Origin of the sequence: Pseudomonas sp. ICMP 460 (assembly GCF_002723595.1) — a bacterium.
GTDB classification, from domain to species: domain Bacteria; phylum Pseudomonadota; class Gammaproteobacteria; order Pseudomonadales; family Pseudomonadaceae; genus Aquipseudomonas; species Aquipseudomonas kitaguniensis.
Genome location: NZ_LKBR01000008.1, coordinates 111,426 through 163,736, shown reverse-complemented (window position 1 = coordinate 163,736; position 52,311 = coordinate 111,426). Strand labels below are relative to the sequence as shown.

Below are 52,311 nucleotides of genomic sequence, written 5' to 3'. Positions count from 1 at the left end.
AGAAGCGCCCCGTTAAACCACGATGGCCGCACGCAGGCTTGAATCCGTGGGTAACCCGGCAGGACGCCGGGTTAGCCGCGCTGGGCCAAGGATGGCCGATCGCGGCGGCCCACGGATTCAAGCCTGTGGGCGGGCATGCCGAGCCTAAGCGAGGCACCGAGTGGTGGGGCGAGGACCTTTTGGTTACTTTTGGGTCCTTTCAAAAGTGACTCGCTGTAAGAGCGAAACCAATACAAGCCATAACCCAAATAAAGGATATACACCCAACCTGAACAACACCCCCAAGCCAGCTTGCCGCGCCACAGCGCTAAATCAAAGATGCCGTGGTCGGCCTAAACGGTTTTAACCCGCTCCGAAGGCCTGCGCACCCCAGCCACAATCTTGTCCACGGCTTTAGTCGCCGCCACCATGCCAAAGGTCGCCGTCACCATCATCACCGCGCCAAACCCACCGGCGCAGTCCAGCTTCACCCCGTCCCCCACAAAGCTCTTCTGCAAACAAATGCTGCCGTCCGGCTTGGGATAACGCAATTGCTCGGTCGAAAACACACACGGCACGCTGTAATGCCGCGTCACCGTGCGCGAAAAACCATAGTCACGGCGCAACGTAGAGCGCACTTTCGACGCCAGCGGATCGTTAAAGGTGCGGTTCAAATCACACACCTGGATCAACGTCGGGTCGATCTGCCCACCCGCACCGCCGGTGGTAATAATCTGAATCTTGCGGCGCTTGCACCAGGCAATCAGCGCAGCCTTGGCGTTAACGGCGTCGATGCAGTCGATCACGCAATCGATGTTCGGCGTGATGTACTCGGCCATGGTCTCGCGGGTCACAAAGTCCGCCACCGCATGCACCGTGCAATCGGGGTTGATGCCGCGCAAGCGCTCAGCCATCACCTCGACCTTGGGCTTGCCCACCGTGCTGTCCAGCGCGTGCAACTGACGGTTGCTGTTACTCACGCAGACATCGTCCAGGTCAAACAGCGAAATCTCGCCCACCCCGCAACGGGCGATGGCTTCCGCCGCCCAGGAGCCCACGCCGCCGACGCCGACGATCGCCACATGGGCTGCTTTCAAGCGTTCCAGGCCTTCAATGCCATACAAGCGGGCAACGCCTGCAAATCGCGGATCTTCTGTGCTCATGACCATTACCCCAAAAACCGGCGCGCATTATAGGGCTACGCAGCCACAAGTTTTAAGCTACACGCTCCAAGTTAAGAACTTAGATGAACTTTCGCTGCCCAATGTGCGGTTTTTCCTGGCCTGCTGTACGCTCAAGGAAGCGCCGGTGTAGGATGCGCGCCGTTCGGCGCAGGCCGGCACCTCTTTTCGTTCCACACCCTTTGGAACCCGAAACAGCTATGGCATCGCGTAAATTTGGACTCAACCTGGTGGTGGTGCTGGCAATTGCCGCGCTGTTCACCGGCTTCTGGGCGCTGATCAACCGCCCGGTTACCACCCCTAACTGGCCTGAGCAGATCTCCGGGTTTTCCTACTCGCCGTTCCAGCAAGGCCAATACCCGCAGAAAGACCAGTACCCCAGCGACGACGAGATGCGTCAAGACCTTGCGATCATGAGCAAGCTGACGGACAACATCCGTACTTATTCGGTGGACGGCACCCTGCAAGACATCCCCAAGCTGGCGGAAGAGTTCGGCCTGCGCGTAACGCTGGGGATCTGGATCAGCCCGGACCTTGAACGCAACGAACGCGAGATCCAACGCGCCATCGAGTTGGCCAATACCTCGCGCAGCGTGGTGCGGGTGGTGGTCGGCAACGAAGCGTTGTTCCGTGAAGAAATTACCCCTGAAGCGCTGATCGTGCTGCTCGACCGCGTGCGCGCCGCCGTGAAAGTGCCGGTGACCACCTCCGAGCAATGGCACATCTGGGAAAAGTACCCGCAACTGGCCAAGCACGTCGACCTGATTGCCGCGCACATCCTGCCGTTCTGGGAATTCATCCCGATGGACAAGGCCGGCCAATACGTACTCGACCGTGCCCGAGACCTGAAAAAACTCTTCCCGAAAAAGCCGTTGCTGCTGTCGGAAGTTGGCTGGCCGAGTAACGGACGCATGCGCGGCGGCAATGAAACCTCGCCTGCCGACCAGGCCATTTACCTGCGCACGCTGGTCAACAAGCTCAACCGCCAGGGCTACAACTACTTCGTGATCGAGGCCTTCGATCAGCCGTGGAAAGTCAGCGACGAAGGCTCGGCCGGCGCTTATTGGGGCGTATACAACGCCGCGCGCCAGCAAAAATTCAACTTTGAAGGCCCGGTGGTCGCGATTCCGCAGTGGCGCGTGCTGGCCATCGGCTCGGTGGTGCTTGCGCTGCTGTCGCTGACCTTGCTGATGATCGACGGCTCGGCCCTGCGCCAGCGTGGCCGTACCTTCCTGACCTTTATCGCGTTCCTGTGCGGGTCGGTGTTGGTGTGGATCGGCTACGACTACAGCCAGCAATACAGCACCTGGTTCAGCCTGACTGTTGGTTTCTTGTTGGCACTCGGCGCCCTCGGCGTGTTTATCGTATTGCTCACCGAAGCCCACGAACTGGCGGAAGCGGTGTGGACCCACAAGCGCCGGCGTGAATTCCTGCCGGTGGAAGGCGATTCGCACTACCGCCCGAAAGTGTCGATTCATGTGCCGTGCTACAACGAGCCGCCGGAGATGGTCAAACAGACCCTCGACGCCCTGGCCGCCCTCGATTACCCGGACTTCGAAGTCCTGATCATCGACAACAACACCAAAGACCCGGCGGTGTGGGAACCGGTGCGCGACTACTGCGAAACCCTCGGCCCGCGCTTCAAGTTCTTCCACGTCGCGCCGCTGGCCGGTTTCAAGGGCGGCGCGCTGAACTACCTGATCCCGCACACCGCCAAGGACGCCGAAGTGATCGCGGTGATCGACTCGGACTACTGCGTGTCGCCGAACTGGCTCAAGCACATGGTGCCGCACTTCGCCGACCCGAAAATCGCCGTGGTGCAGTCGCCGCAGGATTACCGCGACCAGAACGAAAGCACCTTCAAGAAGCTCTGCTACGCGGAATACAAAGGCTTCTTCCATATCGGCATGGTCACGCGTAACGACCGCGACGCGATCATCCAGCACGGCACCATGACCATGACCCGTCGCTCGGTGCTCGAAGAACTCGGTTGGGCTGACTGGTGCATCTGCGAAGACGCCGAACTTGGCCTGCGCGTGTTCGAGAAAGGCCTGTCGGCGGCGTATTACCACGACAGCTACGGCAAGGGCCTGATGCCGGATACCTTTATCGACTTCAAGAAACAGCGTTTCCGCTGGGCCTATGGCGCGATTCAGATCATCAAGCGTCACACCGCAAGCTTGCTGCGTGGCAAAGGCACCGAGTTGACCCGTGGCCAGCGCTATCACTTCCTCGCGGGCTGGCTGCCGTGGGTGGCGGATGGCATGAACATCTTCTTCACCGTTGGCGCCCTGCTGTGGTCGGCGGCAATGATCATCGTGCCCACCCGTGTCGACCCGCCGCTGCTGATTTTCGCGATTCCGCCGCTGGCGTTGTTCGTGTTCAAGGTGGGCAAGATCATCTTCCTCTATCGTCGTGCGATGGGCGTGAACCTCAAGGACGCGTTCTGCGCAGCACTGGCCGGGTTGGCGTTGTCGCACACCATCGCGAAAGCGGTGCTGTATGGCTTCTTCACCACCAGTATTCCGTTCTTTCGTACACCGAAAAACGCGGATAACCACGGCTTCTGGGTCGCGATTTCCGAAGCCCGCGAAGAAATGTTCATCATGCTGCTGTTGTGGGGCGCGGCGCTGGGGATTTACCTGGTGCAGGGCCTGCCGAGCAATGACATGCGCTTCTGGGTGGTGATGCTGCTGGTGCAATCGCTGCCATACGTGGCAGCGTTGATCATGGCGTTCCTCTCGTCGCTGCCAAAACCTGCGGCGAAGGCTGAGCCGGTAACGGCCGTGTAAAAACTTGCGCAATGCACTAAACGGCGGCCTCTGGCCGCCGTTTTGCTATAAGATAACGGCCGTTTTGCAAGACTTGGCCTAGCCCTGCTTTCTGTGGGAGCTGGCTTGCCTGCGATGGCATCGCCGCGGCGTACCTGCCAGACCGCGGCGCCTGCATCGCAGGCAAGCCAGCTCCCACATTGAATCTGCGCCCATTCAGGTTGTGTATTCCACACTCGTCCTGCGCCCATCACACGCTTCCGGAGTTTTCCCATGACGGCCCATGCCGACCTTTCGCCGACCCTTCAACTCGCCATCGACCTGATCCGTCGCCCCTCGGTGACGCCGATCGACGCCGACTGCCAGAAGCTGATGATGCAGCGCCTGGGCGACGCCGGTTTTGCGCTTGAGCCCATGCGCATCGAAGATGTGGACAACTTCTGGGCCACCCACGGCAAGCACGCTGGCCCGGTGCTGTGCTTTGCCGGCCACACTGACGTGGTGCCGACCGGCCCGGTGCAGGCTTGGCAGAACGACCCGTTCGACGCGCTGATCGACGACAACGGCATGCTCTGCGGGCGTGGCGCGGCAGACATGAAAGGCAGCCTGGCAGCGATGCTGGTAGCGGCCGAGCGTTTCGTCGGCGACTACCCGGACCACAAGGGCTCGGTCGCCTTCCTGATCACCAGCGATGAAGAAGGCCCGGCGCACCACGGCACCAAAGCGGTGATCGAGCGTCTGGCGGCACGTAAAGAGCGCCTCGACTGGTGCATCGTCGGCGAACCGTCGAGTACTGCGCTGGTCGGCGACGTGGTCAAGAACGGCCGTCGCGGCTCGCTCGGCGCCACCCTCACGGTGCGCGGCGTACAAGGCCACGTGGCCTACCCGCACTTGGCGAAGAACCCGATTCACCTGGCCGCACCCGCCCTGGCGGAACTCGCCGCCGAGCATTGGGATGACGGCAACACGTTCTTCCCGCCGACCAGTTTCCAGATCTCCAACCTCAACTCCGGCACCGGCGCCACCAACGTGATCCCCGGTGACCTGACGGCAGTGTTCAACTTCCGCTTCTCCACCGAGTCCACCGTTGAAGCCCTGCAACAGCGCGTTGCGGCGATCCTCGACAAGCACGGCCTGGACTGGCACATAGAATGGGCGTTGTCGGGCTTGCCGTTCCTCACCGAACCGGGCGCGCTGCTGGATGCGGTGTCGGCCAGCATCAAAGCGATTACCGGCCGTGACACCAAAGCGTCCACCAGCGGCGGCACGTCGGATGGGCGTTTCATTGCCACCCTCGGCACCCAAGTGGTGGAGCTGGGCCCGGTTAACGCGACAATTCACCAGGTTAACGAACGCATCCTGGCCAGCGACCTCGATGTGCTCACCGAAATCTATTACCAGACCCTGATCAAGTTGCTCGCCTGATGCTCGCTTGCCCCCTTTGCAGTGCACCGCTCAACCCCGTCGAGAATGGCGTCGCATGCCCGGCCGGGCACCGTTTCGACCGGGCGCGCCAGGGCTACCTGAACCTGTTGCCGGTGCAGCACAAAAACAGCCGCGACCCGGGCGATAACCTCGCGATGGTCGAGGCGCGCCGCGACTTCCTCAACGCCGGGCACTACGCGCCAGTGGCCAAGCGCTTGGCCGAGCTGGCCGCCGAGCGCGCGCCGCAACGCTGGGTAGACATCGGTTGCGGCGAGGGCTATTACACCGCGCAAATCGCCGATGCCCTGCCCCACGCCGACGGCTATGCGCTGGACATCTCCAAAGAAGCGGTCAAGCGCGCGTGCAAACGCAACCCGGCGCTGACCTGGTTGATCGCCAGTATGGCGCGTGTACCGCTGGCCGATGCGAGCTGCCAGTTCCTCGCCAGTGTGTTCAGCCCGCTGGACTGGGATGAGGCCAAACGCCTGCTCAGCCCGGGCGGCGGCTTGATGAAGGTCGGCCCCACCGCCGGCCACCTGATGCAATTGCGCGAGCGCCTGTACGACGAAGTGCGCGAGTACACCGACGACAAGCACTTGGCGCTGGTGCCGGACGGCATGAGCCTGGCGCACAGCGAAACCCTTGAGTTCACGCTGAGCCTGGCTGAACACACAGACCGCGCCAACCTGCTGGCCATGACGCCCCACGGCTGGCGTGCCAGCGCCGAACGCCGTAACGAGGTGATCGAAGCGGCCGAGCCGCTGCAGGTCACGGTGTCGATGCGCTACGATTATTTCGTGCTTCAATAACCGACTTTTAAGCATCCGCGAATGGATTTTCGAATCCCGCAACGAGGAACATCCATGCGCCAACCTGATATTGAGATTTACCTGAAAGACGCCGACGTCGACTACAAGGCCATCGCCGCCTGGCTGGGCGCCGCACTGGGCCCGTGCACCGACTGGGTCCAGCGAGGCCAGACCTACAAGTGCAAGGCCGGCAGCGTGCCGGTGACCTGGCTGCCTAAAGCCGTGGGCAAATGGAACAGCCTGTACCTGGAAAGCGACCAGACCCCGTGGGACGACGACATCGCCTGCGCCCGCGCCGCGTTTGCCGCGCTGAACGTCGAAGTGCGTTGCGCACCGGGCAGTTGGGTTGAGGAAGAAGGCGAAGAAAGTGCCGACACCTGGATCCGCATCAGCGCAGACGGTGAAGAGCAGATCACCTGGAAAACGGCTTGAAAACAGCTGCGAGCGGCAAGCTTCAAGCGGCAAGTTAGAGCGCTTGCAGCCTGCCACTTGCAGCTTGCAGCTTGCAGCTTGAAGCTTGAAGCTTGCCGCTGCCCCTTGCCCTACGGTTATAGGCCGACCACATCCTCGGCCTGTAACCCCTTCTCGCCGGTTACCACGGCGTATTCCACCTGCTGGCCTTCGGCCAACGAACGGTGGCCATCACCGCGAATGGCGCGGTAGTGCACAAACACATCCTTGCCGTCTTCGCGTTGAATAAACCCATAGCCTTTTGCATCGTTGAACCACTTCACATTGCCGAGTTCGCGCGTTGCCATTTTTTTACTCCCACATGCTTTTTATTGTTGAGTCGCTCGCATTGAACTGCCGAGTATAAGACAGGCTCAAAAACCATCAACTCAAGTTTATATCGCCGCTTTTTTGCCGATTTTCGGCGAATACGGCACACTACCCGCCCGAGCGCCTGCTCGGTTTTTTCCACTTCAAGCAGCACGCCTATGACCCGCTCTCCGTTCCGCCGTCTGGTGTTTGGCACCTTGCGCCGACTGTTGTACCTCTGGGTTCGGTCGGAGACCATCAACCAGTCGTCCCTCACCCTTAACCTCGACCGCAGCCGGCCGGTGTTTTATGTGCTGCAATCGCCCTCCCTCAGCGAATTGTCGGTGGTCGATAAAGAGTGCACCAAGGCCGGCCTGCCGCGCCCGGTGCTGCCGGTATCGGTGGGCCCGCTGATGGAGCCTGCGGCGTTCTTTTACCTCACGCCCGAGCCGGACTGGCTAGGCCGCCAAGACAAGCGCGGCGCGCCGCCAACCCTGACCCGCCTGGTCAACACCCTGACCGAGCACGCCGAAGAGAATGCACAAATCATTCCCGTCAGCGTGTTCTGGGGGCAGTCGCCCGAAAGCGAGTCCAGCCCGTGGAAACTGCTGTTTGCCGACAGCTGGGCCGTGACCGGGCGCCTGCGCCGGTTGCTGAGCATCCTGATTTTGGGCCGCAAGACCCGCGTGCAATTCTCCGCGCCTATCAACCTGCGTGAATTGATCGAGCACAATAAAGGTCACGAACGGACAGTGCGCATGGCGCAACGCATCCTTCGTGTGCACTTTCGTAACCTGAAGACCGCAGTGATCGGCCCCGACCTGTCGCACCGCCGTAACCTGGTGAAAGGCTTAGTCAACATGCCGCTGGTGCGCCAGGCCATTCTGGATGAGGCCGAGCGCGAGAAAATCACCCCGGAAAAAGCCAAGGCCCAGGCCCTGCGGTACGGCAACGAGATCGCCTCGGACTACACCTACACCGCGATCCGTTTCCTTGAAGTGGTGCTGAGCTGGTTCTGGAACAAAATCTACGACGGCATCAAGGTCAACAACATCGAAGGCGTGCAACAGGTTGCCCAGGGTTACGAGGTGATTTACGTGCCTTGCCACCGCAGCCATATCGACTACCTGCTGCTGTCCTATTTACTCTTCAAAAACGGCCTGACGCCGCCGCATATCGCCGCTGGCATCAACCTGAACATGCCGGTGATCGGCAGACTGCTGCGCCGTGGCGGTGCGTTTTTCATGCGCCGCACCTTCAAGGGCAACCCGCTGTACACCTCGGTGTTCAACGAATACCTGCACACCCTGTTCACCAAGGGCTTCCCGGTGGAGTACTTCGTCGAAGGCGGGCGCTCACGTACCGGGCGCATGCTGCAACCCAAAACCGGGATGCTGGCGATCACCTTGCGCAGTTTCTTGCGCTCATCGCGCATGCCGATCGTCTTCGTGCCGGTGTACATCGGCTACGAACGCGTGCTGGAAGGCCGTACCTACCTCGGCGAGCTGCGCGGCGCGAGCAAGAAGAAAGAGTCGATTTTCGATATTTTCAAAGTGGTCGGCGCGCTCAAGCAGCGCTTTGGCCAAGTCGCGGTCAACTTCGGCGAACCGATCAAGCTGGCCGAGTTTCTTGATGCCGAGCAACCCGATTGGCGCACCCAAGAGCTTGGCCCGAACTATAAACCTGCGTGGCTCAACCAAACCACGCACCGGCTCAGCGAGCAGGTGGCACGCCACCTGAACGAAGCCGCCGCGGTGAACCCGGTTAACCTGGTGGCCCTGGCGCTGCTCTCCACCACGCGGCTGGCGCTGGATGAACAGGCCATGGCGCGCCAGTTAGACCTGTACCTGGCGCTGCTGCGCCGCGTGCCGTACTCGCCGCATACCACCTTGCCGGAAGGCGATGGCCTGGCGCTGATCAAGCACGTCAAGGACATGGACCTGCTGTCGGAACAGAGCGACGCCTTGGGCAAGATTCTGTACCTGGACGAGCAAAACGCGGTCCTGATGACCTACTACCGCAACAACGTGCTGCACATCTTCGCCCTGCCCGCGTTGCTCGCCAGCTTCTTCCAGAGCAGCTCGCGGATGAGCCGCGAACAGATCCTGCGCTATACCCACGCGCTGTACCCGTACCTGCAATCGGAGCTGTTTATCCGCTGGTCGCTGGAAGCATTGGACGCAGTAGTCGACCAATGGCTGGAGGCTTTCGTCGAACAAGGCCTGCTGCGCTTCGAAAACCAGGTGTACCTGCGCCCGGCCCCAAGTTCACGGCACTTTGTGCTGCTGACGCTGCTGTCCAAAAGCATCGCCCAGACCCTGCAACGCTTTTACATGGCGATCTCGCTGCTGCTCAACAGCGGCCGCAACAGCATCAGCGCCGAAGAGCTGGAAGACCTGTGCACGATCATGGCCCAACGCCTGTCGATCCTGCACGGCCTGAATGCCCCGGAGTTCTTCGACAAAAGCCTTTTCCGACATTTTATTCAGACGTTGCTGGAGCAAGATGTGCTGCGCCGCGACGAAGCGGGCAAGTTGAGCTATCACGACATGCTTGGCGAACTGGCTGAAGGCGCGGCAAAACGCGTGCTGCCGGCGGATATTCGCCTGTCGATCCGCCAGGTCGCCTTGCACCGCGTCGACGGTGCGGTCGAGGCGCCCGGCGAACCTGAGCCGCTCACGTCTGAAGAAAGCCGCTAGATTGAACGAGGCGCCGGGTAAATTCCGGCGCCGCTGAAAAGGAGCCGCACGTTGAAAAAAATCATTCTACTGGGCCTGACCGCCCTGCTCGGAGCCTGCCAATCGATGACGCCTGCGCCCAGGGGCAACCTCGATGGCGAAGTGTTCTACCTGCAACGCAGCGCGCTGCCGCCCGACGCCACGTTGAATGTCAGCTTGCTGGATGTGTCGCTGATGGACGCCCCAGCCATGACCCTGGCGCAACAAAACGGCCCGGTCAAAGGGCAGGTGCCACTGGCGTTTCACCTGCGCTACGACCCCGCTCAGGTCAAGCCGGGCCACACGTACTCGGTGAGCGCTCGCATCGAACGGGATGGCAAGCTACTGTTTGCCACCACCGAACGGCACACCGTGCAACTCAACGGCCAAGACCCTCAACCGCTGCGCGTGCGGGTTGATCCGGTCGCCCACTGATGTTCTCCAGACCACACGTCAGATCAAAAGGAAGCGCTCATGCTCCGTAACTCCCTTCGCCTTACTGCCCTGTGCGCAGGCCTGCTGCTCGGCGCCAATGCCATGGCCTTGAACCTTGGCAGCCTGTCACAAAGCGATGCCAGCGGCGGTCTCAAAGATGCACTCACCCAAGGCGCACAGATCGCCGTGAAACAACTGGGCGTACCCGGTGGTTTCAGCAACAACCCCGAGGTAAAAATCGGCCTGCCCGGCAAACTCGGCAAAGTCGCCGACAAGCTGAAACTGTTTGGCATGGGCGATCAGGTCACTCAACTCGAAACCAGCATGAACAAGGCGGCTGAAACCGCCGTGACCCAAGCGCAACCGATCTTGGTCAATGCGGTGAAAAACATGAGCGTGACCGACGCCAAGGGCATCCTCAGCGGAGGCCAGGACTCGGCTACCCAATACCTGAACAAAAGCAGCCGTGAAGAGATTCGCGCCAAGTTCCTGCCGATCGTCAAGGCCGCCACCGACAAGGTTGGCGTTGCCCAACAGTACAACGCACTGGCCGGCAAGGCTGCCGCGTTTGGCGCGGTTGATGCCAAAAGTGCCAACGTCGAAAGTTACGTGACCGAACAGGCGCTGGACGGCTTGTTCAAGATGATCGCGCAACAGGAAGAAACCATTCGCAAGAACCCGGCGGCTGCGGCCACCAGCTTGGCGAAGAAGGTGTTCGGCGCGCTGTAACCCGCCAGCATAAGCACTGTATGACTGCGCCAAGGCCGCTGATAACGGGCCTTGGCGCAATTGTTTCAGGCTGAGTGTTTCAACAGCTCAGCGTGAAAAGTGAATGCATCGGACCAGGCGACAATTGAGGCGCATGGACCGGGTGTGGCGTCACTTGCGCCTGATGAGGCGTGTCGTAATGCAGTTGGGCAGGGCAACCCTGCCCGGAAGCTGCGTGGGTTACCTCAGGACGAGGACGGTGACTCCCGCCGTTTCCGGCCCCCGGCTTATGTGGTGCTGCGGGCTCGGATGCTCTGTTAGAGAGATGACCGCCCAGCAAAGCGCCGAGAAATGCACCTTTGAACGCTGCGATAGCAGAAAAAATCGACATATGACACTCCACAAACTGATTGAATCAGGCACGACCGCCAAACGGCGAAACCGAAACCTGCGCCTGTCCATCAGGCAATTCTGAGTGGAGTGAAAAGACTTAACGTTCCCAGTGCCCCAATGCCGGGTTGCATCGTTATGTAAATCAGTGAATCACCGAGCCCGCCAGTCGCCCCAGCATCAGCGTGGCAAAACAGCAGATGGCCACGGAGGTTGCCCGATTGATTTTCAACGGCGTAAGCCACGTCTTTTCAACCCCTTCGAACCGACTGCCTAACACAATCCAGGCCGACCCTACCGGTATCACCACCAACGCCAGCGTGGCCATAAACCCCGCATAACCCTGTAGCGAGGCAAATGCGCCGATCGGCGCGATAAACGAAGCGATCAACAGGCCTTTCGGGTTCATCACCGTGAGCCAGAAGAAATACACGCCGCCGAAACGATCGTGGCTCGACTCCACGCCGCCGTTGTTGCGTTGCCAGAGCGTGTAGGAAAGTTGCAGCAGGTAGCAGACAGCCGCCAACTGCGCGGCCTTCACAGCCCATGGCGACCAGGCCGATAAATAGAACAGCGCCGCGCCCCAGACAGATACTTGAATCAGATAAGCCAGGCATTCGATCAATGCCATACGCCACGAAGCAGCAAACCCGAACAGCACGCCAGCGCGCATTAACAGGGTGTTTGTCGGCCCAGGCACGACCAGCAGCAACACCAGCGCAGAAATGGTCGCAAACATGAAGATTGTCCTCGGCTGGGCATGAGTTTTTTCCGTCAATCGATAGCGCTACGACGCCAGCGTGAATGACCAGGCGAGCGTCGCTACCATCAAAATCGCGAAGCTTACGTTAAGTCGTCGACTCCAAGTGGGGTGGATAAACAACGTGCGCATCCTGCTGCCCGCAAACAGCCATAAAAAGTCGAAAACCACACACACCGACAGACAGATCAGCGCCTTTGCAGCCTGCTCCCAAGCAGGTGTCGCGCCCAAGGTGAAACTGCCTAACAACGCCGCAAACGCGGCATACGCCTTGATGTTCGCGACACCTAACACAAACCCTGTGCCCCAGCCCGGCGAGGCCGCAGCGTGTTCCTCGTTGATGGGCGGCGCAGTACCCATGCGAAATGCCAGCCATAAAATATAAACAATCGAAATGACCGTCAGTGATGTAGCCAGCACCGGGAAGCGGTGCAAGACCACATACAGCCCCGTGCCCACCAACGCCATCGCGATCGCCAGCCCTGCTGTAATCCCGACGAAAAACTGAACCGAGCGCCGCATGCCATAGGCCGCCCCGCTCGCCGCCAATGCCAGGGTGGCGGGTCCGGGGCTGGCGAGTAAGGCGATGGCTGCGACGGTGAAGGTCAATACCGCTGAGTAAATGGGGGGTTCGGGCATATACGTCTCCTCTGCAGCACTGCGGGTACCGACTTAGCGGGGCAGTCCGTTTTCGTGGCAGTAGTAGACAGTCCGGTGGTTCTTCATAAAATCGATCACGCTATCAGCAATGGCCATCGGGTCCGCGTTGTGCAACAGCACCTTGGCAATTTGCTCGGCTATCCAGGCCATTTCCGGCGCCTTCATACCCAGGCGGGTAACCTCGACGCTGCCCAGCCGAATGCCTGTTTCGTTGTACGGGTCCGTGTCCCAAGGCAGCGGCATTTCGTTGGTTATGATGTTGGCGGCCGTGAGCCGCTGCACCGCCTCACGGCCGCTGGCAAAGGGTTTTGAATCAATCACGATCTGATGGGTTCGGGTGTAACCCTGCTCTCGATAGAAGGCGGTCACGCCCCTGCTATCCAAATGCATGGCCAGCGCCTGCGCGTTACTCACCACCTGTTTCATATAGGTCTTCCCGTACTCCAGCATCTCGGTGGCTGCCACGGCGAGCGCCGCCACGCGGTTGATCTGATGGCTGCCAGTCAAGGTGGGGAAAATGGCATCATGCAGCCGCGCGGTTAATGCGCCATCGTTCCACACCATCACTCCGCCCTGCGGGCCACTGAACGTTTTGCCGGAGGAGCCGGTCATGAGGTCAGCGCCTTCTGCCAGCGGGTCTTGAAACATTCCGGCACTGACCAAGCCCAATTGATGAGCTGCATCGAAATAGACTTTTCCACCCCAGGGTGAAACGATTCTCTTGATGTCGGCCACCGGGAGCGGGAACAGGGTCAGTGTCATACCCAACCCAACCAACGCCGGTTTCAGGGTCTGCGCCACTTCACTAAAGCGCGTGAGGTCGATTTCTGCAGTCTTGTGCACAAAGGGAATGTCCCAGACCTTGAGCCCACGCACACCGGGCGGCCCGTTGGTTCGGTTGCTGGTGTCACCGCCCCTGATCACCGGCACCGTCATGACGTTGTCTTCGGGACGGGCCAGCGCCGTGTACGCCGCAAGTACGGCTGCCATACCGCCCATCAATCGATGATCAGCATGCTGAGCGCGCAACGTGACTTTCAACAGCTCCACGCAAAGCGATTCCAACTCATCGATATGCTTCATGCCGGAAAAAAAACGGTTGTCACGTCCGATATGCCCGCCCGATGCACGTGTACCGACTTCACTGGACAGCAAAGCGCGCACGCACGGGCTGGTGGGCGACTCAGCGGCGACAAGATTGATGCATTGCTGCCCGCGCCACAGTTCGTTTCGAACGACTGCAGTCTTGACCAGTTCGGCCATGGCTGCGTGTGATTGCGCCTCTTTTAGTAAGGCGCTGGCGTGCTGGAGACATTCAGTATCGTGCATGACTTGCATCCCATGGAGTCACGTGACAACCAGACCCGCGTTTTTCAAGTGGTTTTTTTTGCAGCCTCTACGTGTTGGTCTTCCCACCAGCGATCATTGCCGTGCAGGTGCCGGGTTAGATCTTTTTCAGCAGCCCACGTCATGTTGAGGATGATTCGAGTGGCATCCTCATTGAGTGGAATGGTGCGGTGCAGCGTGGTGTCCGTGCGCAGGAAATAAATATCCCCCGTCTTGAAGCCGTAGGTCGCAATCGGATGACTGCACAACAGTTCGTGGATTCGGGGGTTGGATTTATTCCACGAGGTGTGAGGCACACATTGCAGCATCCCGCCCTTGGCGACAGAAGGCGTTTCGATAATCCAGATCAGCGCAAAACTGTAATCACCCCAGTGCCACCCGTGGGTATCACCTTTGCGCTCCTGCTTGGTGATCAGGTACTCCTCGTCCCTGGAGACAGACGCGACGACCCTCGTACCGGCAATCAGCGACAAGGTGTCGAGCAGTACGGCGGACTTCGACAGCGCATTGATCAACGGGCTGTTTTCAGCGATGAACTCGCTGCGCACCACACTCATGTATCGCGGTGTGTTGTCGGTGGTTGCCAAGTGCAAGTCACGGCGCTCAAGTTGACGGTCGATCAAGCCATTGACTTCAGCCGTTACCTTTTCACGCAACGCATCATCGACTATATCGCGCGCCCTTATAAATCCGTTACGGGAGAACTCATGACGCAGCGACAACACCTCTTCCTCAGGAAAGTTGGCATGGTGATATTTCTGCAAATACGCTTCATCAAGTGCTTCGTTCATTTCAATTCCTCGAAAAATAAATCAAGTTGAAACAGACACTGGCCGAAAAACAATAGGCAGTCCTTTTCAAAAAATCCATTATTTTCTGAGGGTTCTGTGGTATGTAAGATTTTCCCGCTATTTCATCAATGTTCGTAAGGTCCATCTAATGAAAAAGCTTCCAAAGAGCGATAAAAAACCAGACCCGATTGACCGAGCGATTATTCTTGCCCTTCACCAGAACGCGCGCATGTCGATACGCGCGCTGAGTCGTCAAGTCGGCTTATCTGCGCCGGGCTGCAGCGAACGCCTCAAGCGCCTGGAAGTCTCAGGCGTCATCAGCGGGTTCAGCGTTGCGTTGGGTGCCCAGGCCTTGGGCTATGACTTGCAAGCGTTGGTAAGGGTTAAACCCTTTACGGAGAAGTTCCAGACGGTGGAACGGTTACTCGCGCAAATGCCTGAATGCGTGGGCGACGACAGTTTCGTCTGCCATCTCTATGTCGCATCTGTTAGCCACTTGGACCTTGCACTGCAAAAAATTACAGCACTGGCTGACACACATACATCAATTATAAAAACAGTCGTGACGAAACTACCCACCTTCTAAACAACTCTGCGAGAGATAGGCATCCGTTAATAGAAGCCATTGACTGTCAGCCCCTTCCTACTTGCCAGCATCAAACTTAAACACTTACCGGGCGCATGCATCTATCGCCACGCGCCCTGTTATTGAACTGTTTGCTTATACGTGCCGAGTTTCCTTCTTGACGCGAAACCACGCAGCATACAGCGCAGGCAGGAACAATAGCGTCAACGCCGTCGCGACAATTAATCCACCCATGATCGCCACGGCCATCGGCCCGAAGAACACGCTGCGTGACAGCGGAATCATTGCCAGCACCGCCGCGAGGGCTGTCAGCACAATCGGGCGGAAGCGTCGGACGGTGGCTTCGATGATTGCCTGCCATTGCGGCAGGCCGGCTTTGATGTCTTGTTCGATCTGGTCCACCAGGATCACCGAATTACGCATGATCATGCCTGACAGGGCGATGGTCCCGAGCATGGCGACAAAGCCGAACGGCTGGCGGAACAGCAGCAGGAACAAGGTCACGCCGATCAAGCCCAGCGGTGCCGTCAGAAACACCATGGCAGTGCGCGAGAAGCTGCGCAGTTGCAGCATCAGCAACGTCAGCACCACCACGATAAACAGTGGCACGCCGGCTTTGACCGAGTTCTGGCCACGCGCGGCGTCCTCGACGGTGCCGCCCACTTCAACCAGGTAGCCGTCGGGCAATTCGGCGCGCACGTCTGCAAGGGTCGGCAGAATTTGCTGCACCAACGTCGCCGGCTGTTCCTTGCCGTAGATGTCGGCGCGCACGGTCACGGTCGGCAGGCGGTTGCGGTGCCAGATGACGCCCTCTTCAAAACCATATTCAAGGGTGGCGATCTGCGACAGCGCCACGCTTTTGCCGTTGTCGGTGGGCACCGCCAGGCTTGGCAGCAGCGACAATTCGGTGCGTTCATGCACGGTGCCGCGCATGAGGATTTCGATCAACTCGTTGTCCTCGCGGTATTGGCTGACGGTGGCCCCGGTGAGTGAACGCTGCAGGAATTTCGACAGGTTGGCGGTGCTCACGCCAAGTGCGCGGGCGCGGTCCTGGTGGACATTGAGGTAGACGATCTTGCTAGGCTCTTCCCAGTCCAGGTGCACGTTGACCACGTGGGTATTTTCGCGAACTTTGGCCGCCACTTTGCGCGCCAGGGCGCGGACTTGTTCGATGTGCTCGCCGGTCACCCGAAACTGCACCGGGTAACCCACCGGCGGGCCGTTCTCGAGGCGCGTGACACGCGAGCGCAGCGCGGGGAATTGCTCGTTAAGTGTTTCGATCAGCCATGTGCGCAGGCTTTCGCGCTCTTCGATGGTCTTCGCCAACACCACAACTTGCGCAAAGCTGACCGCTGGCAGTTGCTGGTCCAGCGGCAGGTAAAAGCGCGGCGAACCGGTGCCCACGTAGGCCACATAGTTGTCGATGCCGGCGTGTTCCTTGAGCAAGGCCTCCAGGCGTTTGACCTGCTCGGCGGTGTTGCTCAGCGAAGCGCCCTCGGCCAGTTTCAGGTCGACCATCAGCTCGAGTCGACCCGAGGCCGGGAAAAACTGTTGCGGCACAAAGCGAAACAGTGCGACCGAGCCGATAAACAACAACAGCGTGAGGATGATCACGGTTTTACGCCTGCGCACGCACCATTCGAGCAAGCGTCTTACGCGCTGGTAGAAGGGTGTGCCGTAGGGGTCATGCCCGTCAGCGCCGTGTTTGGCCGCATGAATTTTCGCCAGGTCGGGCAGGAGTTTTGCCCCCAGGTACGGCACGAACACCACGGCAGCAACCCATGAGGCGAGCAGTGCGATGGTCACTACCTGAAAAATCGAGCGGGTGTATTCGCCGGTGCTCGATTGCGCGGTGGCAATCGGCAGAAAGCCCGCTGCCGTAATCAATGTGCCGGTGAGCATAGGGAATGCAGTGCTGGTCCAGGCGAAGCTGGCAGCCTTGAGCCGGTCGTAGCCCTGCTCCATTTTGATCGCCATCATTTCCACGGCGATGATGGCGTCATCCACCAACAGGCCCAAGGCCAGGACCAGTGCGCCGAGGGAAATTTTGTGCAGCCCGATGCCGAGGTAATACATGCAGGCAAAGGTCATCGCCAATACCAGCGGAATCGCCAGGGCCACCACCATGCCAGTGCGCATGCCGAGGGAGAAGAAACTCACCAGCAGCACGATGGCCAGCGCCTCCGCCAGCACCTGGACGAATTCTCCGACGCTGGTTTTCACCGCCGCCGGTTGGTCCGACACCTTGCGCAGCTCCATGCCAGCAGGAAGGTTCTTCTGCAAGCGTGCGAACTCGGCTTCAAGCGCCTTGCCGAGTAGCAGAATATCGCCGCCGTCCCGCATCGCCACCGCCAAGCCGATGGCGTCCGCGCCCATGTAACGCATGCGCGGTGCCGGGGGGTCGTTGAAACCCCGCTGAATCTCGGCCACGTCGCCAATACGGAACGTGCGGTCACCGACGCGAATCGGGAAGTTGCGGATTTCTTCAACCGTCTTGAAGTTGCCCGACACACGCAGTTGCACACGCTCGCTCGGGGTTTCAAAGAAGCCCGCCGTAGAGACGCCGTTCTGCTCCTGCAACGCCTGCTGTACCGCCGCCAATGGCAGGCCGAGCGTGGCGAGTTTGAGGTTGGACAGCTCGATCCAGATCTTCTCGTCCTGTAGGCCGAGTAGCTCGACCTTGCCCACATCCGCCACGCGTTGCAGTTGAATCTGGATGCGGTCGGCGTAGTCCTTGAGCACGGCGTAATCGAAACCATCGCCAGTCAGGGCATAGATATTGCCGAACGTGGTGCCGAATTCATCGTTGAAAAACGGCCCCTGAATGTCCGGCGGCAAGGTCTGGCGAATATCGCTGATCTTCTTGCGCACTTGGTACCAAAGCTCGGGAATTTGCGATGAGTGCATCGAATCACGCGCCATAAAGGTGACCTGCGATTCGCCAGGGCGCGAGAACGAAACAATGCGCTCGTACTCGCCGGTCTCCATCAGTTTTTTCTCGATACGCTCGGTGACTTGGCGCGAGACTTCCTGGGCTGTGGCGCCGGGCCAGTTGGTTTTGATCACCATGGCCTTGAAAGTGAACGGCGGGTCTTCGCTTTGCCCCAGCTTGGTGTAGGACAGAGTACCGACCACCGCCAGCAGGATCATCAAGAACAGCACGATCTGGCGATTACGCAACGCCCATTCGGAAAGATTGAAACGCATCGGGGATTACTCCTTGGCCGCCAGATTCACCACGCGGTTGTCACGATCCACCGGGCGCACTTGCTGGCCCTCATGGAGTACGTGCACGCCCGCCGCGATCACCCAATCCGTCGCAGCCAAGCCCTCCAGCACCGGCACGGTTTTTTCGCCAAAGGCACCGATGCGCACCGGGGTGCGTTTCAACGTGTTGTCCGGCTGCACACGCCAGACGTAGGACGCGCCGTTCTCCGCACTCAGCGCCGACAGCGGCACCGACAGCGCAATCACGCCGTCAGCCTGAATGAACACACGGGCACTCTGGCCAAGTTCGGCAGGGACTTTGCCGCCGGTGAACGCGACACGCGCAGCGAAAGTGCGCGATTTAGGGTCGGCGGCGGGTGACAGTTCACGAATGCGCCCGGCAAAACGCTGGTCGGGCTGGCTCCACAACTCAACCGACACCGGTTGGCCAATCTTGAACCGGCCGAAGCCTTGCTCGGGCAGGCTGATCAGCACTTCTCGCTCACCGTCGGTGGCGAGGGTGAATACGGTCTGGCCAGCAGCCACCACTTGGCCGACTTCCACCGCGCGCTTGGCGACCACACCGTCTTGCGGTGCGCGCAATACGGCATACCCCGCCTGATTGCTCGACACGTCGAACTCGGCCTTGATCTGCTTCAGGCGCGCTTCACCTGAGCGGTAGAGGTTTTCAGCATTGTCGTACTGCGAGTGGCTGACCATCTGACGGTCCATCAAGGTCTTGTAGCGGTCACGTTCGGCGCGTACCAGGCTCAAGTTGGCTTGCGCGGCGGCGACTTGGGCGCGGGTGGCCTCCAGTTGCAGGCGCACGTCCTGGGGGTCGAGTTCGGCCAGCGGCTGGTTAGCCTTGACCCGTTCGCCCTCCTCCACCAGGCGTTTGCTGACTTTACCGCCAATACGAAAGGCCAGGTCCGGCTCGTAACGGGCACGTACCTCGCCAGGAAAACTGTCCATCGCCTGCGCCGTGGGCTGCGGTTGCACCACCATGGCCGGGCGCAGGGTGGTCGGGGCCGCTTCTTCATGGCCGCACGCAGCCAAAAAAAGAGCCAGGCTGACAGGCAAGGCAAAGGGCAGGAACGTGCTGCGCATGCTGAAGGACCTTTCGCAAATGGAGCTTGGAATAATTATACTGGCCAGTATGTTATTAATACCAAACTCGCCAGTCCAGTATTAAAGGTAAAAATGTCCGACAATCCTGTAAACACCAACAGCCCCGGGCGCCCCAAGGACATGGCAAAACGCCAGGCCATCCTCGAAGCGGCGAAAAATCTGTTTTTAAGCAATGGCTACGCGAGCACCAGCATGGACGCCGTGGCCCTTGAGGCCGGCGTGTCGAAACTCACCGTTTACAGCCACTTCACCGACAAAGAGACGTTGTTTACCGCTGCCGTGGTGGCGACGTGCGAGGAACAGTTGCCGGTGATGTATTTCGATCTGCCCGAGGGCATGCCGGTCGAAACGGTGTTGCTGAATATCGCGCGAGGCTTCCATCGCCTGATCAACAGCGAGGAGTCGGTAAACCTGCATCGCCTGATGATGACCACCGGCAGTCAGGACGTGAAGCTGTCGCAGATTTTCTTCGACGCGGGGCCAATGCGCATGCTGCAGGGCATGGAGCGTCTGCTCAGCCGCATCAACCAGAGCGGCGCGCTGAGTATCGACGCACCGTTCAAGGCGGCTGAGCACTTCTTTTGCATGCTCAAGGGCACGGCGAATTTTCGCTTGTTGTATGGGTGCGGCGGGCAGTTGAGCGAGGCTGACGCCGAGGCGCATGTGCAGGATGTAGTGGGGTTGTTTATGCGCGGCTACCGCACCTGAAGTCGCTGAATCAAAAGCCGGCCTGGAGTACACAGCCGGTTTGCTTGGTGTGGGAGCGGGCTTGCTCGCGATCGCGGTGGGTCAGTTTAAAAATACTTATGTGACACACTGCCATCGGCAGCAAGCCCCTCCCACATCGACTTGAGAGAGGGCGTCGGCTTGCCTGCGATCTGGCCCTCAGCCCCGTGATGACTCAGGGTTTCAGCGCCTTCTTCGGATAGATGTCATACCGGCTGGACTTGCCATCCAGCGCATGGCTCGGCTTTGGCCCGTCAATGCAGGGCGCCTTGCGCGGGCGTTTAACCACTACGCGGTGGCTGGCCAAGGCCAGTGCGGCGGCCAACAGCGCCGGTGCGTCCGGGTCATCGCCCACCAGTGGACGGAACAGGCGCATTTCTTTCTTTACCAGCGCGGTTTTCTCACGGTGCGGGAACATCGGGTCCAGGTAGATCACCTGCGGCGGCTCGCCTTGCCAGTTGAGCATCACGTCAATCGAGTTGCCCTTGAGCAGCTGCATGCGCGCTACGATCGGCGCCACTTCAAAATCGTCGGCAGCGCGTGCCAGGCCGTCTTCGAGCAGCGCGCCGATCAACGGCTGACGCTCGATCAGGCTGATCTGGCAGCCCAGGCTGGCCAGCACGAAGGCGTCCTTGCCCAGGCCCGCCGTGGCGTCCAGCACGCGTGGGCGTACGCCTTGGGCGATGCCGACGGCCTTGGCGATCATCTGCCCGCTGCCTCCGCCGTATAAACGCCGGTGCGCCGCGCCGCCTTCAACAAAGTCGACGCGCACCGGGCCGGGCGCATCAGGCCCGAGTTGTTGCAATTGCAGGCCGTGCTCGCCGACTTGCAGGGAAAAGTCGGCCGCCTCCAATTGCAAAGGCAGGCCAAGCTGGTCGGCCCAGTGTTGCGCGCGCGCCTGGAAACCTTCGGCCAAGGCCTCGACCCGAATGCGGCTGGCCGCTGGTTGTTCGCTCATCAATCGCTACGCTCAAAAATATTAAGGATCGGCCAAAAGCGGCCGATAAAAAAAACAGTCAGGTATTTTGCCAGAGCTGAGCGTCGACCGAAAAAAATGTCAGACATTCTTCCCCTAACCATCGGTGTACTGCCGACCCACAACCATTACGGCCTGCGCAATACTCAAGCGCTGGCCGGGGTGAGTCATGTGTGGCAGGACTTCTTCGCCCGGGCCTTGGCCGAGCAGCTCGGCGCTACGCCGGATGCACGCGCAGCCAATGCACCTGCGCCGGTTGACCCGGCGGTAGAACCCAGCGAAGGCGCCGACCTGTTGACGCAAATCCTTACCCAGCGTGAGTGCGACGTAAAAGATACCGAGATCGCGCCACCTGAGCCGCTGTTCCTGCCGATCGCCGAATTCGACACCGAGTTGCTGCCGCCGGCTGCCACGCCGTTCCCCGCAGAAGAAATCATCGCCCAGCAACGCCAGCAGAATTTCGACAGCGGCTGGGTTCGCCCCATCGTGCTGACCTCTGGCCAACCGCTGCCGCAGCCTGGCCCGGCACCCGCACCGCGCGCCCTGCACCTGCCGATTGCCGAATTTGAATGGGACCTGTTGCCCGCACCGGCCGCGCCTTACCCGAGCGAAGCACTGCTGGCGCAACAAAAGGCCCTGGATTTTGACGCCCTCTGGGCGCGCCCACTGATCGCCCACAACCTGCGCCTGGCCGCCTAAGCGCCTTCAGCGACACACCCACCAACGCCCCATGTCCAGGTGAAAGTGGTTGCGATGGGCCGCGTTGTAGTCCGGGCTCAACACCCCATTAAAATCATCGCAGGCGCCGTCACGCACCTGGCGCAAAAAGCGCGCACTGTCGCCCTGCCCCGGCCAATCCTTGAGCACACTGATACTGCGCCCGTCCGCCAAGCGAAAGCCTGCGATGTCCAGCGCGTTCGCCGAGGCATGCTGGCTGAGTTGCCCCTCTGCGCGGTTGTAGATATTACGACAGGCGAAGCTGCCCAAGTGATCGACACGCGTCACCGCCTGGCCGAACACCTCTTGGGCCGCTGGTTGCAGGCTGTGGCGCTCAAACAGGGCAAACGCTACGGCCAGCGGGCAACTGGCCAGAAAGCTGCTGCTCAAGCCGACGTCGGCGCCCTGCACGCGCAACACATTGCGCAATGGGCACGCGCTATTCGCAGGTGTATCGGCCTGATGGCTGACGCGTAAACCGGAGGTTTTCAGCACGTGATCGCACAGCGCCGGATCATCCTGCAAGCGGCCGAGCTTGAAGCGCGTCAGCAGGTTCGGGCTGGCACGCACATCCAGCGGCGCCCACGGGTTCCAGTCATCCGGCAACGGCACCCAGCCGCGCCAAACCCCCAGCACCAGTGCGCCAGCCAGCAGCAACAGCGCACTCATCAGGTTGCTGAAGCGCACGGCTTAACCCTTGAAGAATTGGTTGGCTTGGCTGAATGGCATGTTGCGCTCGGTGAAGGTAAAGGTGCCCAGCGTGTAAACCTCCTGCGCCGCCCGGTAAAACTCGCCATACGCCGCCAAGGCCATCGCCGAGCCGACGCTGATGCGCCGCACACCCATCGCGCTTAACTGCGCCACGCTGAGGTTCAAGCCGCCGGACATCAACACATTCACCGGTTTGGGCGCGACCGCCTTGACCACCGCCAGCACCTCTTCGGCACTGCGTAAAGCGGGCGCATACAGCACATCGGCGCCGGCTTCGGCGTAGGCTTGCAGGCGGCGAAGGGTGTCGGGCAAATCCAGTCGACCGTGCAGCAGGTTTTCTGCGCGGGCGGTGAGGGTGAAATCAAACGGCAGGCTGCGCGCAGCCGCGACAGCCGCTTCCACGCGCGCAACGGACAGGTCAAACGCGTAGATCGGCTCGTCGGCGATGCCCGTGGCGTCCTCGATGGAACCCCCGACGATCCCCGTAGCAGCGGCGCGCAGGATGGTTTGCGCGCAGCCTTCGGGCGTATCGCTGAAGCCGTTTTCGAGGTCGGCGGCTACCGGCAGCGCGGTGGCATTGGCGATCATCTGCGCATTGGCCAAGGTGTCCTCCAGCGACAACGCGCCTTCCGCATCCGGCCGCCCCAGGCTGAACGCATAGCCTGCGCTGGTGGTGGCCAAGGCTTCAAAGCCAAGGCTGGCGAGCATGATGGCGGAGCCTGCATCCCACGGGTTGGGCATCACGAACGCGCGGTCACGCAAATGCAACGCTTTGAAGGTTTCGGCGCGAAGGGCTTGGGCATCCATGACTGACTCCTGGCGGGAAAAGAGCCTTAGAGTAACCCCAGTTGCTCCACTTCGGGTTCTCGATGCAACGTCGGCAGCGGTGGCAAACCTGGCAGACGCGCCATCATCTTGTGATGAAAACGCAGCGCGAGTTGCGCGGCGAGGCGGTTATCCGAGGTGTGCAGAAATACGTAAGGGCTGCGCCCTTCTTCGACCCAACCGGCCACCTTTTCAACCCACGGGTTCAGGAACGGGTCGTTGGCTTCAAGCTCCGGATGGCCAATAAAACGCACTTGGGGGAACTGCGTCAACGCTGCTGGGCGCGGCGGCACCTTGGGCTTTTTCGATTGCGCATGCAGCACCGCAGCCGAGGTCGACGTGCAACTGAACAAGGCACGCGAGTCGAGGCAGATGCGCTCGACGCCACGGTCACGCAACAGGCGATTAAGCGCGCGCTCGGCCTCGCCTTTGGCGAAGAACTCCAGGTGGCGCACTTCCACCGCCAGCGGGCGGTCCAGCGCATCGATAAAACCGGCCAGCTCGCCCAGGCGTTGCGGTGAAAAGTTTGCCGACAATTGCAGCCACAGCGGCGAAACGCGCTGACCCAGCGGGCTCATCAAACCGACAAAACTCTCGGCTGCTGGCAACTGCTCGCGCAAGTCGCCGCCATGGCTGATGTCACCGGGGAATTTGGCGGTGAAGCGAAAATCTTCAGGCATGATCTCGGCCCAGCGCTGCACGGTGGCGGCCGAGGGGCGAGCATAAAAAGTGGTGTTGCCTTCAACCGCGTTAAACACTTGGGAATACAGCGCGAGGTAATCGCCTGCGCGTGCGTCGGCCGGGTACAGGTAGTCGCGCCAGGCGTTTTCACTCCAGGACGGGCAACCAATGTAGTAAGGCAGGCGCATCAGATGTGGATGTCGAGACCGAGTACTTCCATATCCCATTCGACAAAGCCGGCGGTGGTCAGGTAGCTGGCCAGGGCGGTGGCAACGCTTTTGCTCATGGAGCGGGGGAAGACCATGTCTTGCTGACGTGCGGGCAGGCCGCTGATTCGCGCGCTGCCGGCATTTTGGCCGTTGGCCTGCGTGCCGGAGGCAACCTCGATGAAGTCCGGCGAATCTTCGACGGACTCGTCTACCGTGACGTTCGCCTTGCGGGGCTTGCGCTTGAGGGGGTAGGACTGTGAGGAAAAGCCATCTATACGCATACGTGCAGACCCGGTATCAATGGTGGCAATTTAGCGGCACTTTCCATGGCGCGCAAATGCTCTGGTGATAACTAGAACACATAATTTGTAAAACGTTTAAAAACTGCGGCAAATTCTGACGATTGGTGGTTTTAGAGGCCACGCTCGGCTTTGGTTTGCGCGACTTTATCGCGCAGGTAAACGGGTGCGGCCTGGTCGGCTGGAATCGCTTCGCCGCGCGCATAGGCAAAACGTGCCAGCGTCAGCAGGTCTTCGGCATGCGGCAGCATTGCGGCGTCCTGGCCAACCAGTTGCACGTTGATGCGCTCGCCGTAGCCCCAGCCGGTGCCGGCGCCGAACCAGTCACCACGGGCACCCTCCGGCAAAACCGCCGCCTGCGGCGGTTGCACCGCTTCAACACCGACCAGGCGCATTTCGCCCGCGGTCTCGCGGTAGCAGCCCCAATACACTTCGTCCATCCGTGCATCAATGGCCGCCGCTACTTGCGTGGCGCCATGCTCACGCAGGGCACGCTGGGCCAGCACGGCCAGGTTGGAAACCGGTAGCACCGGGCGCTCCAGCGCAAAGGCCAAACCCTGCACTACGCCGATGGCGATACGTACGCCGGTAAACGCACCCGGGCCACGGCCAAACGCGATGGCATCGACGGCAGACAAGGTGGTGCCTGCGTCTTCCAGCAGTTGCTTGATCATGGGCAACAGCTTTTGCGCATGCAGGCGCGGGATCACCTCGTAGTGGCTCGTGACCTTGCCGTCATGCAGCAAGGCAACGGAGCAAGCTTCAGTCGCGGTGTCCAGGGCCAGCAGGGTGCTCATCGGTGTAGGTGTCCAAGTCGAAAAAAAGTGCGCCAGTATAAACAACAACGGCCCGCAAGCGGGCCGTTGTACGCAAAACCGATGGTTCGATCAGCTCAGTGCTTGCAGCACCTTGGCGGTGATGGCTTCTACCGAGCCAACGCCAGGGATGTGGCTGTACTTCGGCTTGCCATTGGCAGCGGACAGCTTCTGGTAGAAATCCACCAGCGGCTTGGTCTGCGAGTGGTAGACCGACAAGCGATGACGCACGGTTTCTTCCGTGTCGTCCTTGCGCTGTACCAGCTCTTCACCGGTCACATCGTCTTTGCCTTCAACCTTTGGCGGGTTGTAGACGGTGTGGTACACGCGGCCCGAGGCCTCGTGAACACGACGACCGGCAATACGCTGCACGATTTCTTCATCTTCAACCGCGATTTCAACCACCGCATCCAGCTCTACGCCGGCTTTTACCAGGGCTTCAGCCTGTGGAATGGTGCGTGGGAAACCGTCGAACAGAAAACCGTTCTTGCAGTCGTCCTGACTGATGCGTTCTTTGACCAGGTTGATAATCAGGTCATCAGACACCAGGGCGCCGCTGTCCATCACGCTTTTGGCGATCAGGCCCAGCTCGGTGCCGGCCTTGACGGCAGCGCGCAGCATGTCGCCCGTGGAGATTTGTGGAATGCCGAATTTTTCAGTGATGAACTTTGCCTGAGTACCTTTACCGGCCCCGGGAGCTCCCAGCAGAATGACGCGCATCGATGTGCTCCTCAATTTTTTATAGAGATGACGCTCGGATTCGCCGCGTGGGGCCAATCTCGTAAAAATAGGGTGTATAAAAATCTGAAACCAGGCCGATCAAACGGCCAAAGGCTGATCAAGATACACAGCGGGCCGTAACCACACAAGCCGCCGAAAGTCGCAGGAACCGCCGCCATGCCTGACTCATCGCCAGGGTGCGCCTGAGTGCAACCTGTGCCCTTAAACAACGGCCGCCCATTTCGGGGCGGCCGTCATTGTTTATCTGCAAGCCTTAGAGAACACGCAAGAAACCTTAGCCGGTATTGCGCAAACCGGCGGCAATACCGGCCACGGACACCAGCAGCGCCTGTTCCAGAGGGCTGTCTTGCGCAGCTTCCTGCAACCGCGAACGCGCCAATAACTCGGCCTGCAACAGGTGCAGCGGGTCGAGGTAGGTGTTGCGCAAGCGGATGAACTCAAGCGTATCCGGGCTATGCGCCAGCAGTTGCGACTGGCCAGTCAGGCCAAGCACCACACGGCATGCCTGCGACAATAGGTCGCGTAAGTGCGCACCCAATGGCAGCAAGTCAGGCTGCACCAGACGCTCATCATATAAACGCGCGATATCGGCATCCGCCTTGGCCAGCACCATTTCCAGCATATCGATGCGCGTACGGAAGAACGGCCATTGCTCACGCATTTGCCCCAGCAACTCGCCTTCGCCGCGCTCCAGCGCCTTGCTCAATGCCGCTTCCCAGCCGAGCCAGGCGGGCAGCATCAGGCGGGTTTGGGTCCAGCCGAAGATCCATGGGATAGCGCGCAGGCTTTCGATACCGCCTGCACGCCGCTTGGCCGGGCGACTGCCGAGCGGCAAGCGACCGAGTTCCTGCTCCGGTGTGGACTGGCGGAAATACTCGACGAACTGCGGATTTTCCCGCACCACCGCGCGGTAGGCGCTGACGCCATCGGCCGCCAATTCATCCATCAAATGCCGCCAAGCCGGCTCAGGCGGCGGCGGTGGCAACAAGGTGGCTTCCAGCACCGCCGCCAAATACAGGTTGAGGTTTTGCTCGGCAATGTCCGGCAGGCCGAACTTGAAGCGGATCATCTCGCCTTGTTCGGTGGTACGGAAGCGCCCCGCCACCGAGCCAGGCGGCTGTGACAGGATGGCTGCGTGCGCCGGGCCGCCACCACGGCCAACGGTGCCGCCGCGACCGTGGAACAACAGCAACTCCACTTGCTGCTCGCGGCAAATATCCACCAGACGCTCCTGCGCCCGGTATTGCGCCCAGGCAGCGGCGGTGGTGCCGGCGTCCTTGGCCGAGTCAGAGTAGCCGATCATCACTTCCTGCGGGCCTTGCAAGCGCGCGCGATAGCCCGGCAATTGCAACAGACACTCCATCACCGGCCCGGCGTTATCCAGGTCGGCCAGGGTTTCGAACAGCGGCACCACGCGCATTGGCCGCTGCACGCCCGACTCTTTAAGCAGCAACTGCACCGCCAGCACATCGGACGCGGCGCCCGCCATGGAAATAACATACGAGCCGAGTGACGCGGCCGGTGCGGCGGCAATTTCCTTGCAGGTATTCAATACCTCGGCGGTGTCTGCCGAGGGTTTGAAATAACCCGGCAGCAGCGGTCGACGGTTGGCCAATTCATTCATCAGGAAGCTGATGCGCGCCGCTTCATCCCAGTCCTCATAGCGGCCAAGGCCCAAATAATCAGTGATTTCAGTCATGGCCGCCGAGTGTCGGCTGGAATCCTGACGCACATCCAGGCGCACCAGGAACAGGCCAAAGGTCACCGCCCGGCGCAGGCAATCGAGCAACGGGCCATCGGCAATCACGCCCATGCCGCACGCGTGCAGCGACTGGTAGCACAGTTGCAGCGGGGCGAGCAGGTCTTGGTTGTCTTGCAACACTTCGGCAGGCGCCGGGGTCGGCGCGGTCAATGCAGTGTGCGCCCACTGGCGGGTAGCGCGCAGGCGTTCGCGCAGTTGCTTGAGCACGGCGCGATAGGGCTCGACGCTGTCGCCGACCTTGGCCTGCAACGCCGGGCTGGCCTGCTGCATCGACAGCTCGGACGCCAGGTGGTCGACGTCACGCAAATACAAATCAGCGGCCATCCAACGCGCCAGCAACAATACTTCGCGGGTGACCGGCGCAGTGACATTCGGGTTGCCGTCACGGTCGCCGCCCATCCACGAGGCAAAGCGAATCGGCGCCGCCTCCAGTGGCAGGCGCAAGCCCGTGGCGGCGTGCAACGCCTGGTCGGCCTTGCGCAAATAATTCGGGATGGCCTGCCACAGCGAATGCTCGATCACCGCAAAGCCCCATTTGGCTTCGTCTACCGGCGTGGGCCGGATGCGGCGGATTTCTTCGGTGTGCCACGCTTCGGCGATCAGCCGTTGCAAGCGTTCGCGGATCTGCTCGCGCTCAGCGGTGGTGAGGTCGCGGTGATCCTGCAGCGCCAGTTGCGCGGCAATCGCATCGTATTTCTGGATGAGCGTGCGGCGCGCCACTTCGGTCGGGTGGGCGGTGAGCACCAGTTCAATCTCCAACTGCGCCAACTGCCGCGCCAGGGATTCATTGCTGCGCCCCTCGCCTTGCAGGCGGGCGAGCAACTCCGGCAATACACGCGATTCAAACGGCGCCGGTTGCGACTCATCGCGCCGATGAATCAACTGATACTGCTCGGCGATATTCGCCAGGTTAAGGAACTGGTTAAACGCTCGTGCGACCGGCAACAGCTCATCTTCCTGCAGTTGGTTCAAGCTGGCGCTGAGTTCTTCCCCCGCAGCCTGCTCGGCCCCCGCACCGCGGCGGTCGGCCTTGGCTCCTTTGCGGATTTGCTCGATCTTGTCGAGAAAATCATCGCCGTACTGCTCTCGAATGGTGTTGCCCAACAGTTCACCCAGCAGGTGAACATCCTCACGCAAACGTGCATCGATATCACTCATCAGCCACTCTCCAGCCAGAAATCCGGGACGCGCAGGCCTTCCAGAGTGCCGCCCGTGTCGGTTTCTGACAAGGCCGAACGCAAACCACTTTAAACCTTGCGGCTTACAGCTAGTCTCAACAGTGAGTCGCCGCGTTATCTGCGCAGGCGACTGGTCACTCATCACCGCCCGCCATTGCAGGCTTTATTGAGGTTGCCATGGGTGAGGAAGGTGATGCGCCGTACGAAGAAGGCGAGCACAACAGGAAAAACTCTAAACAACCTGCAAGCATCGGGAACCGTGGCTTTCAGCGAACTGAGGATCAATCATGAAGACTTTCCAAGAGCTGCTGAATAACTGGGAAGAGAAGGGTGCAGAAGCTCAAGATCTGGTTGAGATAAACGTATCGATCCACAAAGCCGACCTGGTGAAAATAAAAGCATTCGCTGAGGTCTATGGGCTGTCTGAATCCACAATCACTGCGACGCTACTCTCCACTTCTATTAAGGAAGCCGAGGAAGCCATTCCTTACGTAAAAGGGTCTGAGGTTATTAGAGTCGAAGAAGGTGAAGATATTTTTGCTGACGCAGGCAAGACACCCGCTTACGTCGAAGCTGAACAGAAGATTCACAAGTCCATGCTGACCAATAGCTAAGGAACCTACAGGGTGATGGCGAGGAAAAAGACTAAGAGATGCTCCCATGCTTAGCGCGGCGGTACTGGGAATCCAACTCCCTCGAGTTGCTCACGCAATTGCTGAGCGTTGAAGAGCTGATGGGAGTGAAACCCCATGCACCGCGCCTCTTCAATGTTCGGCGAGTGATGGTCAATAAACACTACTCGGCGGCTGTTCAGGTCATAACGTGACATAAGCAGCTACCCGAATCCTCATTGGCACCCCTTCAGCCGCTGGAACCGGCAACAAACTATACTGCCGCGAACTACGTTATATTTCTGAGCCTGCCACGGACGCCTCACCTGCAAGACCAGGCAAAAGACAGAGTGTATCGAAATGGAGGCATAAAGTGGTTTGGAGAATATAACATGTGCATATTCTTGCGTCTGATGTTGATCTCTTTAATTGAACAGGACGCTCCTTGCGCCCTGTATCAGTTTTAAATATTAAATCTCTCCTTTATAGGGGGGAGGTAGGATATGGAGCGCGTTACTCGTAGATTCACGAGCCGCTTCGAGTAGCGTCTATTTGTTCGATGTCAGATACTGACACAGTGTAGCTTTTTCCAGGGTAGTTCAAACTATTGAGTGTAAGGGTTCCGAGATTATGGTTTACGGATGCAAGGCTACCCTGCACTAAGGTATCCCTACTGGATATTCGTACAATTTTCAAGTATCGACCAGACCCATAGAGCGTATCTATAACCATCCATACATCTTCACTTGTTGATGTATTAACAGCGGCGTCAGTCAGTAGATCGAGCTTGTCACCGCTTTGCTTAAACTGTTCAGCGCTGATTGATTGGGCGCGCATGGTCTATTTCCTTTTTTATTTGTGGTCGGAGGGTATTGTGTGAAAGCGTGGGAGTATTTTCATACTGGCATTTATGACAGTTTCTTATACTGTTTTTTGATTATAGCTATATCGAATTAATATAGGTGCGGCAGGGTGTGGTTAGGAAAGGTCTAAAGTACCCACCGATTTTTGATGCCTTCACTACTTGAGTTCAAAAAAATTATGAGTCGGTCGAAAAACAGACCTTCTTATCCTTAATTCACAGTTCTTTGCTCTGATCGCGCTGTTTCAGGGCGATTGACCCGTATTACAGGCGCACCTCACCCATACCCATCAACCGTTTTCGCACCCTCCGCAAGTTCGACAAAGCGAACAATGTTGTCTGCTGCGCGATGTTTTTCGGCAAACCACGAAAGCGCACTTTCATATAACCAAGCTGGCGTTTGATCCCGCGAAATGGATGTTCGACCTTGACCGCCGTGCCCACCAGGCTATTTGAGGATCGTGGTCTCATCGGGAATTCGATCCAGATTCAAGCCCGCGAACCGGCGCAAAATCGTTGTTTCATACAGTAATTCTTCCATCGCCGGATCGCTGTAGCGGAACCAGTTTTGCATCAAATGAACCCACAACATGGCCATCAACGGATACGCCGGACGCCCCCTCACCCTTTGAATAATGCGGCTCGATCAACGTAACCAAGCCCTTCCAGGGCACCACTTGATCCATCTCGATCAAGAAGCGCTCGCGGCGGGTCTGCTTACGTTTGCCGGCATATTCGGCGTCGGCGAAGGACATCCGTTTCATAGGGGCGCAACTGTTCCGTTTGTGCGTGGCGGGTATTTCACTAGATCGGGAAGTCTTTTTTCAGACTCTCTCTAACGCAGAGTGAGCGCATGGCACTTTCGAGGGGCTTTTTTGCTGAATTCGTAGTGTGAGACAAGAATGGAAGCCCTCCTCTGCATGGGTACATGGGTCGGCTAGACAAGGCCGAGTGCGTCAACGGCCCAAAGTCCAAAGAGTATCAATAGACACGAAACGCCACACCAGTGCATCACAATCATTTTACGCTTAAGGCGGGTAGGGAAGTTTCTCAGGTCCTCGCTACTCGCCCCTCCATCGAGCAGATAGAGACGAGGTGCGATAATTACAGCCATTATTCCAACCAGAACGAACATCTTTCCCCAAGGGCCTCCGTGCTTAAAGGGGGCTCGGATCATTACAGCAGGACAGTTCTTTAGATGGCCCAACATCAGTTCCATCTTGGTGTAGACGAGGTGCATCGCACAGCCAAGATAAACGAACACGCCTCCAAAACCAATCAAGCCAACACAGAGGTAAACTTTCTCAGCGGTGCTTACGCTCATTTAGTAACCTCGTAAATTACTTCCCCTAGATTTTCACCCGTCTTGCCGATAACCGCCCCCGCTGCAAAAGACCCCACTCCGATTACCACCAAGCCGCAAACAAGTGCACCTATCCCGGCAGTTGGCGCCCCGAGCGCTACGCAGATAGCACCCGTCGTACCAATACCTAAAGTCGCACCACCAATAGCGCCACCCGCGATCCCGCCTACAAAGGCTCCACTTTCTGTGTATTTCACCTTCTTACATGCCTCGGTATTGCCCGAAGCGCACACTTCTTGAACCTTCATGTAAGAGGCGCCGCCACCCGCTGCAGTGCCTAGCCATCCGCCGTAACTGACGTATTTGGCAGCCTTGGCAACCCTATCCATATGCGTTGCATAACCAGGAATCTGCGTGGGTGCACCCGCTTTGCTCCAGCGATGTACCAAGCTGCGACTTGAAATTCCCAAGGCACTCTTAAGGTTCGGATGATCGGGGAAACCAATACCCTTTTTGGTGAGCCACGTGAGGTTGCTATCGAGCTGGCCAAACAAGCGCTTACGCTCGGCAAAAAACTCAGGTGACCGCAGATGCCCGTCACGCAGGAAGGCGCGCTGGTGCAAGGCTTCAATGTCGCGTAGCGACGCTTGTACTTTCTCAAGGTTCGAAGCAAAAATGGCGACGCCAACGCCGGCAGCGGTAGACCCGTATTTGAAAAAGGATTCAAACTCGTCACGATGGCGAGCCAGGAAGTCGGCCTCGTCTGGTGAAAGATCCTGAAGCGCCTTATTCACATTTGCCGCCGCTTCCATCAATAGCGTTTCTTCATACGTACAACTGTAGTTATTGGGGTCACTGAGCACGATCATCTGGCCTGCTTTTACCTGATCCAAATTCGGGTTAAGCGCCTTGAAATTGGCAATAACAGCGGGGTCAGGAGAGGCAAATAACTGAGCCTTTAATTCATCCGCCGTTGTGCTTTTGAGAACAATGTAAAACCCCGGCTCGTGGAGTTGGATCGGCTCAGGCCATCGCTCGCGGGGGAAAAACTTTAAATCTTCGGAGGACGGTGAGGGATAATCGGCATGGGTTGCGTTTTGCGTAGTTGAGCTATCTCTAAGGTATTGAGCATGAGCAAACCGCAACAACCGTTCAGGGTCGGGTTTTAACAGGGGCTGAGTGAGCCTGATCAGCGGAATGCGCTTAACCGAACTGGTTATTGCGTCCTGACCTTTGCGGGCCAAGGAATGCGCTTGGCTCAAGAGTTCGCGCTGTTCCTGCAAAATGGCCTGTATGCCCTGGTCAGGGGTCATATGGCCCGTAGCGACATCATCGGCAATACGCTTTGCGTAATAGGCAACTTCCCGATTGAACTGCATGCGCAAAATACCGTGGGCAAGATGCAGAGTACTGACCGTCAGCCCCTGCGCAATCAACTTGCCCGTTGCGCTGTTGACGTCCCAAATCTCATAACGGTTCGGGTTCATCCCTCTTCGCCCCACGAACGATGATCGGTGTGGTCAGACTCATAGGTGTTGCCGATAGAATCGTGGCGCGAGCAGCCCACTGAAATCGGTCCTTGAGCCTCGCCGCTGATGGTCATGTCACCTCGGTTCGTCATACGTAACACCCCTTTTCGTCAGCCGAAAACCGTATTACAAAAAATCTCAGCCGTGGTGTAGGGCCTCTCTGAAAAACCGTGAGGAATTTTCCGAACCTGTCACGACGACGGCCCGGTGAAAATCTCGCCGGGTACGCGGTGGGCAGCGTCAGCCCCAGACTCGCAGCCAACGATAAAAACCTAAACGTGCGACCAGCACCCACCCCTGAAAACCTCCAAAATCAGCAGCAAATGCGGGCTCGGCGTACAGCCGTGCGCGGTGAAAGTTCCAACTTTTAAAGGTTGACCATTCAGTCAGATATTTTTTTTCGGCGAATTGCCATCTCGGCTGAACTTTTGAAAAAAGCCTCCGGTCACAGCCAGTAAGCCATCACTTGGAACGGCCGTTTGAACAGGCGTCATGTGCGGAATCGCCGGGCCTGCAAGCGCTGATCAACTGAGATGGATTTTGATGTATTTCAGGAGTTATCTAATGGAGTTGAAGACGATGAAGACCAGCACTGCCAAATCCTCGTTTAACCACCTGCGCGGGCTCAAATTGGCCGCGCTGGCAATCGGCACCAGCTTCGTTCTGGCTGGCTGCGCCGGCAACCCGCCAACCGAGCAATATGCGGTGACTCAGTCGGCCGTCAACAGCGCTGTCAGCGCTGGCGGCACCGAGTACGCAGCGGTTGAGATGAAGTCGGCGCAGGACAAGCTCAAAGAAGCCGAAATCGCCATGCACGACAAGAACTACGACAAGGCTCGCCAGTTGGCTGAACAAGCCGAGTGGGATGCGCGTGTTGCTGAGCGCAAGTCTCAGGCAGCCAAGGCTGACCAGGCTGTGAAAGACTCGCAGAAAGCTGTTCAGGAGCTGCGTCAGGAAGGCATGCGCCCAGCTGTTATCAAGCAGCAATAAGCCGCCGCCCCTGATTGCACTGCACCCGATATCGAATTGAAAGGACGACACGACTATGCGTAAACAATTGATGATCCCTGCCCTGCTGGCGATGAGCGTTGCCCTGGCGGCCTGTTCCACACCGCCAAACGCGAACCTGGAAAACGCACGGACTAATTTCTCGGCCCTGCAAACCAACCCACAGGCGACCAAGCTTGCGGCGCTGGAAACCAAAGACGCCAGCGAATGGCTGGACAAAGCCGACAAGGCTTACCGCGACAAGGAAGACGAGAAGAAGGTCGACCAATTGGCCTACCTGACCAACCAGCGCGTTGAAGTCGCCAAGGACACCATCTCCCTGCGCGAATCCGAAGCCAAGCTGAAAAACGCGGGTGACGAACGTGCTCGTGCCCTGCTGCAAGCGCGTGATGCGCAGATCAAGCAACTGCAAGATAGCTTGAACGCCAAGCAGACTGATCGCGGTACGCTGGTAACCTTCGGTGACGTGCTGTTCGCCACCAACAAGTCCGACCTGAAATCCAGCGGCCTGGTCAACATCACCAAGCTGGCTCAGTTCCTGCGCGACAACCCGGACCGTAAAGTGATCGTCGAAGGCTACACCGACAGCACCGGTTCCGACTCGTACAACCAGAGCCTGTCTGAGCGTCGTGCTGCTTCGGTACAGCGTGCACTGGCTCAACAAGGCGTGGATATTTCGCGCATCGTGACCCAGGGTTACGGCAAGGAATACCCGGTTGCCGACAACGGCAGCGTATCGGGCCGTGCCATGAACCGCCGCGTTGAAGTGACCATTTCCAACGACAACCAACCGGTTAAGCCACGCTCGTCCGTCGCTAACTGATTGATTGAAGTTCGATAAAAAACCCACCTTATGGTGGGTTTTTTTACTGTCAGGCTTCGACTTTGCGGTTGTTGTCGTCACCCGGCATCATGGCTTCCATACCTTGACGCCCGCCCATCATTTTTTCCAGCGCCTCGGGACTCATCTGGCCTTCTGAACCGCCTGAGCCTTCAGAACCGCCGCCCTTTTCGCCGCCCGCTGCTTTGGACAACATGTCCATAAGCTTTTTGAGCGGATCTTGTTTGTCTTGCTTCTCGGCGCCCTGCTTCTCGGCACCTTCATCACCGCCCTGATCCAGCTTTGCCTGGCCACCGGCCATCGCGAGCATTTTGCCAATCGCACTAATATCCATCATCACACTCCCAGATCAGTTAATCGTAAGTAATCATCAGTAACACTGACACGTCATTCAGTGGCTTCTTACGCGAAACGGTTCCAGATACTTGTGCAATGACACATTTGACCGGTGGTGCGCGCTACTCCTGCAGCTTGGGTGTTTCCTGGCCCAGGCAGCGCACAGCCTGCTTCTTGTTGTTCACCAGTACGCCGCTCAGGCCTTTTTGCTCGGTGTCGAACATCACCAGCACACCGTCGATGCACTGCGCCACTTGCGCGGCCGGGGTCAGGGAGATTTTGTAGTCTTGACCCGGCACGGTCTTGAGCAAGGTGAAGTCGCTGAGCAGCAAGGCATCGTCGGGCTTGGCGAAGTGCAGGTAGCCGTAGTACCACAGGCAACCGACGGTCCCGATGATGGTGCCTGTGCCGGTCAGAATCAGCGGGATCATGTTGCGTTCCTGGCTCATTGCGGGTGCTCTGATGACTCAACGTTGGGAACCGGGTAGTTGGGAATTTCGCCCAGCCGCCGCAGGCCATTGAAGTGCTGCGGGTCTTCCAGATAGCGCAGCATCACGGTTTGCCAGGTCTTGTCGGCAAAGGTTTGCACGTGGCCGCCACGGGTCAACTGCAACACACTGGGCGGCGGCGCAGCCTGGTACAGGCGGATGCCATTGGCCAGCGGCACGATCGGGTCATCCACGCTGTGGAACAGCAACTTCGGCACGCCGCTCAGTTGCGGCATGGCGTAGATAGCGCTGTCGCCGTCCGGCACCAGCCACGACAACGGCACCTGGAACGGCCATGTTAACCAGGAAGTGCTCAGGGCGAATTGTCCTACGTCACGATAACTGGCAGGAACACCGTCCAGCACCAAAGCCTTAAGCTGGGTTTGGCGCTCGGGATGGGCTGCCAGGTAATGCACCGCCAATGAGCCGCCCAGGCTTTGGCCGAGGACGATCAGCGGCAGATGCTGTGTTTCAGGCGCCGTGTCGACCCAACGAAAGGCCGCATCGATGTCTTGATACACCGCCGGCAATGACGGTTTGCCCTCGGACAAGCCGTAACCGCGATAGTCCAGCAGCAGCACTTGGTAACCCTGCTCGGGCAACCACCAACTGCCGCCCAAGTGCCAGGCAAGGTTGCCGCCGTTACCGTGCAGGTGCAGCACGGTGCCTTTGACCGGTACACCCGGTTTGGCTGGCAGCCACCAGGCGTGAAGTTTTACCCCGTCGGCGCTGGTCAGGGTGACATCGCGGTACGCCAAGTGGGCTTTTTGCGGCGTGAACGGTAAGCCGGGCTCGGGGTAAAACAGCAGGGAGCTGCAGCCGTTCAGCGTGAGTAGCAGGCAAAGAATGCCGAGGATTCTCATCCGTTGAAGCCTCGTGAATGGGTTGAAGATCAACTGTGGGAGCGGGCTTGCTCGCGATAGCGGCGGGTCAGTCAACGCATCTGTTACTGATACACCGCCATCGCGAGCAAGCCCGCTCCCACATTTTTTTGATTCGGTTTGTTCAGGAATATCGTTTAAAGGATATTCGAGTAATCTGCCTCGATCCGGTCGAGGCTCAAGTGGTTAAGGAAGTTGGAGAAGCACATCCACGCCGCCAATGCGTTCATGTCGCGAAACTGCTCCGGCAGGTACTTGGGCGTCACCACCAGGCCTTCGTCGACCAGTTGGCGCAGGGTGCGCATGTCTTCCAGGGTGGTCTTGCCGCAGAACAGCAACGGCACTTGCTCCAGCTTGCCTTTGCGCACGGCCAACTGAATGTAGTTGTAGACCATGATGAAGCCCTTGAGGTAGGACAAATCCTTGGTAAACGGCAGCCCCGTCGGCGTCGAGCCACGGAACACGCGGCTGGCATTGCCGTAGCTTTCAGCCATTTCAAAGCCTTGCTCGCGGAAGAAATCGAACACCTGCAGGAAGTCGGCGCCCTCCTCGACCATGTGGATCGCGCGGGTGCGGTTGGTCAGCTTGCGCAGGCGGCTGGGGTACGAGGCGAAGGTGATGATCTCCATCAAAATCGCCAGGCCTTCCTGGGTCACGGTGGACGACGGCGGGCCTTTGGAAAGGAAGGTGCAGATCGGCTGGTTCTGGCCGTTAAGGGTCGTGCCGACGTGCACCAGGCCCTCGTGTACTTCCAGCGCGCGCACGTCGCGGTCGTTGAACATCGCGTCAGCGCGGATCTTGATGTAGTCGGCACCCGCCGCAGCGTCGGCAACAATACCGTCGGACTCAAACACGCGAATGGTTTCTTCGGCCTCGCCAAATACCTTGTTCAAGCGGGTTTGCAGCAAAGCCACCGCGTCCTTGGCGGTCAGGGTTTTGGCTTCGTCCTTGAGGTCGCCACGGCCGTCGATCTGGTTCAGGTAGTCGGACATCATCATGCCCAAATCCGCCAGAGTCGGGTCGCCAGCGTGGAACGCATCCGAGGCGGCGCCGTAGAGTTCCTGAGAGATCAAGCCAAAGTCTTCGGTGCCGCGCGCTTCGAGCATGCGCACCACCATGCGATATTCGCGGCACATGCGGCGCATGATCTGCCCCACCGGGCTGAACTGGCCGAGGCGACGGGTGATGTCGCGCTCAATGTTCTGGAATTCCAGCTTGACCGCGCTGGAGTCAAACGACAACGGCCGGTTGAGGTAGTAGTCACGGTCCACGGCGGGCATCACTTTGCCCTTGCCCTTGAGAAACCCCTGGCGAATGCTCTCGTCCCATTTGACGGCATCGAGCACGCGAATCGGTGTTTGCGCCAGCACAATGCGATCGGACAAGGTGCGTATCGTCTGCTGGTAATCGTCCACCCGGTGCTTCCTCTTTAAACGTTATTTGCCCGCACGCTGGTAGCGCACGGCTTCAACGAACACATCGGCATTGGCCGGGTCATCCAGGTAGGCAAATACCTGGGTCATGGGGCTGTCGACCACTACGCCGGCGCCCTCAACGGTTTCCACAGTGCGGCCCTGCAACGCCTGCTGGCCTATGGCTTGGTGTATCTGCTCCAGATCGAGGTTATAGACCACCAATTCGTGCTTTTCGTCGAACTCGAAGCCCGCCACAAGGTAATGCCCACCGAACCTGGCCGGCAACGGCGCCGACAGGTACCAGCGGCTACCATGCCGCGAGACGCTGAACAGGTATTCATCACGCTGGCCCGGCTTGGCTTCAGGGTAGCTCACGGCTTTGTAACGGTGGTCACCGGCACGCGTGATGTGCAGGTTGAGCGGCTCGCCCCAGGCATTTTTGCTCGCCCAATGGCCGAGCAGTTCATCCGGCGCGGCCTCATGGGCCGGCAGCGGGTGCTTGAACGTCACCAGGCAACCGCTGAGCCACACGAACGACAACGCGATTACCGCAACACGCCAGGTTTTCATCACATACCCCTATACCGAGGCCAACACCAAATGCATGTAACGCTTGAGAATCTCAAGCATCTCCTCACCGGTCAGAGGCTCCTGGCCACCCAGCAGGCACTGATATTCCATCCGACCGATTATCGCCGTCAACACTTTGGCATCCTGTTGCGGCTCGCGCGAACCCAATACCTTGAAAAACTGCTCGGTGCCTTGCAACAGAATCTGTTGATGGGAGCGTACCAGTTCGGCCAGGCGCGGGTTCAACAGGGCTTCCTGGCGAAAAGCCTGCTCAGCCATCAAGTGTTCACGCCGGTTGGTCAGTTGGCGCAGCACATAGTCGGCAGTCAGCCGCGCAATGTCATCGGCCAGCTGCGCGCGCGACTGCGGGCCGCCGTCGCCATAGGCGACCATCTCGCGCAGCAGGCCTTCGTTGCGCACCCACAGCTTGCCCATGAAGGCGGCGCTGCGCTCTACATATTGGGCGAAGGTGTCAGTGAGCAAGTCGTCGATGTCTTTGAAGTAGTAGGTGGTCGCCGACAACGGCACGCCCGCCTCTGCCGCCACCGCGCGATGGCGTACGGCGCGCACGCCATCACGCACCACAATGCGCATGGCCGCATCGAGAATCTCTTGCCTGCGCTGCTCGCTGCCCCGGCGACTGGCCTTGCGGCCCTGGTACTGGACGCTTTCAGCCACGGCCGCGGCAATGCCGGCGGCGCCTTCTTGAGCCATTACGCGGTTCACGACACCCATCCTTGAAAAGATCAAAACCTGGCGCTGTTTGCTTGACGCTTAAAGACGCCACATAAAAAAGCCGCCTTATAAAAGGCGGCTTCGGATTTCGCTACGGTTACGCTTGTGGCCGCATGTGCGGGAACAAGATCACGTCGCGGATCGACGGCGAGTTGGTCAACAACATCACCAGGCGGTCGATGCCGATGCCTTCACCGGCCGTCGGCGGCATGCCGTATTCCAGGGCGCGCACGAAGTCGGCGTCGTAGTGCATGGCTTCATCGTCGCCGGCGTCCTTGTCAGCCACCTGCGCCATGAAGCGCTCGGCCTGGTCTTCGGCGTCGTTAAGCTCGGAGTAGGCATTGGCGATTTCGCGGCCGCCGATGAACAGCTCGAAACGGTCGGTGACGTTCGGGTTGTCATCGTTGCGACGGGCCAGCGGCGACACTTCGAACGGGTACTGGGTAATGAAGTGCGGCTGTTCCAGCTTGTGCTCCACCAGCTCTTCGAAAATCATCACCTGCAATTTACCCAAGCCTTCGAAGCCCAGCACCTTGGCGCCGGCTTTTTTGGCGATAGCACGCGCCTTGTCGATGTCGGTCAGGTCGTCAGCGCTCAGCTCGGGGTTGTACTTGAGGATCGAATCGAACACCGACAGGCGCACGAACGGCTCGCCGAAGTGGAACACCTTGTCGCCGTACGGCACGTCGGTAGTGCCGAGCACCAGCTGCGCGAGTTCGCGGAACAGCTCTTCGGTCAGGTCCATGTTGTCTTCATAGTCGGCGTAAGCCTGGTAGAACTCCAACATGGTGAATTCAGGGTTGTGCCGCGTCGAAACGCCTTCGTTACGGAAGTTACGGTTGATCTCGAAGACTTTTTCGAAACCGCCAACCACCAGGCGCTTGAGGTACAGCTCCGGCGCAATGCGCAAGAACATTTCCAGGTCCAGCGCGTTGTGGTGGGTCTCGAAAGGCTTGGCTGCGGCACCACCGGGGATGGTTTGCAGCATCGGCGTTTCCACTTCGAGAAAATCTCGCTGCATCAGGAAGCTGCGGATGTGGGCGATGACTTGCGAACGCACGCGGAACGTCTGGCGCACGTCTTCGTTGACGATCAGGTCAACGTAGCGCTGGCGGTAACGCTGCTCGGTGTCGGTCAGGCCGTGGTGCTTGTCGGGCAGTGGGCGCAAGGATTTGGTCAGCAGGCGCACGCTGGTCATTTCAACGTACAGGTCGCCTTTGCCGGAGCGCGCCAGGGTGCCTTCTGCTGCAATGATGTCGCCCATGTCCCAGGTTTTCACCGAGGCCAGGGTTTCTTCCGGCAACGTTTTGCGGTTGACGTAGACCTGGATGCGCCCGGACATGTCCTGGATCACCATGAACGAGCCACGGTTGAGCATGATGCGACCTGCCACCTTGACCGGGATCGCAGCCTCTGCCAGCTCTTCCTTGGTCTTGTCCGCGTAGGTTTTCTGCAAGTCTGCGCAGTAAGCGTCGCGGCGGAAGTCGTTGGGGAAGGCATTGCCCTTGGCGCGCTCGGCAGCAAGCTTTTCCTTGCGCAGGGCGATCAGGGAGTTTTCTTCCTGTTGCAGGGCCTGGTCGAGTTGTTGGTCGCTCATGTCTTTAAATTTTCCATCAGGTTCGTTGTCCCCGGCCTGCGGCCGGGGATCGTCCGGCGAGGACTAGGCGTCCCCCCGGCGCTTGCCGTCTTTTTTACAGGCCCGATTTCAGGCTGGCTTCCAGGTATTCGTCGATATCACCGTCGAGCACCTTGTCGCAGTCGCTGCGTTCGATGTTAGTGCGCAGATCCTTGATCCGCGACGCATCAAGCACATACGAACGGATCTGGTGACCCCAGCCAATATCCGACTTGGTGTCTTCCAGCGCCTGGGAAGCGGCGTTGCGCTTCTGCATTTCCTGCTCGTACAACTTGGCCCGCAGCATTTTCATGGCGGTGTCCTTGTTCGCGTGCTGGGAACGTTCGTTCTGGCAACTGACCACCGTGTTGGTCGGCACGTGAGTAATACGTACCGCCGAGTCGGTGGTGTTTACGTGCTGACCACCGGCACCGGAGGAGCGGTAGGTGTCGATGCGCAGGTCGGCCGGGTTGATCTCGATTTCGACCTTGTCATCGATCTCTGGCGAGACGAACACCGCAGAGAACGAGGTGTGGCGACGGTTGCCGGAGTCGAACGGGCTCTTGCGCACCAAGCGGTGCACGCCGATCTCGGTACGCAACCAGCCAAAGGCGTATTCGCCCTTGATATGCACGGTTGCGCCCTTGATACCGGCGACTTCACCGGCCGACAGTTCCATGATGGTCGCGTCGAAGCCGCGTTTGTCGGCCCAGCGCAGGTACATGCGCAACAGGATGTTGGCCCAGTCCTGGGCTTCGGTGCCGCCGGAACCGGCCTGGATATCCAGGTAGGCGTTGTTCGGGTCCATTTCGTGGCTGAACATGCGGCGAAATTCAAGCTTGGCGAGGTTTTCCTCGAGACGGGCCAGCTCGGCGACGACATCGCCCACTGCGCCTTCGTCGTTTTCTTCGACGGCCATGTCCAGCAGGTCGCGGCAATCGCCCAGACCGGTGTTCAATTCGTCGAGCGTATCGACGATCAGCGCCAGCGCAGCGCGCTCGCGGCCCAGTTCCTGGGCGTATTCAGGTTTGTTCCAGACAGCCGGATCTTCAAGCTCGCGATTGACTTCGGTCAGACGCTCATGCTTTTGATCGTAGTCAAAGATACCCCCGAATAGTTTCGGAGCGCTCGGACAGGTCCTTGATGGTGTTAAGGATCGGGTTGATTTCCATGGCGGGCAGCACTCGTTGGCGAACTTTTGAAAGCCTGCGAGTATAACGACAAACGGGCGGCAGCGGCAGCCCGCTTGGTCGATTCTGCCAAGGCAACTGCACTCAACCGCAATAACCCTGAAGAGCCAATGTGGGGCTTGCTCGCGATAGCGGTGTGTCAGTCAACGCACGGGTTGAATGAAACACCATCGCGAGCAAGCCCGCTCCCACAGTTGGAGTTGCTGCGGCGTCAGGTTATTCGATAAGGACCTGATTGCCTGCAAAGCACCGTAGCGATCTATACACATCGACTCGAAAAAAGCAGGACGCGAAAATCCAATGTGGGGCTTGCTCGCGATAGCGGTGTGTCAGTCAACGCACGGGTTGAATGAAACACCATCGCGAGCAAGCCCGCTCCCACCGTTGGGTTATTCGATGCCTACTTGGTTACGCCCGTTATGCTTGGCCGTGTACAAGCCCTTGTCCGCCGCCATGATCAGTTGCCGACAGTCGCTGCCCTGTTGCGGCGTGATGGTCGACAAACCAATGCTGATCGTCAGGCTTGCGCCCTCAGCCGGGGCGATGTGCGGGATCTTGAGCGCGGCAACCGCCATGCGCAGCTTTTCCGCCACCAGGCGTGCGCCGCCCGGCGAGGTGTTCGGGAGCACCAAAGCAAACTCTTCGCCGCCGTAACGCGCCGGCAGGTCCGAGGGGCGGCTGCTGGCTTCGCGGATGGTGGCGGCGACTTTGCGCAAGGCTTCGTCGCCTTCGACGTGGCCAAAACTGTCGTTGTAGGTCTTAAAGAAGTCCACGTCGATCATCAGCAACGACAACTGGTTCTGGTCGCGCATGGCACGGCGCCATTCCAGTTCCAGGTATTCGTCGAAGTGACGGCGGTTGGACAGCCCGGTAAGGCCGTCGGAGTTCATCAGGCGTTGCAGCACCAAATTGGTGTCAAGCAATTGTTGCTGGCTGACTCGCAGCGCACGATACGCGGCATCCCGCTGCAACAGGGTCATGTAGGACCGCGAGTGATAGCGAATGCGCGCCACCAGTTCGATGTTGTCCGGTAGCTTGACCAGGTAATCGTTGGCGCCAGCGGAGAACGCTGCGCTTTTGATCAGCGGGTCTTCCTTGGTGGACAGCACGATGATCGGGATATTCGCCGTGGCCGGGTGGTTGCGGTACTCGCGCACCAGGGTCAGGCCGTCCAGACCGGGCATCACCAGGTCTTGCAGGATCACCGTGGGTTTGATGCGAATGGCTTGGGCAATCGCTTGATGCGGGTCGGCACAAAAGTGAAAGTCGATGTTTTCTTCGTGGGACAAGCCGCGCCGCACGGCCTCGCCGATCATGGCCTGGTCGTCGACCAGCAACACCATGGCGGCATTTTCGTCGTTCTTGAAATCGTCGAGCTGTAAATCATTCATTTGCAGTCACCTGAATTACTACCTGCAAGCCGGCACTGCGGGAGTGATTAATCATTTTGCAAAGACCTCCAGCAATCGGGGCGCAATTCTGTCCAATGGGCGAATTTCAACAGCGGCATCAATCGCCGCCGCCGCTTTGGGCATGCCATACACCGCCGAGCTCTGCTGATCCTGGGCGATGGTCAAACATCCTTGTTCACGCAGCAATTTGAGCCCTTGGGCGCCGTCGCGCCCCATGCCGGTCAGCAACACACCGACAGCGTCGCCATTCCAGTAGCTGGCGACACTTTCAAAAAACACGTCAATCGAAGGCCGGTAAATTTCGTTCACAGGCTCTGCCGTATAGGCTAGCGTGCCATTTTTCAACAAGCGAATGTGATGGTTGGTACCAGCCAGCAGCACCACGCCGGTTTGCGGTGGCTCGCCCTCGCGCGCCAGGCGCACCGGCAGGCCGGAGGCGCTGCTCAGCCATTCGGCCATTCCGGCTGCGAACACCTGGTCCACATGCTGCACCAGCACAATGGCCGCGGGAAAGTCGCGTGGCAAACCCTTGAGCAGCACTTCCAGAGCGGCCGGGCCGCCCGCCGACGAACCAATCGCCACCAGGCTCTGGCGTGTGCCCGAGCTGCGCTGGGGCGCGCTTTCGGTGCGTACGCGGCTGCCGCGCTGGCCGATCAGCCAGCCAATATTGAGAATTTTGCGCAGCAACGGCGCCGCCGCATCCCTGGGGTTGCCCACGCCCAACGCGGGTGTATCAACCACGTCCAGTGCGCCATGGCCCATGGCTTCGAACACACGGCTGACGTTGGCCTGACGGTCTACGGTGACGATCACGATCGCGCACGGCGTTTCGGCCATGATCCGTCGGGTCGCTTCTACGCCATCCATCACCGGCATGATCAGGTCCATCAGGATCAAATCCGGGGTCAGCTCGGCGCAGCGCTGCACCGCTTCCTGACCATTGGCGGCGACCCACACCAACTGGTGCGCAGGCTCAAAACTCAGCGCACGGCGCAGGGCTTCTACCGCCATGGGCATGTCATTGACGATCGCGATCCTCATGCCCGGGCGCCTCCAATCAGCTCCATCACGGCGTCCAGCAAGGCGTCATCGTGGAAACTGGCTTTAGCCAGATAATAGTCGGCGCCAGCGTCAAGTCCACGACGCCGGTCTTCTTCGCGATCCTTGTACGACACCACCATCACCGGCAACGATTGCAGGCGACTATCACGGCGCAAGAGTGTGACCAATTCAATACCGTCCATACGAGGCATATCAATGTCAGTAATCAGCAGGTCGAAGTCTTCGGAGCGCAATGCGTTCCAGCCGTCCATGCCATCCACAGCAACAGCCACTTCATAACCACGATTAAGTAACAGTTTGCGTTGCAACTCACGCACGGTGAGCGAGTCGTCCACCACCAGCACGCGTTTGCGCGGTGCTTCGGTGGCCTGCTGGCTGCGTCGGGCAATGCGCTCCAGGCGGCCGGTGTTGAGCAGCTTATCGACCGAGCGCAGCATGTCTTCAACGTCGACAATCAACACCACTGAGCCGTCGTCGAGCAAGGCGCCTGCGGAAATATCCTGAACCTTGCCCAGCCGGTCATCCAGCGGCAACACCACCAGCGTGCGTTCGCCGATAAAGCGTTCCACCGCAATGCCGTACACCGCATCGCGCTCGCGGATCACCACCACCTTAAGCGTCTCTTGAACGTTGTGCCCTGGCGGGCGCTGCAACAACTGGCTGGCGGAAACCAGGCCGACGTGGCGGCCTTCGTGCCAAAAATGCTGACGGCCTTCGAGCTGCACAATGTCGTCGGGCGCCAGGTCGCGCATGCGCTCGATGTGCGCGAGTGGGAACGCGTAGGCTTCTTCGCCAACTTCCACCACCAGGCTGCGCACCACCGACAGGGTCAATGGCACTTCCAGGTGGAAGCGACTGCCCTGCCCCGCCGTCTGCTCCAGCACCACCGCGCCCCGCAGTTGGCGAACCATGTGCTGCACCGCATCCAGGCCGACGCCGCGCCCGGACACTTCGGTGACCGTGTCGCGCAGGCTGAAACCCGGCAGGAACAGAAACGTCAACAGCTCCTCTTCACTCAGGCGCAACGCCGTTTCCAGCGGCGACAGGTGCCGGTCGACGATGGTGCCGCGCAGACGCTCCAGGTCGACGCCGTTACCGTCGTCGCTCAGTTCCAGCACCAGCAAACCGGCTTGATGGGAGGCGCGCAGGCGGATCAGCCCTTCCGCGGGTTTACCGGCCAGCAGGCGCTGGTCGGGCATCTCGATGCCGTGGTCGACCGCGTTGCGCAGCAAGTGCGTGAGCGGCGCTTCGAGTTTTTCCAGCACGTCGCGGTCAACCTGGGTCTTTTCGCCTTCGATTTCCAGGCGTACCTTTTTACCGAGGCTACGGCCGAGGTCGCGGACCATGCGCGCTTGCCCCGTCAGCACATCGGCGAAAGGCCGCATGCGGCATGCCAGTGCAGTGTCATACAGCACTTGGGCGCGCTGCCCGGCCTGCCAGCCGAACTCATCCAGCTCGGCGGTTTTTTCCGCCAGCAGCGCCTGAGCCTCACTCAACAGCCGGCGGGTATCGGCCAGCGCTTCCTGCGCTTCGAGGTTCAGGTCCAGCGCCTTGAGTTGGCCGTCCAGCGTGTCCAAAGCGCGAACACTGTGGCTTTGAATTCGTTTGAGGCGCTGCATGCTTGCCAGGTAAGGCTTGAGCCGCTGCGTTTCGACCAGGGACTTACTCGACAAGTCCAACAGACTGTTCAAACGCTCGGCGGTCACGCGCAAAACGCGTTCGCCGCCTTCGGTGATGCGTTTTTTCTGGCGCGGCGGCGAGGGGTTGATGGGCGGCGCCGGCTCGGGCTCGGGCACAGGCGGCGGCGTTTCTAACAGCGGCGCCGCAGTCGGCTCAACGGCGGGCGCTGGCGGTGGCGCGATTTTGGCGGTCGGCTGCGACGGGTCGAGCAGGCGCTCCATCAGCGCCACATAAGCTTGAATGTCCGCAGGCCCCACGTCGTTGCCGGGCGTGGCGATGCGCATCAACAGGTCGGTGCCTTGCAGCAAGGCGTCGATATGTTCGGGTTGCAGGTACAGGCGGCTTTCTTGCGCACTGACCAGGCAGTCCTCCATCACGTGGGCCACGCTGACCCCGGCGTCCACCCCGACGATCCGCGCTGCGCCCTTCAGCGAGTGCGCGGCGCGCATGCAGGCTTCCAAATGGTCGGCCTGGGTTGGGTTGCGCTCCAGCGCCAGCAGGCCCGCGCTCAATACCTGGGTTTGCGCGTCGGCCTCCAGGCTGAACAACTCCAGCAGCGAGGCATCGCGCATCTGGTCGGGGGTCATGTGAGGCTCCGGGTCACGGCGGACAACAATTGCGCCTCGTCCAGCCAGCGCAGGCTGCGGCCTTTCCATTGCAGCACACCTTGGGTGTAGCGCGCGCTGGCTTGGGTGCCGGAGGCGGACGCCGCCTTCAGGGTGCGCTCATCGATGGCATGAATGCCGTCGACTTCGTCTACCGGCACCACCACCGGGCCATCCAGCGCGGCGATGATCAGCATGCGCGGCATGATCCGCCCGCCAGTGGCGCCGTTGCTGGTTGCGTCCAGGCCGAGCAGTTCCACCAGCGACAGGCACGCCACCAGCGCGCCACGCACATTGGCCACGCCAAGCAGCGCCCGCGAGCGCTGATGCGGCAGCGAGTGAATCGGCTGCAACGGCGCCACTTCGACCAGACAACGCGTGGCGAGACCCAGCCATTCTTCGCCGAGGCGAAACATCAATAAAGAGCGCGTGACCACATCGGCGCCGAGTTCGGCCGCCGCCTGCGGGCGACGGTCATCCTGCTGCAAGGCATACCGGTCGAGCAAGCGTGTGGCGGCGGCGGAATACACCGAACAGTTGCGGCAATGAATATGCTCTGCCAGCAACGGGCAGGACTTGTCGCCATGGATGCCGATGCGGTTCCAGCAATCGTCGATGGCGTGCGTATCGGCCAGGGTCAGGTCAAGGCCTGCGGTATCGAGCGCGTCTGGGCTACTCATGGTTTGGACTCACTGTCGGCTCGCTCGCTACGCGCGGCCCGCGCCTGCAAACGGCGCGCCCCCGCACTGTCGCCCTGAGACTCAAGCAACGCGGCCAGGTGCATCAAGGCCTGCGGATGCTGGGGTTCCAGGTACAAAGCTTTTCGATAATAGCCCTGGGCTTCCAGAGCATTGCCCGCCACATCGCTGAGCAGCCCCAGCCAGTAAAACACTTGGGCGACCGGCGCGTGGCTATGTAGATACTGCTCGCAGGCGGCGCGGGCTTCGGCGCTTTTGCCTTCGTTGGCGAGCGTGGCAATACGCGTGAGCAGTTCGCCCGCCTCGGTTTGCGGCGCCTTGATCGGCGGCGCCTGAGCGGTGACGGTGCTGAACGGGCGCGGCTTGGGCATCGGCGCCGTGTTGCGTGGCGCAGGCATCGGCACCGAAGGGAATACGGGCGCAGGCTCAGGCTTGACCGGCTCGACATGTCGGCTGAAGGCAAAAGATTGCGGTATGCCAATCGAGCGCATGCCATGGCGCCCCAACAGGCTGCCTTCGGCGGGGCCGATAAACAGTACGCCGTCCACGTGGGTCAGGCCCTTGAGCACGTCAAACACTTGCTTTTGGGTGGGCTGGTCAAAGTAGATCAGTAGGTTGCGGCAAAACACGAAATCATACGCGGGCTCATTGGCCAGCAACGCAGGGTCAAGCAGGTTACCGACCTGCAGACGCACTTGTTCGCGCACCCGGTCGTTGATGCGATAACCGTCAGCTTCTTCGGTGAAGTGGTGCTCACGAAACTCGATGTAACTGCCGCGAAAAGAATTCTTGCCATACACCCCGCGCTTGGCGCGTTCCAACGACAGCGGGCTGACATCCAGCCCCAGCACCTTGAACTGGTGCGGCGCCAGCCCTGCATCAAGCAAGGCCATGGCGATCGAATACGGCTCTTCGCCGGTGGAACACGGCAGGCTGAGAATGCGCAGCGCACGCATCTGCTTGATCTCGGCCAGACGCGCCACCGCCAGCCGTGCCAGCGTCGCAAACGATTCGGGGTAACGAAAAAACCAGGTTTCGGGGACGATCACCGCTTCGATCAGCGCCTGCTGCTCGTCATGCGAGCATTGCAGGCGCTGCCAGTAATCATCTTCGGTCTGCGCCTTGATGGCCTGAATACGCTGGCGCACCGCGCGCTCGATAATGGCTTCACCGACCGACGCGACATCCAGCCCGATACGTTCTTTGAGGAAGGCGAACAAGCGCGCGTCGTTGCTCATAGGCTCAACTCGGCGGAGAACAGCAAGGCGCGAACGGGCTCCGTGAGCAGTTCGTTCACACCAATCCATTGCGTCAAGCCCAGTGCATCTTCACGCACCAACCCCAAATACGGCGCCTCGCGGTTGTCCAGGCCATACGGCTTGAACTCGCCGAGGCCGCAACGCAGGGTGTCCGTCGCTTGTTCCAGAATCAGCCCCAGCCAGCGCGCTTCAACCCAGGGTTGCGGCTGATAATTGACCAGCACCAGCCGCGTGCTGGTGCGCGCCTGGGCAGGTTGACCAAAGGTCAGCGCACACAGATCGATAACCGGCACCAGCGCGCCGCGATGGGCGAAGATCCCGGCCACCCAAGCCGGCGCATGGGCGATGGGTTTCAGCGGCAAGCGTGGCAGCACCTCGGCGACTTCCGTGGCCTTGAGGGCGTAGCGTTCGCCACCGATGTGGAACGTCAGGAACAACACCTGTTTGGCTGCCGGTGCGCCGCCGCGTTTAGCCACGAGTTCGCTCATCAGACTTTGAAACGCGACACGCCGCTGCGCAAACCGACCGCAACCTGGCTCAGTTCATCAATCGCAAAGCTGGCCTGGCGCAGTGAGTCCACGGTCTGGCTGCTGGCATCGCCCAGTTGCACCAGCGCGTGGTTGATCTGCTCGGCGCCCGTGGCCTGGGCCTGCATGCCTTCGTTAACCATCAACACCCGCGGCGCCAGGGCCTGTACCTGGTGGATGATCTGCGAGAGTTGCTCGCCCACTTGCTGCACTTCGAACATGCCCCGGCGCACCTCTTCGGAGAACTTGTCCATGCCCATCACGCCCGCCGACACCGCCGACTGGATCTCACGCACCATCTGCTCGATGTCGTAAGTGGCCACGGCGGTCTGGTCGGCGAGTCGCCGCACTTCGGTGGCGACCACCGCAAAACCGCGACCGTACTCACCGGCCTTCTCGGCCTCGATGGCGGCATTGAGCGACAACAGGTTGGTCTGGTCGGCCACCTTGACGATGGTGACCACCACTTGGTTGATGTTGCCGGCCTTCTCATTAAGGATCGCCAGCTTGGCATTCACCAGGTCGGCTGCGCCCATCACCGAATGCATGGTTTCTTCCATGCGCGCCAGGCCCTGTTGGCCGGAACCTGCGGCGACCGAGGCCTGGTCGGCGGCGCTGGACACTTCGGTCATGGTGCGCACGAGGTCCTTGGAGGTTGCCGCGATTTCCCGCGACGTCGCGCCGATCTCGGTGGTGGTGGCTGCCGTTTCGGTGGCGGTGGCTTGTTGCTGTTTGGACGTGGCGGCAATCTCGGTCACCGAGGTGGTCACCTGTACCGAAGAGCGCTGGGCTTGGGACACCAGGGCCGTCAGCTCGGTCATCATGTCGTTAAAACCGGTTTCAACCGCGTTGAATTCGTCTTTGCGCTCAAGATTCAGGCGCTTGCTGAGGTCGCCGTCGCGCATGGTGCTGAGGATCGCGACGATGCGCTGCATGGGCGAGGTGATCGCGCGCATCAGCAACAAGCCGCAGAGGGCCGCAGCGAAGATAGCGAACGCCAAAGACACGAACATGCTGATTTTGGCAGAGGCCACGGCGTCATCAATGGCGGCGGTCGCATTGTCGGCGACGCCCTTGTTTTCGGTGATGATGTCGTTGAGTTTCATCCGGCCTTCGGTCCAGATCGGCGTCAGTTTTTCCGTCAACAACGTGCGGGCGCCGGGCAAGTCATTCGCCTCGATGCGCTCGACTACCTCCGCGAGAACCTTGTTGTAAGCGAGGTGCGCGGCCTTGAAACTATCGAATTCCGCCCGATCCGCCTGCACATAGACGGTTTTTTCGTAGCTGGCAATTTGATGTTGAATGCGCGCTTCGAAGGACTTGTAGTCCGCCTTGTCGGCATTGGTGAGGGTTTTGTCGTCGCGCAAGCCGATGACATCGATGGTCAGCAAATAGCTGTCGACCCAAGCGCTGCGGATGATCGAGCTTAGGTAAACGCCTGGCACCGCATCATCACGGACGGCCACCTGACTGGTTTCGATCTTCAGTAACCGTGAGTAGGACACCACAACCATCAGCAGCATGATCGCGATGATGACCGCAAAGCTCGCCAAAATCCGTTGGCGCAAGGTCCAGTTCTTCACAGTATTTCCTCGAAATGCCATTCAAATGAGGGGGAGTATAGCTGAGCATAAGCCTCATCTATCAACGGCTTTTGATGAAGCGATCACAGAATGCAAAATGTGGGAGGGGAGCAAGCTCCCCTCCCACATTTGGAGGTTGCACGGCAGATAGTGATTAGTTCAGCCGCACCTGTTTTTCCAGCTCGGCCTTCAATCCGGGGTCAAGTTTCAGTTGCCGCGCCAGCTCGTCGAGGTAGGCTTTTTCCATGAAGTTTTCTTCGTCCACCAGCATCACGCTGGCGATGTACATCTCGGCGGCGATTTCCGGGGTGGCCGCTGCGCGCGCCACATCAGCCGGGTCCAAAGGCTTGTTCAACTCGGCATGCAGCCAGCTTTGCAGCTCGCTATCGCTGTCGAGCTTGGTGAATTCACCTTCGATCAGCGCCCGCTCACGCTCGTCCACATGCCCGTCAGCCTTGGCCGCTGCGACCAGGGCTTTAAGAATGGCCTGGCTGTGCTGCTCAACCTGCGCCGGCGGCAAGCGGTCGATGGTTTGCGGCTCGCCTTGCGGGGCGTTGGCCTGCTGCGCCTGCCAGTTGCCATAGGCTTTATAGGCAATCACACCCAACGCCGCCAACCCGCCATACGTCAGGGCTTTGCCGCCGAATTTGCGCGCTTTTTTGTTGCCCAGCAGCAGCCCCATGGCCCCGCTCGCCAGCGCGCCACCCCCCGCGCCGCCCAGCAAACTGCCTAGCCCGCCACCGCCCAGCAACCCGCCAAGGGCACCTTTATCATCCGACTTTCGCTGGCCGCCGGCCTTGTTTTGCAG

46 protein-coding genes and 2 pseudogenes (1 of these 48 cut by a window edge) are annotated in these 52,311 nt (G+C 59.7%); 13 read left to right on the top strand and 35 right to left on the bottom strand.

What is annotated here, in order from left to right:
* Positions 1-332: 332 nt before the first annotated feature.
* Positions 333-1,142: a tRNA cyclic N6-threonylcarbamoyladenosine(37) synthase TcdA gene (tcdA, locus tag AO240_RS08545; protein WP_371918608.1), complete on the bottom strand. Its 810-nt coding sequence runs from the start codon at positions 1,140-1,142 to the stop codon at positions 333-335.
* A gap of 218 nt (positions 1,143-1,360) precedes the next feature.
* On the opposite strand from tcdA, the gene AO240_RS08540 reads away from it, so the two are divergent.
* From AO240_RS08540 to AO240_RS08525, 4 genes are all read left to right on the top strand, one after another.
* Positions 1,361-3,952, top strand: coding sequence for a glycosyltransferase (locus AO240_RS08540; RefSeq protein ID WP_099236174.1), 2,592 nt, complete (start codon positions 1,361-1,363; stop codon positions 3,950-3,952).
* Positions 3,953-4,204: 252 nt separating this feature from the next.
* Positions 4,205-5,356 (top strand): succinyl-diaminopimelate desuccinylase, encoded by a 1,152-nt coding sequence (gene dapE / locus AO240_RS08535; protein ID WP_099236173.1) that lies wholly within the window; start codon positions 4,205-4,207, stop codon positions 5,354-5,356.
* Entirely contained in the window at positions 5,356-6,165 is an 810-nt protein-coding gene (locus AO240_RS08530) for a putative RNA methyltransferase (protein WP_099236172.1), read from the top strand. The genes dapE and AO240_RS08530 overlap by 1 nt, the downstream gene beginning before the upstream one ends.
* A 54-nt stretch (positions 6,166-6,219) precedes the next feature.
* Positions 6,220-6,597, top strand: a complete 378-nt coding sequence (locus AO240_RS08525; protein ID WP_058413617.1) for a hypothetical protein — start codon at positions 6,220-6,222, stop codon at positions 6,595-6,597.
* 116 nt (positions 6,598-6,713) lie between these two features.
* Here AO240_RS08525 and AO240_RS08520 read toward each other — a convergent pair whose 3' ends face one another.
* Entirely contained in the window at positions 6,714-6,923 is a 210-nt protein-coding gene (locus AO240_RS08520) for a cold-shock protein (RefSeq protein WP_099236170.1), read from the bottom strand.
* 180 nt (positions 6,924-7,103) lie between these two features.
* Here AO240_RS08520 and plsB point away from each other — a divergent pair, with 180 nt between their 5' ends.
* From plsB to AO240_RS08505, 3 genes are read left to right on the top strand one after another with little or no spacing between them, the layout of a single operon-like run.
* Positions 7,104-9,623, top strand: coding sequence for a glycerol-3-phosphate 1-O-acyltransferase PlsB (gene plsB / locus AO240_RS08515; protein ID WP_099236168.1), 2,520 nt, complete (start codon positions 7,104-7,106; stop codon positions 9,621-9,623).
* 51 nt (positions 9,624-9,674) lie between these two features.
* Positions 9,675-10,076: a YbaY family lipoprotein gene (locus AO240_RS08510; RefSeq protein ID WP_099236167.1), complete on the top strand. Its 402-nt coding sequence runs from the start codon at positions 9,675-9,677 to the stop codon at positions 10,074-10,076.
* A gap of 39 nt (positions 10,077-10,115) precedes the next feature.
* Entirely contained in the window at positions 10,116-10,805 is a 690-nt protein-coding gene (locus AO240_RS08505; protein ID WP_058413621.1) for a DUF4197 domain-containing protein, read from the top strand.
* A 514-nt stretch (positions 10,806-11,319) separates the two neighbouring features.
* On the opposite strand, the gene AO240_RS08500 is transcribed toward AO240_RS08505, so the two are convergent.
* From AO240_RS08500 to AO240_RS08485, 4 genes are read right to left on the bottom strand one after another with little or no spacing between them, the layout of a single operon-like run.
* Entirely contained in the window at positions 11,320-11,913 is a 594-nt protein-coding gene (locus AO240_RS08500) for a LysE family translocator (protein WP_099236165.1), read from the bottom strand.
* Positions 11,914-11,961: 48 nt separating this feature from the next.
* A complete protein-coding gene (locus AO240_RS08495) occupies positions 11,962-12,573 on the bottom strand; it encodes a LysE family translocator (RefSeq protein ID WP_099236164.1) in 612 nt (203 codons plus the stop codon).
* 33 nt (positions 12,574-12,606) lie between these two features.
* Positions 12,607-13,923: a serine hydroxymethyltransferase gene (locus AO240_RS08490; RefSeq protein ID WP_256585897.1), complete on the bottom strand. Its 1,317-nt coding sequence runs from the start codon at positions 13,921-13,923 to the stop codon at positions 12,607-12,609.
* 44 nt (positions 13,924-13,967) lie between these two features.
* Positions 13,968-14,732 (bottom strand): ArpA protein, encoded by a 765-nt coding sequence (locus AO240_RS08485; protein WP_099236160.1) that lies wholly within the window; start codon positions 14,730-14,732, stop codon positions 13,968-13,970.
* Between the two features lie 148 nt (positions 14,733-14,880).
* Between AO240_RS08485 and AO240_RS08480 the strand changes: the two genes are divergently transcribed.
* Positions 14,881-15,318 (top strand): Lrp/AsnC family transcriptional regulator, encoded by a 438-nt coding sequence (locus tag AO240_RS08480; RefSeq protein WP_099236158.1) that lies wholly within the window; start codon positions 14,881-14,883, stop codon positions 15,316-15,318.
* A 135-nt stretch (positions 15,319-15,453) separates the two neighbouring features.
* Here AO240_RS08480 and AO240_RS08475 read toward each other — a convergent pair whose 3' ends face one another.
* Entirely contained in the window at positions 15,454-18,525 is a 3,072-nt protein-coding gene (locus AO240_RS08475) for an efflux RND transporter permease subunit (protein WP_099236157.1), read from the bottom strand.
* Between the two features lie 6 nt (positions 18,526-18,531).
* On the bottom strand, positions 18,532-19,632 hold the full coding sequence (locus AO240_RS08470; RefSeq protein ID WP_099236155.1) for an efflux RND transporter periplasmic adaptor subunit: 1,101 nt from the start codon (positions 19,630-19,632) through the stop codon (positions 18,532-18,534).
* Between the two features lie 93 nt (positions 19,633-19,725).
* On the opposite strand from AO240_RS08470, the gene AO240_RS08465 reads away from it, so the two are divergent.
* On the top strand, positions 19,726-20,361 hold the full coding sequence (locus AO240_RS08465) for a TetR/AcrR family transcriptional regulator (RefSeq protein WP_099236153.1): 636 nt from the start codon (positions 19,726-19,728) through the stop codon (positions 20,359-20,361).
* 193 nt (positions 20,362-20,554) lie between these two features.
* Here the strand turns inward: AO240_RS08465 and AO240_RS08460 are convergent, their stop codons facing one another.
* On the bottom strand, positions 20,555-21,337 hold the full coding sequence (locus tag AO240_RS08460; protein ID WP_099236151.1) for a class I SAM-dependent methyltransferase: 783 nt from the start codon (positions 21,335-21,337) through the stop codon (positions 20,555-20,557).
* Between the two features lie 96 nt (positions 21,338-21,433).
* Between AO240_RS08460 and AO240_RS08455 the strand changes: the two genes are divergently transcribed.
* Positions 21,434-22,054, top strand: coding sequence for an energy transducer TonB (locus AO240_RS08455; RefSeq protein WP_099236150.1), 621 nt, complete (start codon positions 21,434-21,436; stop codon positions 22,052-22,054).
* Between the two features lie 6 nt (positions 22,055-22,060).
* Here AO240_RS08455 and AO240_RS08450 read toward each other — a convergent pair whose 3' ends face one another.
* From AO240_RS08450 to ppc, 7 genes are all read right to left on the bottom strand, one after another.
* Positions 22,061-22,741 carry an extensin family protein gene (locus AO240_RS08450; RefSeq protein ID WP_371918609.1) on the bottom strand — a complete coding sequence of 227 codons (681 nt, stop codon included), beginning with the start codon at positions 22,739-22,741 and terminating at the stop codon, positions 22,061-22,063.
* 21 nt (positions 22,742-22,762) lie between these two features.
* Positions 22,763-23,590, bottom strand: a complete 828-nt coding sequence (locus AO240_RS08445) for an oxaloacetate decarboxylase (RefSeq protein ID WP_099236146.1) — start codon at positions 23,588-23,590, stop codon at positions 22,763-22,765.
* A gap of 26 nt (positions 23,591-23,616) precedes the next feature.
* Positions 23,617-24,477 (bottom strand): DUF72 domain-containing protein, encoded by an 861-nt coding sequence (locus tag AO240_RS08440; RefSeq protein WP_099236144.1) that lies wholly within the window; start codon positions 24,475-24,477, stop codon positions 23,617-23,619.
* Positions 24,477-24,779, bottom strand: coding sequence for a hypothetical protein (locus tag AO240_RS08435; RefSeq protein WP_099236142.1), 303 nt, complete (start codon positions 24,777-24,779; stop codon positions 24,477-24,479). Before AO240_RS08435 ends, AO240_RS08440 begins: the two co-directional genes overlap by 1 nt.
* A 131-nt stretch (positions 24,780-24,910) precedes the next feature.
* The gene (gene tsaB / locus AO240_RS08430; protein WP_099236140.1) at positions 24,911-25,594 is read right to left on the bottom strand and encodes a tRNA (adenosine(37)-N6)-threonylcarbamoyltransferase complex dimerization subunit type 1 TsaB; all 684 of its coding nucleotides are present in this window, start codon (positions 25,592-25,594) and stop codon (positions 24,911-24,913) included.
* Positions 25,595-25,684: 90 nt separating this feature from the next.
* Positions 25,685-26,332, bottom strand: a complete 648-nt coding sequence (gene adk / locus AO240_RS08425) for an adenylate kinase (protein ID WP_058413634.1) — start codon at positions 26,330-26,332, stop codon at positions 25,685-25,687.
* A gap of 295 nt (positions 26,333-26,627) precedes the next feature.
* Complete coding sequence (gene ppc, locus AO240_RS08415) at positions 26,628-29,273, bottom strand: phosphoenolpyruvate carboxylase (protein ID WP_099236137.1); 2,646 nt, start codon at positions 29,271-29,273, stop codon at positions 26,628-26,630.
* Between the two features lie 307 nt (positions 29,274-29,580).
* On the opposite strand from ppc, the gene AO240_RS08410 reads away from it, so the two are divergent.
* A complete protein-coding gene (locus tag AO240_RS08410) occupies positions 29,581-29,907 on the top strand; it encodes a hypothetical protein (protein ID WP_058413636.1) in 327 nt (108 codons plus the stop codon).
* A 1,123-nt stretch (positions 29,908-31,030) separates the two neighbouring features.
* On the opposite strand, the pseudogene AO240_RS29280 reads toward AO240_RS08410, so the two are convergent.
* The 3 genes and pseudogenes from AO240_RS29280 to AO240_RS08395 all read right to left on the bottom strand — a co-directional run.
* Positions 31,031-31,195 (bottom strand): annotated as a pseudogene (locus tag AO240_RS29280) (IS5/IS1182 family transposase); the annotation flags it as partial.
* 25 nt (positions 31,196-31,220) lie between these two features.
* A pseudogene (locus AO240_RS29275) lies at positions 31,221-31,530 on the bottom strand (transposase); the annotation flags it as partial.
* Positions 31,531-32,086: 556 nt separating this feature from the next.
* Entirely contained in the window at positions 32,087-33,556 is a 1,470-nt protein-coding gene (locus AO240_RS08395; RefSeq protein WP_099236135.1) for a hypothetical protein, read from the bottom strand.
* 606 nt (positions 33,557-34,162) lie between these two features.
* Here AO240_RS08395 and AO240_RS08390 point away from each other — a divergent pair.
* Positions 34,163-34,588: a DUF4398 domain-containing protein gene (locus AO240_RS08390; protein WP_058413638.1), complete on the top strand. Its 426-nt coding sequence runs from the start codon at positions 34,163-34,165 to the stop codon at positions 34,586-34,588.
* Positions 34,589-34,643: 55 nt separating this feature from the next.
* Positions 34,644-35,429 (top strand): OmpA family protein, encoded by a 786-nt coding sequence (locus tag AO240_RS08385; RefSeq protein WP_058413639.1) that lies wholly within the window; start codon positions 34,644-34,646, stop codon positions 35,427-35,429.
* A 49-nt stretch (positions 35,430-35,478) separates the two neighbouring features.
* Here the strand turns inward: AO240_RS08385 and AO240_RS08380 are convergent, their stop codons facing one another.
* From AO240_RS08380 to AO240_RS08305, 16 genes are all read right to left on the bottom strand, one after another.
* Entirely contained in the window at positions 35,479-35,757 is a 279-nt protein-coding gene (locus AO240_RS08380) for a hypothetical protein (protein WP_099236180.1), read from the bottom strand.
* 148 nt (positions 35,758-35,905) lie between these two features.
* Positions 35,906-36,232: a hypothetical protein gene (locus AO240_RS08375; RefSeq protein ID WP_099236133.1), complete on the bottom strand. Its 327-nt coding sequence runs from the start codon at positions 36,230-36,232 to the stop codon at positions 35,906-35,908.
* The gene (locus AO240_RS08370) at positions 36,229-37,134 is read right to left on the bottom strand and encodes an alpha/beta hydrolase (protein ID WP_099236131.1); all 906 of its coding nucleotides are present in this window, start codon (positions 37,132-37,134) and stop codon (positions 36,229-36,231) included. Before AO240_RS08370 ends, AO240_RS08375 begins: the two co-directional genes overlap by 4 nt.
* 155 nt (positions 37,135-37,289) lie before the next feature.
* Positions 37,290-38,567: a flavohemoglobin expression-modulating QEGLA motif protein gene (locus tag AO240_RS08365; RefSeq protein WP_099236129.1), complete on the bottom strand. Its 1,278-nt coding sequence runs from the start codon at positions 38,565-38,567 to the stop codon at positions 37,290-37,292.
* 21 nt (positions 38,568-38,588) lie between these two features.
* Positions 38,589-39,137 (bottom strand): hypothetical protein, encoded by a 549-nt coding sequence (locus AO240_RS08360; RefSeq protein WP_099236127.1) that lies wholly within the window; start codon positions 39,135-39,137, stop codon positions 38,589-38,591.
* A 9-nt stretch (positions 39,138-39,146) separates the two neighbouring features.
* Entirely contained in the window at positions 39,147-39,863 is a 717-nt protein-coding gene (locus tag AO240_RS08355) for a TetR/AcrR family transcriptional regulator (protein ID WP_099236125.1), read from the bottom strand.
* 106 nt (positions 39,864-39,969) lie between these two features.
* Positions 39,970-41,469, bottom strand: coding sequence for a lysine--tRNA ligase (gene lysS / locus AO240_RS08350; RefSeq protein WP_058413645.1), 1,500 nt, complete (start codon positions 41,467-41,469; stop codon positions 39,970-39,972).
* 94 nt (positions 41,470-41,563) lie between these two features.
* Positions 41,564-42,659, bottom strand: a protein-coding gene (gene prfB, locus AO240_RS08345; RefSeq protein ID WP_099236123.1) for a peptide chain release factor 2 whose coding sequence is annotated in 2 segments (ribosomal slippage) — positions 41,564-42,586 and positions 42,588-42,659 — 1,095 coding nt in all. Because the reading frame shifts where the segments join, the coding sequence is not laid out codon by codon here.
* A 407-nt stretch (positions 42,660-43,066) separates the two neighbouring features.
* Entirely contained in the window at positions 43,067-44,068 is a 1,002-nt protein-coding gene (locus AO240_RS08340; RefSeq protein ID WP_058413648.1) for a PleD family two-component system response regulator, read from the bottom strand.
* A gap of 51 nt (positions 44,069-44,119) precedes the next feature.
* The gene (locus AO240_RS08335; protein ID WP_099236121.1) at positions 44,120-45,130 is read right to left on the bottom strand and encodes a chemotaxis response regulator protein-glutamate methylesterase; all 1,011 of its coding nucleotides are present in this window, start codon (positions 45,128-45,130) and stop codon (positions 44,120-44,122) included.
* The gene (locus tag AO240_RS08330) at positions 45,127-47,418 is read right to left on the bottom strand and encodes a hybrid sensor histidine kinase/response regulator (RefSeq protein ID WP_099236120.1); all 2,292 of its coding nucleotides are present in this window, start codon (positions 47,416-47,418) and stop codon (positions 45,127-45,129) included. The genes AO240_RS08335 and AO240_RS08330 overlap by 4 nt, the downstream gene beginning before the upstream one ends.
* Entirely contained in the window at positions 47,415-48,116 is a 702-nt protein-coding gene (locus AO240_RS08325) for a chemotaxis protein CheW (protein WP_099236118.1), read from the bottom strand. The genes AO240_RS08330 and AO240_RS08325 overlap by 4 nt, the downstream gene beginning before the upstream one ends.
* Positions 48,113-49,372 (bottom strand): CheR family methyltransferase, encoded by a 1,260-nt coding sequence (locus AO240_RS08320; protein WP_099236116.1) that lies wholly within the window; start codon positions 49,370-49,372, stop codon positions 48,113-48,115. The genes AO240_RS08325 and AO240_RS08320 overlap by 4 nt, the downstream gene beginning before the upstream one ends.
* Positions 49,369-49,881, bottom strand: coding sequence for a chemotaxis protein CheW (locus AO240_RS08315; protein WP_099236114.1), 513 nt, complete (start codon positions 49,879-49,881; stop codon positions 49,369-49,371). The genes AO240_RS08320 and AO240_RS08315 overlap by 4 nt, the downstream gene beginning before the upstream one ends.
* The gene (locus tag AO240_RS08310; RefSeq protein ID WP_099236112.1) at positions 49,881-51,503 is read right to left on the bottom strand and encodes a methyl-accepting chemotaxis protein; all 1,623 of its coding nucleotides are present in this window, start codon (positions 51,501-51,503) and stop codon (positions 49,881-49,883) included. The genes AO240_RS08315 and AO240_RS08310 overlap by 1 nt, the downstream gene beginning before the upstream one ends.
* Positions 51,504-51,657: 154 nt before the next feature.
* Positions 51,658-52,311, bottom strand: the 3' portion of a protein-coding gene (locus AO240_RS08305; protein WP_099236110.1) for a tellurite resistance TerB family protein. Its footprint extends 51 nt past the window's final position; the window shows 654 of its 705 coding nt (coding positions 52-705); its start codon lies off the right edge, out of view — the gene reads right to left on this strand; it ends in the stop codon at positions 51,658-51,660.

Bases quoted from the DNA above. Each gene is read 5' to 3' on its own strand.
- tcdA (WP_371918608.1), bottom strand. From the start codon at position 1,142: ATGAGCACAGAAGATCCGCGATTTGCAGGCGTTGCCCGCTTGTATGGC.
- AO240_RS08540 (WP_099236174.1), top strand. From the start codon at position 1,361: ATGGCATCGCGTAAATTTGGACTCAACCTGGTGGTGGTGCTGGCAATT.
- dapE (WP_099236173.1), top strand. From the start codon at position 4,205: ATGACGGCCCATGCCGACCTTTCGCCGACCCTTCAACTCGCCATCGAC.
- AO240_RS08530 (WP_099236172.1), top strand. From the start codon at position 5,356: ATGCTCGCTTGCCCCCTTTGCAGTGCACCGCTCAACCCCGTCGAGAAT.
- AO240_RS08525 (WP_058413617.1), top strand. From the start codon at position 6,220: ATGCGCCAACCTGATATTGAGATTTACCTGAAAGACGCCGACGTCGAC.
- AO240_RS08520 (WP_099236170.1), bottom strand. From the start codon at position 6,923: ATGGCAACGCGCGAACTCGGCAATGTGAAGTGGTTCAACGATGCAAAA.
- plsB (WP_099236168.1), top strand. From the start codon at position 7,104: ATGACCCGCTCTCCGTTCCGCCGTCTGGTGTTTGGCACCTTGCGCCGA.
- AO240_RS08505 (WP_058413621.1), top strand. From the start codon at position 10,116: ATGCTCCGTAACTCCCTTCGCCTTACTGCCCTGTGCGCAGGCCTGCTG.
- AO240_RS08500 (WP_099236165.1), bottom strand. From the start codon at position 11,913: ATGTTTGCGACCATTTCTGCGCTGGTGTTGCTGCTGGTCGTGCCTGGG.
- AO240_RS08495 (WP_099236164.1), bottom strand. From the start codon at position 12,573: ATGCCCGAACCCCCCATTTACTCAGCGGTATTGACCTTCACCGTCGCA.
- AO240_RS08490 (WP_256585897.1), bottom strand. From the start codon at position 13,923: ATGCACGATACTGAATGTCTCCAGCACGCCAGCGCCTTACTAAAAGAG.
- AO240_RS08485 (WP_099236160.1), bottom strand. From the start codon at position 14,732: ATGAACGAAGCACTTGATGAAGCGTATTTGCAGAAATATCACCATGCC.
- AO240_RS08480 (WP_099236158.1), top strand. From the start codon at position 14,881: ATGAAAAAGCTTCCAAAGAGCGATAAAAAACCAGACCCGATTGACCGA.
- AO240_RS08475 (WP_099236157.1), bottom strand. From the start codon at position 18,525: ATGCGTTTCAATCTTTCCGAATGGGCGTTGCGTAATCGCCAGATCGTG.
- AO240_RS08470 (WP_099236155.1), bottom strand. From the start codon at position 19,632: ATGCGCAGCACGTTCCTGCCCTTTGCCTTGCCTGTCAGCCTGGCTCTT.
- AO240_RS08465 (WP_099236153.1), top strand. From the start codon at position 19,726: ATGTCCGACAATCCTGTAAACACCAACAGCCCCGGGCGCCCCAAGGAC.
- AO240_RS08460 (WP_099236151.1), bottom strand. From the start codon at position 21,337: ATGAGCGAACAACCAGCGGCCAGCCGCATTCGGGTCGAGGCCTTGGCC.
- AO240_RS08455 (WP_099236150.1), top strand. From the start codon at position 21,434: ATGTCAGACATTCTTCCCCTAACCATCGGTGTACTGCCGACCCACAAC.
- AO240_RS08450 (WP_371918609.1), bottom strand. From the start codon at position 22,741: ATGAGTGCGCTGTTGCTGCTGGCTGGCGCACTGGTGCTGGGGGTTTGG.
- AO240_RS08445 (WP_099236146.1), bottom strand. From the start codon at position 23,590: ATGGATGCCCAAGCCCTTCGCGCCGAAACCTTCAAAGCGTTGCATTTG.
- AO240_RS08440 (WP_099236144.1), bottom strand. From the start codon at position 24,477: ATGCGCCTGCCTTACTACATTGGTTGCCCGTCCTGGAGTGAAAACGCC.
- AO240_RS08435 (WP_099236142.1), bottom strand. From the start codon at position 24,779: ATGCGTATAGATGGCTTTTCCTCACAGTCCTACCCCCTCAAGCGCAAG.
- tsaB (WP_099236140.1), bottom strand. From the start codon at position 25,594: ATGAGCACCCTGCTGGCCCTGGACACCGCGACTGAAGCTTGCTCCGTT.
- adk (WP_058413634.1), bottom strand. From the start codon at position 26,332: ATGCGCGTCATTCTGCTGGGAGCTCCCGGGGCCGGTAAAGGTACTCAG.
- ppc (WP_099236137.1), bottom strand. From the start codon at position 29,273: ATGAGTGATATCGATGCACGTTTGCGTGAGGATGTTCACCTGCTGGGT.
- AO240_RS08410 (WP_058413636.1), top strand. From the start codon at position 29,581: ATGAAGACTTTCCAAGAGCTGCTGAATAACTGGGAAGAGAAGGGTGCA.
- AO240_RS08395 (WP_099236135.1), bottom strand. From the start codon at position 33,556: ATGAACCCGAACCGTTATGAGATTTGGGACGTCAACAGCGCAACGGGC.
- AO240_RS08390 (WP_058413638.1), top strand. From the start codon at position 34,163: ATGGAGTTGAAGACGATGAAGACCAGCACTGCCAAATCCTCGTTTAAC.
- AO240_RS08385 (WP_058413639.1), top strand. From the start codon at position 34,644: ATGCGTAAACAATTGATGATCCCTGCCCTGCTGGCGATGAGCGTTGCC.
- AO240_RS08380 (WP_099236180.1), bottom strand. From the start codon at position 35,757: ATGCTCGCGATGGCCGGTGGCCAGGCAAAGCTGGATCAGGGCGGTGAT.
- AO240_RS08375 (WP_099236133.1), bottom strand. From the start codon at position 36,232: ATGAGCCAGGAACGCAACATGATCCCGCTGATTCTGACCGGCACAGGC.
- AO240_RS08370 (WP_099236131.1), bottom strand. From the start codon at position 37,134: ATGAGAATCCTCGGCATTCTTTGCCTGCTACTCACGCTGAACGGCTGC.
- AO240_RS08360 (WP_099236127.1), bottom strand. From the start codon at position 39,137: ATGAAAACCTGGCGTGTTGCGGTAATCGCGTTGTCGTTCGTGTGGCTC.
- lysS (WP_058413645.1), bottom strand. From the start codon at position 41,469: ATGAGCGACCAACAACTCGACCAGGCCCTGCAACAGGAAGAAAACTCC.
- AO240_RS08340 (WP_058413648.1), bottom strand. From the start codon at position 44,068: ATGAATGATTTACAGCTCGACGATTTCAAGAACGACGAAAATGCCGCC.
- AO240_RS08335 (WP_099236121.1), bottom strand. From the start codon at position 45,130: ATGAGGATCGCGATCGTCAATGACATGCCCATGGCGGTAGAAGCCCTG.
- AO240_RS08330 (WP_099236120.1), bottom strand. From the start codon at position 47,418: ATGACCCCCGACCAGATGCGCGATGCCTCGCTGCTGGAGTTGTTCAGC.
- AO240_RS08325 (WP_099236118.1), bottom strand. From the start codon at position 48,116: ATGAGTAGCCCAGACGCGCTCGATACCGCAGGCCTTGACCTGACCCTG.
- AO240_RS08320 (WP_099236116.1), bottom strand. From the start codon at position 49,372: ATGAGCAACGACGCGCGCTTGTTCGCCTTCCTCAAAGAACGTATCGGG.
- AO240_RS08315 (WP_099236114.1), bottom strand. From the start codon at position 49,881: ATGAGCGAACTCGTGGCTAAACGCGGCGGCGCACCGGCAGCCAAACAG.